General features: G+C 51.4%; 58 protein-coding genes, 1 tRNA gene and 1 riboswitch (1 of these 60 cut by a window edge). Of the genes, 52 read left to right on the top strand and 7 right to left on the bottom strand.

Annotated elements, in window-relative coordinates:
• The 9 genes from B5E82_RS06890 to B5E82_RS06855 form a co-directional block, all read left to right on the top strand.
• Nucleotides 1-581, top strand: partial view of an alpha/beta fold hydrolase gene (locus B5E82_RS06890; RefSeq protein WP_087306826.1) — the 3' portion only. Its footprint begins 106 nt before the window's first position; 581 of the gene's 687 nt are visible here — the last part of the coding sequence; the start codon falls outside the window, past its left edge; its stop codon occupies nt 579-581.
• Nucleotides 578-766, top strand: coding sequence for a hypothetical protein (locus B5E82_RS18110; RefSeq protein WP_162610731.1), 189 nt, complete (start codon nt 578-580; stop codon nt 764-766). Before B5E82_RS06890 ends, B5E82_RS18110 begins: the two co-directional genes overlap by 4 nt.
• On the top strand, nt 729-1,739 hold the full coding sequence (locus B5E82_RS06885) for an RluA family pseudouridine synthase (protein ID WP_162610730.1): 1,011 nt from the start codon (nt 729-731) through the stop codon (nt 1,737-1,739). Before B5E82_RS18110 ends, B5E82_RS06885 begins: the two co-directional genes overlap by 38 nt.
• Nucleotides 1,740-1,861: 122 nt before the next feature.
• A complete protein-coding gene (locus tag B5E82_RS06880; protein ID WP_087306952.1) occupies nt 1,862-3,937 on the top strand; it encodes a DNA topoisomerase in 2,076 nt (691 codons plus the stop codon).
• Nucleotides 3,934-4,599 (top strand): acyltransferase, encoded by a 666-nt coding sequence (locus B5E82_RS06875; RefSeq protein WP_087306824.1) that lies wholly within the window; start codon nt 3,934-3,936, stop codon nt 4,597-4,599. The genes B5E82_RS06880 and B5E82_RS06875 overlap by 4 nt, the downstream gene beginning before the upstream one ends.
• Entirely contained in the window at nt 4,596-5,339 is a 744-nt protein-coding gene (locus B5E82_RS06870) for a TraX family protein (RefSeq protein ID WP_242966262.1), read from the top strand. The genes B5E82_RS06875 and B5E82_RS06870 overlap by 4 nt, the downstream gene beginning before the upstream one ends.
• 80 nt (nt 5,340-5,419) lie before the next feature.
• Nucleotides 5,420-5,515, top strand: a riboswitch (purine riboswitch).
• A gap of 75 nt (nt 5,516-5,590) precedes the next feature.
• Nucleotides 5,591-7,006: an NAD(P)/FAD-dependent oxidoreductase gene (locus tag B5E82_RS06865; RefSeq protein ID WP_087306823.1), complete on the top strand. Its 1,416-nt coding sequence runs from the start codon at nt 5,591-5,593 to the stop codon at nt 7,004-7,006.
• Nucleotides 7,007-7,255: 249 nt separating this feature from the next.
• The gene (locus B5E82_RS06860; RefSeq protein WP_087306822.1) at nt 7,256-7,948 is read left to right on the top strand and encodes an iron-sulfur cluster assembly scaffold protein; all 693 of its coding nucleotides are present in this window, start codon (nt 7,256-7,258) and stop codon (nt 7,946-7,948) included.
• Nucleotides 7,949-7,964: 16 nt separating this feature from the next.
• Nucleotides 7,965-8,975, top strand: coding sequence for a GGGtGRT protein (locus B5E82_RS06855; protein WP_087306821.1), 1,011 nt, complete (start codon nt 7,965-7,967; stop codon nt 8,973-8,975).
• 147 nt (nt 8,976-9,122) lie between these two features.
• On the opposite strand, the gene B5E82_RS06850 is transcribed toward B5E82_RS06855, so the two are convergent.
• Nucleotides 9,123-9,665: a DUF3795 domain-containing protein gene (locus tag B5E82_RS06850; RefSeq protein WP_087306820.1), complete on the bottom strand. Its 543-nt coding sequence runs from the start codon at nt 9,663-9,665 to the stop codon at nt 9,123-9,125.
• 528 nt (nt 9,666-10,193) lie between these two features.
• Here B5E82_RS06850 and B5E82_RS06845 point away from each other — a divergent pair.
• Nucleotides 10,194-10,640, top strand: coding sequence for a DJ-1/PfpI family protein (locus B5E82_RS06845; RefSeq protein WP_330398294.1), 447 nt, complete (start codon nt 10,194-10,196; stop codon nt 10,638-10,640).
• Nucleotides 10,641-10,841: 201 nt separating this feature from the next.
• The gene (locus B5E82_RS06840; protein ID WP_087306819.1) at nt 10,842-11,690 is read left to right on the top strand and encodes an AraC family transcriptional regulator; all 849 of its coding nucleotides are present in this window, start codon (nt 10,842-10,844) and stop codon (nt 11,688-11,690) included.
• 119 nt (nt 11,691-11,809) lie between these two features.
• On the opposite strand, the gene B5E82_RS06835 is transcribed toward B5E82_RS06840, so the two are convergent.
• Complete coding sequence (locus B5E82_RS06835; RefSeq protein ID WP_087306818.1) at nt 11,810-12,784, bottom strand: alpha/beta hydrolase; 975 nt, start codon at nt 12,782-12,784, stop codon at nt 11,810-11,812.
• A gap of 248 nt (nt 12,785-13,032) precedes the next feature.
• On the opposite strand from B5E82_RS06835, the gene B5E82_RS06830 reads away from it, so the two are divergent.
• Nucleotides 13,033-13,512 carry a MerR family transcriptional regulator gene (locus B5E82_RS06830; RefSeq protein ID WP_087306817.1) on the top strand — a complete coding sequence of 160 codons (480 nt, stop codon included), beginning with the start codon at nt 13,033-13,035 and terminating at the stop codon, nt 13,510-13,512.
• 74 nt (nt 13,513-13,586) lie between these two features.
• Nucleotides 13,587-14,285, top strand: a complete 699-nt coding sequence (locus B5E82_RS06825) for a metallophosphoesterase (protein WP_087306816.1) — start codon at nt 13,587-13,589, stop codon at nt 14,283-14,285.
• A gap of 81 nt (nt 14,286-14,366) precedes the next feature.
• On the opposite strand, the gene B5E82_RS06820 is transcribed toward B5E82_RS06825, so the two are convergent.
• Entirely contained in the window at nt 14,367-15,209 is an 843-nt protein-coding gene (locus B5E82_RS06820) for a DegV family protein (RefSeq protein WP_162610729.1), read from the bottom strand.
• Between the two features lie 191 nt (nt 15,210-15,400).
• Between B5E82_RS06820 and B5E82_RS06815 the strand changes: the two genes are divergently transcribed.
• The 10 genes from B5E82_RS06815 to B5E82_RS06765 all read left to right on the top strand — a co-directional run bounded on the left by B5E82_RS06815 (nt 15,401) and on the right by B5E82_RS06765 (nt 21,884).
• Nucleotides 15,401-15,940 (top strand): DUF1836 domain-containing protein, encoded by a 540-nt coding sequence (locus B5E82_RS06815; RefSeq protein ID WP_087306814.1) that lies wholly within the window; start codon nt 15,401-15,403, stop codon nt 15,938-15,940.
• Between the two features lie 73 nt (nt 15,941-16,013).
• Nucleotides 16,014-16,086, top strand: a tRNA-Ala gene (locus tag B5E82_RS06810).
• 237 nt (nt 16,087-16,323) lie between these two features.
• Nucleotides 16,324-17,049 (top strand): ABC transporter ATP-binding protein, encoded by a 726-nt coding sequence (locus tag B5E82_RS06800; protein WP_087306812.1) that lies wholly within the window; start codon nt 16,324-16,326, stop codon nt 17,047-17,049.
• A 56-nt stretch (nt 17,050-17,105) separates the two neighbouring features.
• Nucleotides 17,106-18,035: a SufD family Fe-S cluster assembly protein gene (locus tag B5E82_RS06795; RefSeq protein ID WP_330398293.1), complete on the top strand. Its 930-nt coding sequence runs from the start codon at nt 17,106-17,108 to the stop codon at nt 18,033-18,035.
• A 103-nt stretch (nt 18,036-18,138) separates the two neighbouring features.
• Entirely contained in the window at nt 18,139-18,645 is a 507-nt protein-coding gene (locus tag B5E82_RS06790; RefSeq protein ID WP_087306811.1) for an SEC-C metal-binding domain-containing protein, read from the top strand.
• Entirely contained in the window at nt 18,642-19,397 is a 756-nt protein-coding gene (locus B5E82_RS06785; RefSeq protein ID WP_162610728.1) for a YdcF family protein, read from the top strand. The genes B5E82_RS06790 and B5E82_RS06785 overlap by 4 nt, the downstream gene beginning before the upstream one ends.
• 54 nt (nt 19,398-19,451) lie before the next feature.
• Nucleotides 19,452-20,360, top strand: a complete 909-nt coding sequence (locus tag B5E82_RS06780) for a helix-turn-helix transcriptional regulator (RefSeq protein WP_087306809.1) — start codon at nt 19,452-19,454, stop codon at nt 20,358-20,360.
• Between the two features lie 54 nt (nt 20,361-20,414).
• Nucleotides 20,415-20,882 carry a GyrI-like domain-containing protein gene (locus B5E82_RS06775; protein WP_087306808.1) on the top strand — a complete coding sequence of 156 codons (468 nt, stop codon included), beginning with the start codon at nt 20,415-20,417 and terminating at the stop codon, nt 20,880-20,882.
• A 2-nt stretch (nt 20,883-20,884) separates the two neighbouring features.
• On the top strand, nt 20,885-21,238 hold the full coding sequence (locus B5E82_RS06770; protein WP_087306807.1) for a TfoX/Sxy family protein: 354 nt from the start codon (nt 20,885-20,887) through the stop codon (nt 21,236-21,238).
• A complete protein-coding gene (locus B5E82_RS06765; RefSeq protein WP_087306806.1) occupies nt 21,228-21,884 on the top strand; it encodes a GyrI-like domain-containing protein in 657 nt (218 codons plus the stop codon). Before B5E82_RS06770 ends, B5E82_RS06765 begins: the two co-directional genes overlap by 11 nt.
• A gap of 132 nt (nt 21,885-22,016) precedes the next feature.
• Here the strand turns inward: B5E82_RS06765 and B5E82_RS06760 are convergent, their stop codons facing one another.
• The gene (locus B5E82_RS06760; protein ID WP_087306805.1) at nt 22,017-22,613 is read right to left on the bottom strand and encodes a TIGR04076 family protein; all 597 of its coding nucleotides are present in this window, start codon (nt 22,611-22,613) and stop codon (nt 22,017-22,019) included.
• Nucleotides 22,614-22,782: 169 nt separating this feature from the next.
• Between B5E82_RS06760 and B5E82_RS06755 the strand changes: the two genes are divergently transcribed.
• From B5E82_RS06755 to B5E82_RS06730, 6 genes are all read left to right on the top strand, one after another.
• Nucleotides 22,783-23,454 carry a Crp/Fnr family transcriptional regulator gene (locus B5E82_RS06755; RefSeq protein ID WP_087306804.1) on the top strand — a complete coding sequence of 224 codons (672 nt, stop codon included), beginning with the start codon at nt 22,783-22,785 and terminating at the stop codon, nt 23,452-23,454.
• A 316-nt stretch (nt 23,455-23,770) separates the two neighbouring features.
• Complete coding sequence (locus B5E82_RS06750; RefSeq protein ID WP_087306949.1) at nt 23,771-24,601, top strand: cell division protein FtsQ; 831 nt, start codon at nt 23,771-23,773, stop codon at nt 24,599-24,601.
• Complete coding sequence (locus tag B5E82_RS06745; RefSeq protein ID WP_087306803.1) at nt 24,598-26,307, top strand: ABC transporter ATP-binding protein; 1,710 nt, start codon at nt 24,598-24,600, stop codon at nt 26,305-26,307. Before B5E82_RS06750 ends, B5E82_RS06745 begins: the two co-directional genes overlap by 4 nt.
• Before the next feature lie 13 nt (nt 26,308-26,320).
• Nucleotides 26,321-27,157, top strand: a complete 837-nt coding sequence (locus tag B5E82_RS06740; RefSeq protein ID WP_087306948.1) for an energy-coupling factor transporter transmembrane component T family protein — start codon at nt 26,321-26,323, stop codon at nt 27,155-27,157.
• Nucleotides 27,158-27,176: 19 nt separating this feature from the next.
• The gene (locus tag B5E82_RS06735) at nt 27,177-27,971 is read left to right on the top strand and encodes a PHP-associated domain-containing protein (protein WP_087306802.1); all 795 of its coding nucleotides are present in this window, start codon (nt 27,177-27,179) and stop codon (nt 27,969-27,971) included.
• Nucleotides 27,972-28,024: 53 nt separating this feature from the next.
• A complete protein-coding gene (locus B5E82_RS06730) occupies nt 28,025-28,858 on the top strand; it encodes a MurR/RpiR family transcriptional regulator (protein ID WP_087306801.1) in 834 nt (277 codons plus the stop codon).
• Nucleotides 28,859-28,925: 67 nt separating this feature from the next.
• Here the strand turns inward: B5E82_RS06730 and aroE are convergent, their stop codons facing one another.
• Nucleotides 28,926-29,801 (bottom strand): shikimate dehydrogenase, encoded by an 876-nt coding sequence (gene aroE / locus B5E82_RS06725; RefSeq protein ID WP_087306800.1) that lies wholly within the window; start codon nt 29,799-29,801, stop codon nt 28,926-28,928.
• Between the two features lie 328 nt (nt 29,802-30,129).
• Between aroE and B5E82_RS06720 the strand changes: the two genes are divergently transcribed.
• The 18 genes from B5E82_RS06720 (at nt 30,130) to B5E82_RS06640 (ending at nt 48,904) form a co-directional block, all read left to right on the top strand.
• On the top strand, nt 30,130-30,444 hold the full coding sequence (locus B5E82_RS06720) for a hypothetical protein (RefSeq protein WP_087306799.1): 315 nt from the start codon (nt 30,130-30,132) through the stop codon (nt 30,442-30,444).
• A gap of 13 nt (nt 30,445-30,457) precedes the next feature.
• Nucleotides 30,458-30,652 carry a CooT family nickel-binding protein gene (locus B5E82_RS06715; RefSeq protein ID WP_087306798.1) on the top strand — a complete coding sequence of 65 codons (195 nt, stop codon included), beginning with the start codon at nt 30,458-30,460 and terminating at the stop codon, nt 30,650-30,652.
• An 87-nt stretch (nt 30,653-30,739) separates the two neighbouring features.
• On the top strand, nt 30,740-31,513 hold the full coding sequence (locus tag B5E82_RS06710) for an ATP-binding protein (protein WP_087306797.1): 774 nt from the start codon (nt 30,740-30,742) through the stop codon (nt 31,511-31,513).
• A 33-nt stretch (nt 31,514-31,546) separates the two neighbouring features.
• On the top strand, nt 31,547-33,439 hold the full coding sequence (gene cooS / locus B5E82_RS06705) for an anaerobic carbon-monoxide dehydrogenase catalytic subunit (RefSeq protein WP_087165916.1): 1,893 nt from the start codon (nt 31,547-31,549) through the stop codon (nt 33,437-33,439).
• Between the two features lie 38 nt (nt 33,440-33,477).
• Nucleotides 33,478-34,239 (top strand): ATP-binding protein, encoded by a 762-nt coding sequence (locus tag B5E82_RS06700; RefSeq protein WP_087165915.1) that lies wholly within the window; start codon nt 33,478-33,480, stop codon nt 34,237-34,239.
• 30 nt (nt 34,240-34,269) lie between these two features.
• Entirely contained in the window at nt 34,270-36,393 is a 2,124-nt protein-coding gene (gene acsB, locus B5E82_RS06695) for an acetyl-CoA decarbonylase/synthase complex subunit alpha/beta (protein ID WP_087306796.1), read from the top strand.
• A gap of 169 nt (nt 36,394-36,562) precedes the next feature.
• The gene (acsD, locus tag B5E82_RS06690) at nt 36,563-37,504 is read left to right on the top strand and encodes an acetyl-CoA decarbonylase/synthase complex subunit delta (protein ID WP_087306795.1); all 942 of its coding nucleotides are present in this window, start codon (nt 36,563-36,565) and stop codon (nt 37,502-37,504) included.
• A gap of 24 nt (nt 37,505-37,528) precedes the next feature.
• Entirely contained in the window at nt 37,529-38,887 is a 1,359-nt protein-coding gene (acsC, locus tag B5E82_RS06685) for an acetyl-CoA decarbonylase/synthase complex subunit gamma (protein ID WP_087306794.1), read from the top strand.
• A gap of 122 nt (nt 38,888-39,009) precedes the next feature.
• Complete coding sequence (gene acsE / locus B5E82_RS06680) at nt 39,010-39,798, top strand: carbon monoxide dehydrogenase/acetyl-CoA synthase methytransferase subunit (RefSeq protein ID WP_087165911.1); 789 nt, start codon at nt 39,010-39,012, stop codon at nt 39,796-39,798.
• 338 nt (nt 39,799-40,136) lie between these two features.
• Entirely contained in the window at nt 40,137-40,913 is a 777-nt protein-coding gene (locus B5E82_RS06675; RefSeq protein ID WP_087306793.1) for a DeoR/GlpR family DNA-binding transcription regulator, read from the top strand.
• Nucleotides 40,914-41,110: 197 nt separating this feature from the next.
• Nucleotides 41,111-42,424 carry a PTS sugar transporter subunit IIC gene (locus B5E82_RS06670; RefSeq protein ID WP_087306792.1) on the top strand — a complete coding sequence of 438 codons (1,314 nt, stop codon included), beginning with the start codon at nt 41,111-41,113 and terminating at the stop codon, nt 42,422-42,424.
• Between the two features lie 161 nt (nt 42,425-42,585).
• Nucleotides 42,586-42,900: a PTS sugar transporter subunit IIB gene (locus tag B5E82_RS06665; protein ID WP_087306791.1), complete on the top strand. Its 315-nt coding sequence runs from the start codon at nt 42,586-42,588 to the stop codon at nt 42,898-42,900.
• A gap of 6 nt (nt 42,901-42,906) precedes the next feature.
• Nucleotides 42,907-44,391: a sulfatase gene (locus B5E82_RS06660; RefSeq protein ID WP_087306790.1), complete on the top strand. Its 1,485-nt coding sequence runs from the start codon at nt 42,907-42,909 to the stop codon at nt 44,389-44,391.
• Between the two features lie 45 nt (nt 44,392-44,436).
• Nucleotides 44,437-44,757 carry a hypothetical protein gene (locus B5E82_RS18470; protein ID WP_242966261.1) on the top strand — a complete coding sequence of 107 codons (321 nt, stop codon included), beginning with the start codon at nt 44,437-44,439 and terminating at the stop codon, nt 44,755-44,757.
• Nucleotides 44,758-44,766: 9 nt separating this feature from the next.
• Complete coding sequence (locus B5E82_RS18465; protein WP_242966260.1) at nt 44,767-45,213, top strand: sulfite exporter TauE/SafE family protein; 447 nt, start codon at nt 44,767-44,769, stop codon at nt 45,211-45,213.
• A 260-nt stretch (nt 45,214-45,473) separates the two neighbouring features.
• Nucleotides 45,474-47,609 (top strand): acetyl-CoA decarbonylase/synthase complex subunit alpha/beta, encoded by a 2,136-nt coding sequence (gene acsB / locus B5E82_RS06650; RefSeq protein WP_087306789.1) that lies wholly within the window; start codon nt 45,474-45,476, stop codon nt 47,607-47,609.
• 103 nt (nt 47,610-47,712) lie between these two features.
• The gene (locus B5E82_RS06645; RefSeq protein ID WP_087306788.1) at nt 47,713-48,303 is read left to right on the top strand and encodes a hypothetical protein; all 591 of its coding nucleotides are present in this window, start codon (nt 47,713-47,715) and stop codon (nt 48,301-48,303) included.
• 16 nt (nt 48,304-48,319) lie between these two features.
• On the top strand, nt 48,320-48,904 hold the full coding sequence (locus B5E82_RS06640) for a CDP-alcohol phosphatidyltransferase family protein (RefSeq protein WP_087306787.1): 585 nt from the start codon (nt 48,320-48,322) through the stop codon (nt 48,902-48,904).
• 36 nt (nt 48,905-48,940) lie between these two features.
• On the opposite strand, the gene fliB is transcribed toward B5E82_RS06640, so the two are convergent.
• On the bottom strand, nt 48,941-50,092 hold the full coding sequence (fliB, locus tag B5E82_RS06635; RefSeq protein ID WP_087306786.1) for a flagellin lysine-N-methylase: 1,152 nt from the start codon (nt 50,090-50,092) through the stop codon (nt 48,941-48,943).
• Nucleotides 50,093-50,316: 224 nt separating this feature from the next.
• On the opposite strand from fliB, the gene B5E82_RS06630 reads away from it, so the two are divergent.
• From B5E82_RS06630 to B5E82_RS18460, 5 genes are all read left to right on the top strand, one after another.
• Nucleotides 50,317-50,934: a TetR/AcrR family transcriptional regulator gene (locus B5E82_RS06630; RefSeq protein WP_087306785.1), complete on the top strand. Its 618-nt coding sequence runs from the start codon at nt 50,317-50,319 to the stop codon at nt 50,932-50,934.
• A 135-nt stretch (nt 50,935-51,069) separates the two neighbouring features.
• Nucleotides 51,070-52,848: an ABC transporter ATP-binding protein gene (locus B5E82_RS06625; RefSeq protein ID WP_087306784.1), complete on the top strand. Its 1,779-nt coding sequence runs from the start codon at nt 51,070-51,072 to the stop codon at nt 52,846-52,848.
• Nucleotides 52,845-54,593 carry an ABC transporter ATP-binding protein gene (locus tag B5E82_RS06620; RefSeq protein ID WP_087306783.1) on the top strand — a complete coding sequence of 583 codons (1,749 nt, stop codon included), beginning with the start codon at nt 52,845-52,847 and terminating at the stop codon, nt 54,591-54,593. Before B5E82_RS06625 ends, B5E82_RS06620 begins: the two co-directional genes overlap by 4 nt.
• A 349-nt stretch (nt 54,594-54,942) precedes the next feature.
• Nucleotides 54,943-55,134 carry a hypothetical protein gene (locus B5E82_RS18290; protein WP_206415645.1) on the top strand — a complete coding sequence of 64 codons (192 nt, stop codon included), beginning with the start codon at nt 54,943-54,945 and terminating at the stop codon, nt 55,132-55,134.
• A complete protein-coding gene (locus B5E82_RS18460; RefSeq protein WP_242966259.1) occupies nt 55,127-55,297 on the top strand; it encodes a hypothetical protein in 171 nt (56 codons plus the stop codon). The genes B5E82_RS18290 and B5E82_RS18460 overlap by 8 nt, the downstream gene beginning before the upstream one ends.
• On the opposite strand, the gene B5E82_RS06610 is transcribed toward B5E82_RS18460, so the two are convergent.
• Nucleotides 55,248-56,228, bottom strand: a complete 981-nt coding sequence (locus tag B5E82_RS06610; protein ID WP_087306947.1) for a LysR family transcriptional regulator — start codon at nt 56,226-56,228, stop codon at nt 55,248-55,250. The two genes, B5E82_RS18460 and B5E82_RS06610, sit on opposite strands and share 50 nt — an antisense overlap.
• Between the last annotated feature and the right edge of the window lie 116 nt (nt 56,229-56,344).

Below are 56,344 nucleotides of genomic sequence, written 5' to 3'. Positions count from 1 at the left end.
TTTCGAAAAAATACAGAGTAATTGCGGTGGATACGCGGGGACACGGACAGTCCCCGCGGGGAGCGGCGCCCTTTACCATCAGCCAGTTTGCGGAGGATCTGAATGCATTTCTGGAGCAGAGAGATATCTCAAAGGCCGTTATCCTGGGGTTTTCTGACGGAGCCAACATCGCCATGCGCTTTGCGATGAAGCATCCGGAGAAGGTGGAAGCGCTGATATTGAACGGAGGCAATCTGAATGCGAGGGGTGTAAAGGCTTCTGTGCAGATTCCGATTGAGCTTGGGTACCGGATGACAAAGCTTTTTTCCAGAATATCAGAAAAGGCCAGAAAGAATCATGAGATGCTGGCTCTCATGGTCGATGATCCGAATATAGAACCCTCGGAGCTGAAAGAGATTCATGTTCCCACGCTCGTAATTGCAGGGACCGAGGATATGATCAAAGAAGAACACACAAAGCTTCTGGCAGCAGTAATTCCGGGCGCGGAGCTGAAGTTTGTGAAAGGCGGTCATTTTGTGGCTGCGAAAGCGTCCGAAGAATTTAATGCGGCAGTGGATTTGTTTTTGGAGAGAGTGCTTTGAGATGGCGGAAAGCAGAGAACTACAGGCCGGCAGCAGCGGAACCGGCGGAGGAAACGAAAGCAATCACGGAAAAGATTGATGTATCAGACATTCCGCCAGAGGAAGCAGCTATGCGTATCGCCAATCTGGGAAAGGAGCAGGTACATTGTGGAAAAAAGGATTGCCCGGAAAGTAACGCCGGATGAGGACGGCATGATGCTGGGAAAGTTTCTGCGTTTCTGCATGTCCTTAAGTAAAAAGGAGATCAGCCGGTCGAAATTTCTGGAAAACGGAATCTGTGTCAACGGAGAGAGAAAGAAGGTTACGGCTGTCCTGAAAGCAGAAGACATTGTGGAGGTGCGGCTGGGGGCAGGAGAAGACACTTCCCCGCAGCTTCGTTCCTCAGAGAAAGAACTGAACATCCTTTATGAAGACGGGGATGTAATTGTTCTGAATAAGCCTGCGGGACTTTCGGTCCATCCGGCAGGCAGAAAATCATGGGAAGGAGACACGCTGGCAAACCGTCTGGCCTTCTATCTCCGGAATAAAGGAGAAGACAGCATAATCCGTATCTTCGGACGGCTGGATAAGGATACTTCGGGTGTGGTTCTGGCAGCCAAAAGCCGGGCGGCGGCTGGGCGATTGGAAGGACAGCGGGAGAATGGCATTTTGAAAAAGACTTACCTGGCAGTCTGCCAGGGGGTGCCCCCGGAGAAGGAAGGAGAGATCTGCGCTCTGCTCGCCCCGGTACCGGAGGACAGAAGACGGATGCGCGTCTCAGAAGACGGAAAATCCGCGAAAACGCATTATCAGGTCCTGAAGACCTGGGAAGACAGCCGGGAACCGGAAGACGAAGGTGTCTGTGGAGGACAAGGCAGGAGCAGACGGAGATCCCGGTATTCTCTTGTCCGTCTCAGGCTGGAGACCGGCCGTATGCATCAGATACGGGTTCACATGGCTTATATCGGATGCCCGCTTCTGGGAGATCCCTTATACGGAAAAGGGCTGCATTGGGACACAGGCAGAACAGAAGAACCGAAAGAAACAGGGCTGATAGGCCGGACAGCCCTTCATGCGGCGGAGCTTGCGTTTTTTCAGCCCTTTACAGGGAAAGAACTTCGGATTTCGGCTCCTGTACCAAAAGACATTGCCAGAATCCTTGAATTTGTGGTAGAATAGACCGGGCTGCAGGATTCTGCGAATGACGGCAGAAGGGAATGCCGAAAGCCAGGGCAGGATCGGGCTGCAGCCGGGAAATGCGGCGCGGACGCAAGGGAAAAGCGTCGGCAAAGAGAGGATTTATGGGAAAATCATTATATATTGCCGAGAAGCCCAGTGTGGCGCAGGAGTTTGCAAAGGCGTTGAAGCTGAATACTTCACGCCGGGACGGATATCTGGAAGGCGAAGACAGCATTGTGACCTGGTGCGTGGGTCATCTGGTGACCATGAGTTACCCGGAGGTTTACGATGAAAAATATAAGAAATGGAGTCTGGCGACGCTGCCGTTTCTGCCGGAGAAATTCAAATATGAGGTGATTCCCTCGGTAAAGAAGCAGTATGAGATTGTAAAAGGCCTTCTGAACCGTCCGGATGTGGAGACAATCTATGTATGTACCGACTCCGGGCGGGAAGGAGAGTATATCTACCGGCTGGTGGAACAGATGGCAGGCGTTCACGGGAAAAAGCGGAAGCGCGTCTGGATCGATTCGCAGACGGAGGAGGAGATCCTCCGGGGCATTCGGGAAGCAAAGGATCTGTCGGAATATGACAATCTGGCCAGCGCCGCCTATCTGCGTGCCAAGGAAGATTATCTGATGGGTATTAATTTTTCCCGCCTTCTGACCCTGAAATACGGAAATACGATTTCCGGTTATCTGAATACGAAATACACGGTGATTTCTGTAGGACGCGTTATGACCTGTGTGCTGGGCATGGTGGTCCGCAGGGAGAGGGAGATCCGGGAATTTGTCAAAACGCCCTTCTACCGGGTACTGGGAGATTTCGGTCTTCATGGAAGAAAATTTGAAGGAGAATGGCGGGCGGTATCAGGTTCCGTATTCTGTGAACCGCATAAGCTGTATAAGGAAAACGGATTTAAAAAGGAGGAGGACGCAAAAGAGCTGATCCGCTTTTTGGAAGAAGAAAAGCCGGTACAGGCGGCGTTATTTTCCATTGAGCGGAAAAAGGAAAAGAAAAATCCGCCTCTGCTTTTCAATCTGGCGGAACTTCAGAATGAATGCTCCCGGCGCTTCAAGCTGAGCCCCGACGAAACTCTTCGGGTGGTCCAGGAGCTGTATGAAAAAAAGCTTGTGACCTACCCGAGAACGGACGCCCGGGTGCTTTCCACAGCGGTGGCAAAGGAGATAGGGAAAAACCTGTCTGGTCTTCGGTCCTACGGAAAGCTGTCTCAGTATGCATCGGAAGTGCTCGGGGGAACGGCATGGAAGGGGATTGCAAAGACCCGTTACGTCAACGACAAGCAGATCACGGACCACTACGCAATTATTCCCACCGGCCAGGGGCTGGGGGCTTTAAGGAGTCTTTCGCCGGTATCGGAACAGATTTACGAGGTGATAGCCCGGCGGTTTCTGGGAATTTTTTATCCGGCGGCGGAATACCAGAAGGTGCAGCTGGTGACGGAGGTGCGGGGAGAACGGTTCTTCTCCAGTTTCCGGGTGCTGCTTTTGGAAGGCTGGCTGAAGGTGCAGCCTCAGGCTGGCGACAGCGGAAAAAAGAAAACAGACGAAGACGAGACGGAAGATGTGCGCGTGGACGCGGAATTTCTGGAACTTTTAAAGGGGCTCAGGAAAGGGGCGGTCATCGAGACCGGCGGTTTTCGGATCAAAGAAGGCGAGACCTCTCCGCCGAAGCGTTATAATTCCGGTTCTATGATTCTGGCTATGGAAAATGCGGGCCAGCTAATCGAGGATGAGGAGCTGCGGGCCCAGATCAAGGGAAGCGGAATCGGAACCAGCGCGACCCGTGCGGAGATCCTGAAAAAACTTGTGAATAATAAATACATTGCGTTAAATAAAAAGACGCAGATTATCACGCCGACGCTTTTGGGAGAGATGATTTACGATGTGGTGCGGGCTTCCATCTACAGCCTGCTGAATCCGGAGCTGACAGCCAGCTGGGAAAAGGGACTGACACAGATGGCGGAGGGAACCATCACAGAAGAAATATACATGCAGAAGCTCGAAAAATTTATCACTGACAAGACGCAGAATGTGCTGAACGCGGATTACCGGAGGGCCCTGCGCCCCTGTTTTGACGCGTCGGCAGGATTTTATAAGACGGGAGGAGGCTCTCAGAAGAAAGCTGGGGGTACAGATCCGGAAAAGAAAATCAAGAAAAAGGAGCAGGAAAAGAAATGAAAGAACTGGAAGTAAAGGAACTTTATACGCTGTCTGAGACGCTGGCTGCGCCTCTTCTGGAAAGCGTAACCTATCCCTGGGAAGCGCTGGCGAAAATCGGCGCTTTCATTCTGGAGCTTGGCGCGGGATTAAGTGAAGAAGAGTACGAAAAACGCGGGGAAAACATCTGGATTGCCCGCTCTGCCAAAGTAGCGCCTACCGCTTCCATCACAGGACCCTGTATCATCGGCAGGGATACGGAAGTCCGCCACTGCGCGTTCATCCGCGGAAATGCCCTGGTGGGAGACGGGGCTGTGGTCGGAAACTCCACAGAGCTGAAAAACGTGATTCTGTTCAATAAAGTGCAGGTGCCCCATTACAATTATGTGGGAGACTCTATCCTGGGCTATAAAGCCCACATGGGAGCAGGCTCCATCACCTCCAATGTGAAGTCTGACAAGCTCCTGGTGAAGGTGCATACGCCGGAGGGCGACATTGAGACCGGAATCAAGAAATTCGGCGCCATGATTGGCGACGAAGTGGAAGTGGGCTGCGGCTCCGTGCTCAATCCGGGAACCGTCATTGGGAAGAACAGCAATATTTATCCCCTGTCTTCCGTACGGGGCGTGGTTCCGGCCCATTCCATCTATAAAAAGCAGGGCGAGGTAGCAGAGAAGAGATGAGCCGGAGAGAGGCAATGCCTTTTTCGGGCAGCGCGCTGAAATGGTTCGCGGTTTTGATTATGCTTGTGGACCACATCGGGGCCTGTCTGCTGGAGGTCTTTGTGCTGAATTATTACGGCGTCTCACCGCTGGCGGGCAGGATTGACAATCTGTATTTCTGGCTCAGCCTGGATTCGGTTCTGCGCGGAATCGGAAGGGCAGCGTTTCCGATTTTCTGCTTTCTCCTGGTAGAAGGAGCCGTGCATACGCGCAGTCCCCGGAAATACCTGCTGCGACTGGCTTCCTTTGCGCTCATTTCTGAGATCCCGTTTGATCTGGCGCTTCATAATCAGCCGTTTTACTGGGGAACCCAAAATGTATTTTTTACGCTGCTGGCCGGCCTGCTTGTGATTCAGGCTTTTCAGAGATCTCCCGGGCAGGAGTGGAGAGGCATGCTGGCGCTGGCGGTTCTGGGCGCGGCGGCAGAACTGTGCGGGACAGATTACGGGGCCATAGGCGTGGCAGTAATTGCGGTGATGTATCTTCTGCGGGAGCGGTTCTGGGCGGCCTCTGTCCTTTCGCTGATTCTGCTTGTGCTTCTGGCGCGGATTGAGATTTTCAGCATTCCGGCTTTTCTGATTCTTGCGCTGTACAACGGAAAGCGGGGACGCCAGCCGAAATACTTTTTCTATGTGTTTTATCCGGTCCATCTGCTGATTCTCTGGGCGGCCGGAAATTTTGTGCTGCCGGCGCTGCTGTAGGAAGATTTTTTCCTGATATTTCAGGCGGCGCTGCTGTAAAGGACGGCTTCTCTGCTTGACAAATGGGTTTTTGTCCGCTAATATGGTAAAGGTTTGAGTCTTATATAAATTCATAATAGGTTGAATGTTTCTACCAGCTGCCGTAACAGTTGACTATAAGCCTCCCTCCGGGGAGATGCTATATACTGTTCTGGCAGCTGTTTTGGTATCTGCAGAGTATCTGCAGCAGATGAGCAAAGGAGGTATTTGAAATGAGCAAAACAGATGTATTGATTATCGGGGCGGGGCCTGCAGGAATCTTTACGGCTCTGGAGCTTCTGCGAAGGGGAAGCAGAAAGAGCATCACGATTGTAGAAAAAGGAAGGCCGGTGGAAAAGCGTTCCTGTCCGAAGGCAAAGACGAAGAAATGCATGAACTGCAAACCTTACTGCAATATTACCACTGGATTTTCCGGAGCAGGCGCTTTTTCCGACGGCAAGCTGTCTTTAAGCTATGAAGTGGGCGGAGATCTGCCATCCCTGATTGGAGAGGACTTTGCCCAGGAAATGATTCAGTATACGGATCAGATCTATCTGGAATTCGGCGCGGATACAAAGGTGGAAGGCGTTGGAAAGGAAAAGGAGGTAAAAGATATCCGGAAGAGAGCCATTCAGGCCGGCCTGAAGCTGGTAGACTGCCCGATCCGCCATCTGGGAACAGAAAAGGCCCAGGAGATTTATTACCGGATTGAGCAGTATCTGCTGGAAAAGGGCGTGGAGATTCTGTTTGGCTGCCACTGCCGGGATCTGATTGTGGAGAACGATGTCTGTAAAGGGGCTGTACTGGAAGATTCCGCAAAGCATACGAATGAACAGGTGATTTATGCCGATCATGTGATCGTGGCCACCGGCAGAAAAGGAGCAGACTGGCTGGAAAAGCTCTGTGAGCAGCATGATATCGCCCATGTGCCGGGGACCGTGGATATCGGCGTGCGCGTGGAAGTGCGAAACGAGATCATGGAGGATGTAAACAATATTCTCTATGAGTCGAAGCTTATCGGTTATCCGCTGCCCTTTAAGAATAAAGTCCGCACTTTCTGCCAGAATCCGGGCGGTTTTGTCAGCCAGGAAAACTACGATAATGATCTGGCGGTGGTAAACGGCCATTCCTATAAGGACCTGAAATCTCAGAATACCAACCTGGCGATTCTGTGTTCCCACAATTTCACATATCCGTTCAACCAGCCTATTGCTTACGCCCAGAAGGTGGGAGAACTGACGAATATGCTGGGAGACGGGAAGATTCTGGTGCAGCGCTACGGCGATATTCTGGGCGGAAAGCGGACCTGGCAGAAGGAGCTTTCCCAGTCCAATGTCCGTCCCTCTCTGCCGGACGCGGTAGCGGGCGACATCACAGCGGCCATGCCTTACCGGGCCATGACGAATATCATCAATTTTATTCAGGCCGTGGATCATGTGGTGCCCGGCTTTGCGGCCAATGAAACCCTTCTCTATTCTCCGGAGCTGAAATTCTACAGCAACCGGATTAAGATGACACCGGATTTGGTGACGAATATCCGGGGACTTTACTGCCTGGGTGATTCCAGCGGCTGGACCAGAGGACTGATGATGGCTTCCGTCATGGGGGTGCTGATGGGGCGGAAGCTGTCGGAAAATGAGAAAGCTTAAAGATTCGGAAAACTGGGAAAAACGCAGAAAGAGCTGAAGGCATGGGAGAAAAAGAAAATATAAAAAAGGCGGAAATGCCGGAATGGCCTTGCCGGAAGATGCTGAAGTCTGAACATTCAGACTTTCCCGTTTCGTAAAAAAAGACTGGACGAATTCCAGATATTATGAGAAAATATAATCAAATGCGACAAGCCGGGATCCAAGCCACCCCGGCGCCGCTGATTAACTTAATTTGAAAGGAGTTTTATAATGATTTATTCACATGAAGTTGAAACAATGTGTCCGGTAGCTCAGGGCGTAAATCATGGCGCTGCTCCGATTCCGGAAGAAGCAAAGTGGGTACAGGCAAAAGAAATCAAAGACATTTCCGGCCTGACACACGGCGTAGGCTGGTGTGCTCCGCAGCAGGGCGCCTGCAAGCTGACCCTGAACATCAAGGAGGGAATCATCCAGGAGGCTCTGGTTGAGACTCTTGGCTGCTCCGGTATGACACATTCCGCAGCTATGGCTGCAGAGATTCTTCCCGGAAGAACACTTCTGGAGGCTTTGAATACCGACCTCGTATGTGATGCAATCAACACGGCTATGAGAGAGCTGTTCCTTCAGATCGTATACGGACGTTCTCAGTCCGCATTTTCTGAGGATGGTCTTCCCATCGGCGCAGGTCTGGAGGACCTTGGAAAGGGACTCAGAAGCCAGATCGGAACCATGTATGGAACTCTGAAAAAAGGACCTCGTTACCTGGAGATGGCAGAGGGCTATGTAACCGGTATTGCGCTGGATGAAGAGGATCAGATCATCGGCTACAAGTTTGTAAACCTTGGAAAGATGACAGACTTCATCAAGAAGGGCGACGACCCGAACACCGCATGGGAGAAGGCCCAGGGACAGTACGGACGTGTGGATGACGCTGTAAAGATCATCGACCCGAGACAGGAATAATCGAGGAGGTAAGAAAATGGCTTTATTTGAATCATATGAAAGAAGAATTGACAAAATCAATCAGGTTTTGAACAGCTATGGCATTGCTTCTCTCGAGGAAGCAGAGAAGATTACAAAGGATGCCGGACTGGATGTATACAATCAGGTAAAGGGCATTCAGCCGATTTGCTTTGAGAACGCATGCTGGGCTTACATCACAGGCGCTGCTATCGCCATCAAGAAGGGCTGCCGTAAGGCATCTGACGCAGCAGCAGCTATTGGAGAAGGCCTTCAGGCTTTCTGCATTCCGGGTTCTGTAGCAGACCAGCGTAAGGTAGGTCTGGGACATGGAAACCTTGGAAAGATGCTTCTGGAAGAGGATACCGAGTGCTTCTGCTTCCTGGCAGGCCATGAGTCCTTCGCAGCAGCAGAGGGCGCTATCGGTATCGCTACCAAGGCAAACAAGGTTCGTCAGAAACCGCTGCGCGTTATCCTGAACGGTCTTGGAAAGGACGCTGCTCAGATCATCGCACGTATCAACGGCTTTACATATGTAGAGACCCAGTATGATTATTACACCGGCGAGCTGAAGGAAGTATTCCGCAAAGCATACTCTGACGGCCCCCGTGCGAAGGTAAACTGCTACGGCGCAAACGACGTACGTGAAGGCGTTGCCATCATGTGGAGAGAGAATGTAGACGTTTCCATCACCGGAAACTCCACAAACCCGACCCGTTTCCAGCATCCGGTAGCAGGAACCTACAAGAAGGAGCGCATCGAGGCTGGCAAGAAGTACTTCTCCGTTGCTTCCGGCGGCGGTACAGGACGTACTCTGCATCCGGACAACATGGCAGCAGGACCGGCTTCCTACGGAATGACCGATACTCTGGGCCGTATGCACTCCGACGCTCAGTTCGCTGGATCTTCTTCCGTACCGGCTCACGTAGAGATGATGGGTCTCATCGGCGCAGGAAACAACCCGATGGTTGGTATGACTGTAGCTGTAGCTGTTTCCATTGAGGAAGCTGCGAAGGAAGGCAAGTTCTAAGGATATCCATTTGTTTATAAACTGATAATTTGAGAAAGCGCTGTGATCCAAAAGATTACGGCGCTTTCTTTATGTTGAAATGTGGTTATTGTTGAACGGAAGCAGTTTCGGTTGAAAAAATCATAATTGATTTCAAAGCTTGACGATTTATTTTTTCCTGCGTAACTTTAATAAAATATTTTTCTTTGAAGCAGTTTCCTGAAGCAAACGGGCTGCATGGAAAGCTTTTTCTTTTAATGTGAGATTCGAGGTATTCCCGTCTAATTCGGATATGATATTTTCTAAATCGTTCAACTCCAGCAGATTGACTGCGACACCAAACAGAGTTTTCTTTCGTCCATCATTATAAGTATCTATCAGATGATTTAACAGTGCTTTCTTTCGCTGCTGTTCCGCTGTATAAAGCTCAGCCCCTATTACCCTGAATTTTTTCATATCCTGTTTTTGGTGTTGGTGCGTGATAAAAGAATCAAAGTCATCTATGCCGTTATATTTTTCGCAGGGATAATTTTCACACTGGAAGCAATATTCTATATTTTTATGCTGTAAACTGCATTTTGCCAGGGAACAGAATTGATTTCCCTCCCCGCCACCGCAGCCGGGGCAGTATTGATTCAGGTTCATGGGGCATAAGCCACAATTCAATCCGCACAGGGAAAATAATAAATTGTCTCTTTTGAAATTTTTCATAGAAAATCCTCTTATCTTATAACATGCGTCAAAAAACGTTTTCTGGATATATCCTGGTGGAAACTCTGGAAGACCCTTGAGCCGGAGATATCAACAGCAGGGATGTCTGTATTTTAACATATGTCTGTAAATAAGAAAATATCTGGTGCTCAGAGGATATCACATATTCTCAAAAGCAGGCGGTCATAGTATAATAGAGCCAGCAAAACGGATTTTACGGAATTGAGTTAATTATAAACGGAACGAAATGCAGGTGCAGCGATTTTGAATAAGATAGTCACTGGTGACGAAAATTTTTTGAATGTATTTTTGATGAGAAAACAAGGCATATATGCGGGGACTGATATTTTCATTTTCAGGTAAATGACGGCAATTTAGCAAGTGCGGAGGTTGAAGATGAAAATATTAGTGTTTTGCGCAAAAGGCTTTGAAACTATGGAGTTCAGTGCGTTTATTGATGTATTTGGATGGGCGCGAAATGATTATGGGTATCCTGTACAGACAGAGACATGCGGGTAAAACAGAAAAGTGATCAGTACATTTGGTGTTCCGATTATTGTAGATAAGACACTGGATGAAATTAATGTTGAAGAATACGATGCGCTGGCCATTCCGGGAGGATTTGAAGAATTTGGATTTTATCAGGAAGCGTTTGATGAACGTGTGATGGCACTGATTCGGGAGTTTAACCGGCAGGAGAAAATTATTGCTTCTGTCTGTGTTGGAGCGCTGCCGCTGGGGAAAAGCGGTATATTGCAAGGAAGAAAGGCTACCACATATCATCTGAAAAATGCCTGCAGACAGAAACAATTAGCTGAATTTGGCGCAGTGGTGACAAACGAGAGGATAGTTGTCGACGGGAATATCATGACTTCCTATTGTCCGGAGACGGCGGCTGACGTTGCCTTTGAATTATTAAAGAGGCTCATTGGCTTTGATAAAATGGTAATCGTAAAGCACGCAATGGGGTATTAAAATTCTTATCAAATAGCGGAGAAGCATCTTCAGAATGCAGGTGTTGGGACGAAATCGCAGGAGGATTTAAAACTGCAGCAGGAGCAGAACAAACAGAAGCACAGGGGAAGGTAAGGCCTTCCCCCTCTCTTTTTTGTGCATGAAAAGAGAGGAAGCAGGGGAACGGAACCATTATAATAAACGGTGAAAAGGAGCAGAAAAATGGAATGGACCAACCGGATGAATCAGGTGATCAACTACATAGAAGAACACATTGCCGAAGAAATCGATTATAAGGAGCTTGCTGAAATCGCCTGCTGCTCTGTATATCATTTTCAGAGAATGTTCGCTTATATAGCGGGCGTTTCGCTTTCGGAGTACATACGCCGCAGACGGATGTCTCTGGCTGCTGTTGATTTGCAGAGCGGTGATGAAAAAATCATTGATATCGGTCTGAAATACGGCTATTCATCCCCGACGGCGTTTAACAGAGCTTTTCAGAGTGTTCATGGAATCGCTCCGTCTGCGGTGAAAAACGAGGGCGTGTCTGTGAAGTCCTTTCCGCCGATCTCCTTTAAATTTGAAGTTGAGGGAGGGAAAGAAATGAATTATCGCATTGAGACGAAAGAAACTTTCCGGATAGTCGGGAAATCCTGGCCGCTGAATAAGGAGATTGAACAGAATTTTCTGGAAGTGCCGCAGATGTGGCAGGAGGCAGTGGCGGACGGCACGATTGAAAAAATTATTTCACTGATGAACAGCCAGCCGCAGGGAGTTCTGGGGGTAAGTGCCTGCAGCGATAAGGAGCAGTGGCGGTATTATATAGCGGTTTCATCCTCTGCGGATATTGATGATTCACTGGAGGAATACATGATTCCGGAATGTATGTGGGCAATCTTTTCCGGGTCCGGTACGGGAAAATCGATTCAGGAGCTGGAGAGGCGTGTTGTAACGGAATGGCTCCCGACTTCCGGCTATGAATTTACAGAGGGGCCGGATGTGGAGGTTTACTTTCAGCCGAATCCCAGCGATACGCGATACGAGGTCTGGATTCCGGTCAGAAAAGTCTGAGGGATTTTAGAAGAAAATACAGCAGTCAAAGACCGGCAGCGCCAGGAGAGTTCCCTGGCCCTGCCGGTCTTTGCGGCTCTGCGGATTTGGCTCAAAAGAGATAGAGGCGGACGCCTTTTTTATTTCAGGTACTTCTGAAAAAACTCATCGATCTTCTCAAATGGAATGACATCCATCCGGTCGTACAGATCTGTATGGACTGCTCCGGGAATCAGCAGCAGCTCCTTATTATCTCCTTTCAGCGTCTGGAATACATCCTTGCTGAAATAGCAGGAATGAGCCTTTTCGCCGTGAACAAGAAGCACGGCGCTGCGGATCTCACCGCTGTACTGCAGAATCGGCTGATTCAGGAAGGAGATGCAGCCGGTGGTGTTCCAGCCCTCGTTGGAATTCAGGGAGCGTTTGTGGTAGCCGCGCTCTGTCTTGTAATAGTCATGATAATCCTTTACAAAGAAGGGCGCGTCTTCGGGCAGCGGGTCCACCACGCCGCCGGCCCGTTCGTAGCTTCCGTTCCGGTAATCGGCCGTTCTCTGGGCGTTCAGGGCTGCGCGTTTTTCATAGCGGGCTTCTTCGCTGTCTTCCGAATCAAAATAGCCTTTTGCATTGACACGGGCCATATCATACATGGTGACGGCGACGGTCGCTTTGATCCGGGTGTCAATGGCAGCGGTGTTGACGGCCATTCCGCCCCAGCCGCAGATACCGATGATGCCTATTCTTTCCGGATCTACGTTATCCTGCACAGACAGAAAATCGACGGCGGCCTGGAAGTCTTCGGTGTTGATATCCGGAGAGGCCATATACCGGGGCGTGCCTCCGCTCTCGCCTGTAAAAGAGGGGTCAAAGGCGATGGTCAGATAGCCTCTTTCTGCCATGGTCTGGGCATACAGTCCGGAGGACTGTTCCTTGACGGCGCCGAAGGGACCGCTGACGGCCAGAGCCGGGAGCTTTCCGGCGGCGTTTTTCGGCTCGTACAGGTCGGCTGCCAGGGTGATGCCGTACCGGTTGTGAAAGGTTACCTTGCGGTGATTTACTTTTTCGCTTTTGGGAAATACCTTGTCCCATTCTGCTGTCAGCTGTAATGTTTCTTCCATAAAAAAATCCTCCTGTAAAAAAATGTGTACCGTACCTGTCTGCAGGCCGGAAAAAGGGGTTATCCTGTTGAAAGATTCTGGATTGACATTTCTGTCTCTCCGTGTTATGGTCAGTATAAGACCTAAACCTGGCTTTAGGTCAAGATGATATTTTTGAACTTTTTGTGAACACGGCAGGAATGTACAAACGTCTGCGGCTGGCTGCGGCGGGCGACTGATTTTGTACAGGAGAGCCGGAGGAGGCGCATATGTATACGATAGGACAGATATCAGAAATGTTTCAGATCCCCGTTTCCACACTGCGGTATTATGACAAGGAGGGACTGTTTCCGGGACTGGAGCGGTCCGGGGGAATCCGGAAGTTTACGGAAAAGGAGATGGAAGCTCTCCGGGTCATTGAATGCCTGAAACGCTCAGGGCTGGAAATCCGCGAGATCAAGACGTTTATGGAATGGTGTTCGGAAGGAAGCAGCACCTATCCGAAAAGAAAAGAGCTGTTCATCCGGCAGGAAGAGGCAGTAAAAGAGGAGATGCACAGGCTGGAAAAGACGCTTGCCATGATCCGGTACAAGCGCTGGTATTACGAGCAGGCCATAGAGGACGGAGCGGAAGAGCGGGTGCGGCAGATGTCTCCGGAAGAGATGCCGGAGGAAATACGCGCCGCATATGAGCTTGCGTTTGAAAAAACGGGAAACGGGAAGGAAAAGAAAATACGCAGGGCAGGGTAAGAGATAAATTTCGTGCTCTCTGCCATGCTTGGAAAAATCTGCGGACAGAAATTTCGGGAAAGGTGAGGAAAGACATGAGCCTTTATGCAATCGGGGATCTGCATCTGGCTTTTTCCGTAGACAAGCCCATGGATCTTTTTGGACGGGTCTGGAAGAACCATGAAAAGAAAATTGAAAAATACTGGAACCGGCGGATTGCTTCCGGGGATACGGTGGTGATTACCGGCGATCATTCCTGGGGCAGGAATCTGAAAGAATGCGCGGCGGATCTGGAATTTATCATGGGGCTTCCGGGGCGTAAGATTCTGCTCCGGGGCAACCATGACATGTTCTGGGACGCGAAAAAGACGGAGCGGCTGAATGAGCGGTTTGCAGGCCGCCTGGAATTCCTGCAGAATAATTTCTATTCCTATGGAGAGTATGCGCTGGTGGGAACCAAGGGCTACTGCTACGAGGGATGGGACGCGCCGGATCATTTTGAAAAGATTATGACAAGAGAGCTTGCGCGGCTGAGGACTTCCTTTGAAGCGGCAAAGGCGGCAGGGTTCACACAGTATCTGATGTTTCTGCATTATCCGCCGACCAGCATCGGAGAGATGGAAAGCCCGTTTACCAGGATGGCACAGGAGTATGGGGCCTCGAAGGTCATCTATTCCCACTGTCACGGAAGAGAGCGGTTTGACGACAGCTTTAAGGGCGATGTGGACGGGATAGAGTATAAACTGGTATCGTCGGATTATCTGAAGTTCAGGCCGGAGCTGATCCTGCCGTAAAAAGAGGAGTATCCGGCGAAAAAACTCCGGGAAGCAGAACGTTGTTTGTCTGCTTTCCGGAGTTTTTGGGATCAGAGAATCTTACAGGCTGCTTTCATAACCGGCCATAAGACCGCCTTTCTCGGCATAGAAGCTGCAGAGAGCGGTTGTGTTTCCGATGGAGGCGTCGCAGTCTGGAAATTCCGTTTTTACAAGCTTAAGAAATTCCCGGGCGGCTGCTTCGTTCTGGCAGTGGACGATCCGCAGTTTTCCGCCCCGGTAGCCGTTCTTTTTCATTTCTTCAAGCATCATTTTCAGTGCCTTTGCGATGCCGCGGCTTTTGTGCAGAGGCTGCAGAGTGCCCTCGCTGCTGGCCTGGCCGACGATGCGGATTCCCAGAAGGCCGCAGGCTTTGGCGACCAGAGGAGATACCCGGCCGTTCTGTGCCATGTTGTTCAGGCTTTCCAGCGTGAAGATGAGATGGGTCTGCTTCATGTAAGCACGTATTTCTGTCTCTATCTGTTCAAAACTCAGCTCCGGGTCAGAAAGGATGAGTTCCCGCAGCTTTTCGGCGATCAGAACCATTTCCGGACCGGTGGAGAGACTGTCCAGACAGCAGACACGGCGTCCGGGATGTGCCTTTTCATAGCTGTCCTTTGCCTGAACGGCTGCGTTATGGCAGCCGGAGAGGGTTCCGGTTATGGTGACGGCAAACACGTATTCCGCATCTCCGAAAGCCTCCAGCCATTCATGGATGTTTGGGCAGGCTGTGCCGGAGCGGCCTTTGTAGGCGGAAAGGTATGTGAGCATTTCGTTCAGATCCAGGTTCGGATCATCTGTAAATTCCTTCTGATCCGTAATGATTTTTAAGGGAACGCTGGAAAAGCTGACCTGTTCCAGGTCAAAAATATTGGAAGAAGAATCCATGATAATCTTATATTTCATACGGGCACCTCGATTTCTTGATATCGCATTATCGGTTTTTAAAAAACTGATAATATAGTAATATGAATTGCATACAAAGTCAATAGATCGGGGAAAATTCCTGAAAACGGGAAGATTGCGCTGAAAAGAAAGAAATGTTATACTCATATCACATAGGCTGTCCGGCAGAGACAGCAGACGGGAGAATTGTTATGACAGAGGCATGCAGAGAGAAGATTAAGTCTGCGGTGGAGGGATTCCGGCTTCCGCGTTACCGGGAGATCCCGGCGGTGGGTCTGTATCTGGAGCAGACTGCAAAATATATTTCGGAATATCTGTCCGGACTTCAGGAAAACTGCATTACCATTTCCATGATTTCCAACTATGTAAAAAAACATCTGATTGCCAGTCCGGAGAAAAAACAGTACAGCCGGGAACAGATTGCGTATCTGTTCTTTATCGCGGTGACGAAAAATGTGCTGAGTCTGGACGATTTGAAATATTTTATCGGGCTTCAGAAGGCCACGTATCCCTCGGAGACAGCTTATGATTATTTCTGTGACGAGCTGGAAAACGTTCTGGCTTTTGTGTTCGGCCTGAAGGAGAGTCCGGAAGAGATAGGAGAGGATTCCAGCGATGAAAAGCGGATGCTCCGCAGTGTGATCATTGCGGTTTCCTATCAGATTTATCTGGATAAAAGTTTTTCCGTGATGCGCAGAGAAGCGGAAGGGGATGGTTCCGGAGCGCGGTAATGGACGGACTTTGAAAAAATGAAAATATGTCTTGTTTTTTTTTGAATGTCCTGTTATAGTAGTAAAGGCGTAAGGGGCATTAGCGCAGTTGGGAGCGCGCCACACTGGCAGTGTGGAGGTCACGGGTTCAAGTCCCGTATGCTCCAGGAGATATGACGGGAGGCCAGAGCGGATGCTCTGGCCTTTCTGGATCAGAAAATCATGCGGATACCCTGCGGTTTCCACCAGACTGCGCGGGCGCGGGGCGTCCGGCCTTATGGATAAATTTTATTGAATTGGGGCTTGCCAAAGAATTGCTGCGCTGTTATGATCAACTGATGGGATGCTGTATTCCCATCTGAGAATAGTTCTCAGAGAAAATGATACACAGGAGGCGTATGAAAATGCTTGAATTACAGGATATCTGTTATCAGGTCACCGAGGATTCTCAGGATATCGACATTCTGAGACATGTCAATTTAAAGATAGATGATGAATTTACGGTAATTACAGGCCCGAACGGGGGAGGAAAATCCACGATGGCCAAGATTATTACCGGTATTGTAAAGCCTACGTCAGGAAAGATTCTGCTGGACGGCGATGATATTACGGAGCTTTCCATCACGGAGAGAGCCAGAAAGGGAATCAGCTTTGCGTTTCAGCAGCCGGTCCGTTTCAAGGGACTGACTGTACTGGACCTTCTGAATCTGGCTCACGGTGAGAAGCTTTCTCTGGACGCGGCCTGCCAGTATATGTCGGAGGTGGGGCTCTGCGCGAGAGATTATATCAACCGTGAAGTGAACGCCTCCCTTTCCGGCGGCGAGCTGAAGCGCATCGAGATTGCCATGGTGCTGGCCCGGGGAACGAAGCTTTCTATTTTTGACGAACCGGAGGCCGGGATTGATCTCTGGAGCTTTAACAATCTGATTCGCGTATTTGAAGAGATGCGCAGGAAAATCGACGGCTCCATCGTAATCATTTCCCATCAGGAACGAATCCTGAACATAGCAGACCGTATCGTTGTGATCGCGGACGGAGAGGTGACAGAGCAGGGCACAAAGGATGAGGTGCTTCCGAAGCTTCTGACGTCTTCGGAGGCGTGCAGCACATTGATGGACAAGGTAGTGTAAGGCGGCTGTTCAGGATGCCTGAACCGACGCGGCATGAGAGAAAAGAGGATATAAGTATGGCTCAGAAAATGGATCAGTTACAGATGCACATGCTGGAGAAGGTGGCAGATCTCCACAGTGTTCCGGAAGGCGCATACAACATCCGTTCCAACGGATCGCTGGCCGGAAGAAATACAACTGCCAATATAGATATTGTAAGCAAGGAAGACAAGCCGGGAATCGACATTATTATCAAGCCGGGCACGAAAAACGAAAGCGTTCATATCCCGGTCATCGTAAGCCAGAGCGGCCTGAAGGATCTGGTTTACAACGATTTTTATATCGGAGAGGATGCGGATGTGACTATTGTGGCGGGCTGCGGTATTCACTGCGGCGGCGACGATACCACGGAGCATGACGGTATCCATACTTTCCATATCGGGAAAAACGCGAAAGTGAAATATGTGGAGAAACATTACGGGGAAGGAGAGGGTACCGGAGACCGGATTCTGAATCCGACCACCGTGATTTACATGGATACTGACAGCTATATGGAGATGGAGACCACGCAGATCAAGGGTGTGGATTCCACCATCCGTGACACAAAGGCAGAGCTGGGAGACGGTGCGACTCTGATCATCAAGGAAAAGATCATGACCCACGGACAGCAGTACGCGGAGACGAATTTCCAGGTAGATTTAAACGGCGTGGATTCCACAGCCAACGTGGTGTCCCGTTCTGTGGCAAAGGGAGCTTCCCGCCAGGTGTTCAATTCCAAAATCTGCGGAAACAACCAGTGCTACGGACATACGGAATGCGATGCGATTCTGATGGACGAGGGACACGTGGTCGCGGTTCCGTCTCTGGACGCCAATAACCTGGATGCCAGCCTGATTCACGAGGCTGCCATCGGAAAGATCGCCGGAGAGCAGCTGACCAAGCTGATGACTCTGGGACTGACGGAAAAAGAGGCGGAAGAGCAGATCGTAAGCGGTTTCCTGAAGTAGGAGACATTGACAAATACGGTCTCAGATGATAACATTAGGGACATGCACGGGCTTTCCAAAGCCCGGTCAAAGCAAGTAAAAGCGAAGGATGGAGAGAAAACAAATGGCATTACTGAAGCAGTGGCGCGATATGGCCTACGACGAAAAGGCAAATAAAGGAGATATACAGAGATTCTGGGCGAAATATTTTAACATAGAGAAAGAGATCTATGAGCAGCTTCTGGAGGACCCGGACACTGAGGTGAAGGGAACGGTAAAAGAGCTGGCCGAAAAATACGGACAGGACGTTATGACCATGACCGGTTTTCTGGATGGCATCAACGACAGCCTGGTGGAGCCGAACCCCATCGAGGAGATGGAGGAGGACACGGTTGTTTCTCTGAAATTTGATAAGGAAAAGCTTTACAAGAATATGGTGGACGCAAAGGCAGACTGGCTGTATGAGCTGCCCCAGTGGGACGCTATCTTTTCCAAGGAAAGACAGAAGGAGCTGTATCTGGAGCAGAAGAAATCCGGCACAATTGTAAAGGGACCGAAGATTGGCAGAAACGATCCCTGCCCCTGCGGAAGCGGAAAGAAATATAAAAAATGCTGCGGAAAAAATGCATGAGTAAACTGTTTCTGATTCTTGGCACACTTTTTACAGTCTATTATATCGGAATACTTTTATATGCCGGCGTACATGCGTCTTTTGCCTGGTTCTGGCTGGGACTGGGCGCTGTATGCTGGCTGGCTCTGGCCGTCTGCAGGGTGCCCGCCCTTCAGGCGGCCTTTCTGCGCATTCCGCCGGGAATCCGGACTGCGGCGGGAATCCTTCTGGCGCTTGGAATTGCCCTGTTTCTGGCCGCGGAGGGCTGTATCGTCAGCGGCATGGTGCAGAAAGAGAAAGCATCCTGCGATTACCTGATTGTGCTGGGAGCGCAGGTGAAGGGAACCCGGGTGAGCCGCGCTTTAAAGCAGCGTCTGGACCGGGCGGCGGAGTATCTGCGGGACAATCCCGGGACGCTCGTCATTGTGTCGGGCGGGCAGGGCTCGGGAGAGGACATTACGGAAGCGGAGGCCATGGAAGATTACCTGATTGAGGCAGGGATTGGGGCGGAACGGATTCGGAAGGAAGAAAAGTCCGTGAATACGGTACAGAATATCCGCTTCAGCCGGGCGATGATGGAAGGAGAATGTCCATCCATCGGAATTGTATCAAATGATTTCCACATTTTCCGGGCGGTACATATCGCGAAGGCCCAGGGAATAGATGCCTTTGGGATTCCGGCTCCCACGGAGATTTTCATGCGTCCCCATTATATGACCCGGGAAGCGTTCGCTCTGGTTAAGGATCTGCTGCTTGGAAATGCGGTGTTTTAAGAAGAGACAGAAAACCGGAATTCGGGAAGATATTTGAAAATCTGGAGAGAAACGATGAAGCTTGATCGAATGATAGGGATTCTGGCAGTGCTGCTGCAGAAAGAGAAGGTGACGGCTCCCTGGCTTGCGGAGAAGTTCGAGGTATCCCGGCGGACGATCAACCGGGATATTGAACGCCTCTGCATGGCAGGAATCCCGATCGTGACCACGCGCGGAGCGGGCGGCGGCATTTCCATCATGGAAGGCTATGCAATAGACCGGACGCTGCTCACTTCTTCGGACATGCAGGCGGTTCTGGCAGGGCTTCGGAGCCTGGACAGCGTGAGCGGGACGAACCGGTATGCGCAGCTTATGGAAAAGCTGCTTCCGGGCGCTTCGGATCTTCTGGCAGGCGATCCGCATATTCTGATTGATCTGTCCTCCTGGTACCGGGCGGCGCTTGCGCCCAAAATTGAGCTGCTCCATGGAGCGATAGAAAGCAGCCGGCTGGTGTCCTTTTCCTATCATGCGCCTTCCGGAGAATCCCGCCGGACTGTGGAGCCGTATGATTTGATTTTCCAGTGGGCCGGCTGGTATCTGTGGGGCTGGTGCCGGACGAGAGAAGATTTCCGGCTGTTCAAGCTGAACCGGATGACAGAACTGGAGCTTTCCGGTTCTTTTGAAAAACGGCCGGCTCCGCTGCCGGATCTGTCGCAGGAAAAGGTGTTTCCCCATGTCTTTCAGGTAAGAGCGAGAATTGAACCGGAGTATAAATGGCGGCTTATCGAAGAATATGGAGCAGACAGCTTTTCCATTCAGGCGGATGGCTCGCTGCTGTTTTCATTTGGTTTTACGGATAAGACCAGTGTTATCGGTTGGATCGCCTCCTTCGGCGGCGGGGCAGAGCTGCTGGAACCCGCGGAGTTCCGGTCAGAGCTTGCCCGGTTCGGAGAAAAAATCCGGGAAAAGCATCTGGATACATGACATACGGTTGTCGTATTTCCTTTGGTACAATAACTATAAAAAGGAGATAAGACAATGGTATATGAAATTGTTACATTGGAAGAAAAGATGATAACAGGAATTTCGGTTCGTACAAATAACAGTGATCCGAATATGGGAGCAATGATTGGAGAGCTGTGGAACAGGTTTTACAGCAATGGTATCGTGGAGACTCTGAAAGAAAAGAAAGCTCCGGTTTTCGGCGTTTATACGGAATATGAGAGTGATGAAAAAGGAGATTATACGGTGATTGCCGGTTGCGAAACGGAGAAGATTTCAGAGAAAGAGAGGGTCTCACCCGAGTATAAATGTTGCAGGATTCCGGCGGGATGCTATGCTAAATTTACGGTTGAAGGAAATGGCGAAGAAGTAGCGGCTGCGTGGCGCGAGATCTGGCAGATGAATTTGTCACGGACTTTTGAAAGTGACTTTGAAGAGTATCAGGAAGACAGGGAAAAAGGGTTACGGATTCAAATATATGTAGGTCTGAGAAATGGGGAATAAATATGGCGTCCAGTAGGGAATTTGTAGAGTATGTGACGGAACAGCTTCGGGATGTGGGGCCGGTCACGTACCGGAAAATGTTCGGAGAATATGGGCTGTTCTGCGGAAGAAAATTTTTTGGCGTTGTCAGTGATGATACGCTGTTTTTCAAGATTACGGAGGCAGGGCGGAAAGTCTGTCCCGGGCTTCCGGAGGAACCGCCCTATGAGGGAGCCAGAAACTATCTTCTGGTGGAAGAGGTGGATGACAGAGAGGTCCTGACACAGCTTGCTGCTGCGACCTGTGAGGAACTGCCGGAGCCGAAGGAAAAAAGAAAGCGCAGCCGGAAGCAGAGGGGGAAAGAAGATGGCATTTGACTATAAGAAGGAATATAAGGAGTTCTATCTGCCGAAGAAGAAGCCGGGACTGGTCACGGTGCCTTCCATGAATTTTGTGGCAGTACGCGGCAAAGGAGATCCCAATGAGGAAGGCGGGGATTACAAGGAAGCCATGGGGCTTCTGTATGGGCTGGCATTTACGATCAAGATGAGCAAGCTTGGCTCTTATCAGATAGAAGGCTATTTTGATTATGTGGTGCCTCCGCTGGAAGGTCTCTGGTGGCAGGAAGGAACGGCGGGCATTGACTACAGCCGCAAGGATTTGTTCCAGTGGGTATCCATGATCCGCCTGCCTGACTTTGTGACAGAAGCCGACTTTGAATGGGCGCGCAGGGAAGCAGAGCAGAAAAAGAAGCAGGATTTTTCCCGGGCAGAGTTCCTGACCTGGGAGGAAGGGCTGTGCGTTCAGTGTATGCACATCGGGCCTTATGATGAGGAACCGGCGACTCTTGAGGTCATACACCGGTTTATGGAGGAAAATGGACTGATGCCTGATTTTTCAGAAACCAGGCGGCATCACGAGATTTATCTGAGCGATGCGAGAAGATGCAGTCCGGAGAAGCTGAAGACGGTGATCCGGGTGCCGGTGAAGAATACGGGAACATTGGTATTCCCACAGGAATAGACGGTTCAGATACAGAAGCAGCAGGCGGCGGTTCACTCGGAACCGCCGCCTGTCGTAGATATGGCGCATTGCGACGAGAAAAGGACAGCAGCGCGGCAGTGACTGCGGTGCGTCCGCGATACGGCTTCCGCATCAGTCTATTTTTGCCACCCTGTATTCTCCGCAGCTTTCCACAGCTTTTTTGAGAACATCGTCGGGCACGTTTTGTTCCAGAAAGACTTCTGTAAATTCCTCTTTGAAAACCACGTCTGTCATGTGTCCGACTGCTGTCAGAGCGGTCTTGATTTTGTCCCGGCATTTGTCGCAGCCGATTCCCTCGATATACAGAACTTTATAGTCCAGACGCTGGATTTTGAATATGACGGGGCGTGTTCCGTCTGAGCAGCAGGTGATCATGACGCGCTCGTCGTTCATCCAGTTACGCATGATGGAACCGCCCTGAAGCCCGGTGTAGATATATCTTGCTATAGCGTCCCAGGCTTCGGAGCAGTGCGGAAGGGCAGGGCCGCCTGCGATGCCTGACCGGCTTTCCGGGGAAAGGCTGGTCTGACGCAGGGTGTTCAGCCCCATATGCCAGAAATCGTCGGCGTTCCCGTAGCGTTCAAAGAGAAATTCGTCTCCCACGTTGTAGCAGGGACAGGCTCCCGCTTCCGGGTCTGCGCAGTACCGGGCCTGAAGCTCCGGGTACAGTTTTTTGTCGATGACGGTGACTTTTACTTTGTGCTGCATACTGAATAATCCTCTCTTTCTTTTGGATGTCCGCCGCGGGCGGCGGGGCGTTGTGAGTTTATAAAAGAACGCGGCAGCAGCGGCTGAAAGCGCTGGTGAAAACACGGATTGAAAAAACGGCTTTCAGACGGTACAATAAAAATATGGATGCAGAGAATGAGGTGATATCATGCTGACGCCGCGTTACTTTTTTGCCGGGGATTTCCGGCGGTTTTATGAGTATTTTCTGTCCCGGCCCCACAGGAAAAGAAACTTTCACAAAGGAGAATATCTCTGGGAGCCGGGCAGCCCTTATGGAAATCTCTATTACATTGTCTCCGGCACTGCGGTCCACGGCGCGGAGCACGAAAGCGGACACCGGAAGATTATCAGCTTTCATGGACCGGGCACGGTGTTTCCGGGCTATCATCAGGCGGACTATAAAATAGAGCTTTCTCTGAGCATGGCCGCTCTGTCAGAGTTGGAAACTCTGGAGTTTTCCAGAGAGCAGTTTCGGGCCATGTTCGAGTCCAATAAAGAGCTGAGCGGGCAGGTGGTGAACTGGTATTCCATGTACGTGAACCGGCTTCTTTTTGAGACGGTTCATCAGGAATACAATACTTCTCTTGTGAAGATCTGCAATCTGCTCTACCTTCTGACTGCCGGACAGCCTGCCGGGGCGGGGCTGGAAGTGGAGACGACGCAGGGAGAGCTGGCGGAGCTTCTGGGACTGAGCCGCGTGCAGTTCACGCGCGGACTTTCAGAGCTTCGAAGCAGAAAGACTGTCTCCACCAGCCGGGGCAGAATCCAGGTCACCGATCTGGCCGCGCTGGCTGAATTATGTACTTCAGAGGTCCTGTAACACGGGCCTTGTCTCTGGCTGCCCGGGTGTCTGCCTGCTGGTATTCTATCCCGTCTGTCTGCCTGCTGTCAGCTTCAAATGATACATAAGGCGCAAGTTTTGAATTCCTTTTTTTATGTCTCGTTCTGCACTCTTTTGAAAATAAATTTTCTAAAATACTTCAAAAAGAAATTTTTCTTACATTTAACAAAACCCCTGTCGATAACTTTACATAAGGAGTCTATGATAATTTTTGTCAATAAGATACGGCTTCGGACGTCACAAAGTGAAATATGCAGAAAGCAGGTACGGAGCAGACTTTGAGGAGGAAAATGAGATGACAGGAAAAAAGACGGCGACGCAGTCGCAGAAGCTGATGGTGTTTGTGCTGACCATGTCCCTGTATGGACTGGCGACCTTATTTACGGAATTGATCCCGAAATTTCAGGTGGGTATTGTGGAATTTTCGGTAGAGTATTTTCTTTTTATCCCGCTGACGCTGGCCATGCTCTTTGATCCCATGTCCGCGGCTCTGGGAGCAGCCACAGGTGAGCTTGTTTTCAGCGAGATTATGCTGGGACAGTTCGGAGGACTGGGCGAGCTGGAAAAGTTTATTACAGTGACCATCGGAGTGTATATTGCCGGAAGAATGGTAAAGAATCCCAAGAATGCGAAAATGGTCGGAATCGCGGCTATGACGGGTGTAATACTGCAGCTGCTCATGGGAACTGTGGTGGATATTCTGAAGGTACAGTTTGCGGTAACGGATTTTGAAGCGGTTCCCGGTCTTCCGGAAAGTGTGTTCGCCACGGAGGGATTCGCGTTTCTGAACGACGTACTGTTCTCAGGCATTCTGTTCTGTCTGCTTCCGACGCTGTTCCTGGTGCCGAAGCTTTATGGAAAGATTGAGCCTCTGCTTGGCATGTGGCCGAGGACGGAGGAGACGGCTCTGGGCGGTGTGAACGGAAAGGTGATCGCAGGCTCACTGATTGGCTTTGCGGTGGCCGTCGGCGCCGAGATGATGGCGGAGAGCGGACTGTCTCTGATTGACTGGGAGGCTTCCTGGGCGGAGAGCGGTACGGCGCTGGCTGCAGGAATGGCGGCAGCGGCGGCGCTGGCTGTGATTACCCTTCTGGTTATCCGAAAGAGAGGAAGCGTCGAGGCATGATTGAAATCAGAAATCTGACCTTTACGTATCCCGGCGCGGAAAAGGCGACGCTCAGAGATGTGAATCTGGAAGTGGAGAAGGGGGATTTTCTGGCCATTGTGGGAAATAACGGCTGCGGAAAGTCCACGCTCTGCAAGGTAATCAACGGACTGATTCCCCATTTTATCATGGGAGAGATGACGGGCAGCGTGCGTGTAGACGGCGTCGATACGCTGGAAACGGATATCGGCGGCCTGGCGCAGAAGGCAGGGTATGTCTATCAGGACTTTGAAAATCAGATTGTCCGTCCCACGGTGCTGGACGACGCCTCCTATGCCTGTATGAATTATGCCATGAAAGACTATCTGGAACGGGGGAAAGAGGCTCTGGAGCAGTGCGGCCTGTCTGGACGGGAGCAGGATTATGTCTGGCAGCTTTCCGGAGGACAGACCCATCTGCTGGCGCTGGCAGGAGCGGTATCTCTCCGGCCGGAGGTCCTGATTCTGGACGAACCCATCGCCCAGCTGGACCCGGCTCACGCGGATCGGATCTATCAGGTGCTCCGCGAGCTGAATGAAAAGCATGGAAAAACAATCATCGTGATTGAGCATCATACGGAATATATTGCGGAATACTGCAGGAATGTGCTGCTTTTGAAGGATGGTCATGTGGAATGGAAGCTTCCTGCGGGGGAAGCTCTTGCCAGAGTAGAGGAACTGCGCTCCTGCAATATCTATCCGCCTCAGATTACCATGGCGGCCTATGAGCTGCAGAGACGCGGCAGCCTGCCTTCTGCGGAACGGCTGCCTTCCACGGTGAAAGAAGGGCAGGCAGCCTTTGAGAACTTGAGCTTTCGTCCGGGCCCTTCCTGGGGACACACGCGGATGAAAGGGGAGAGAATGGCGGCCTTTGAGGATGTGTCGGTCTCTTACCGGGCGGTCAAAGGAGAGCCGCGGAAAATCTTCGAGCATCTGAATCTGGAGATCCGGAAGGGGGAGAAGATTGCCATTGTAGGCTCCAATGGAGCAGGAAAATCTACGCTGATGAAACTGATGACCGGTCTTCTTAAGGCCCAGCGGGGCAGAGTTCTGCTGAAGGAGAAGGAAATCCGGGATACAAAACCGGAGGCCCTTTCCCGGACCGTGTCTCTGGTATATCAGAATCCGGAGGATATGTTTATCAAGGACTCGGTGGAAGCAGACATTGCCTTTGCCATGAAAGAGCGGCAGGTGCCGGACTGGGAGGAAAGAACCCGCCGGCTTCTGGAACGATTCCGCCTGACAGAGCTGAAAGACAGAGACGGACGGCTGCTCTCGGGAGGACAGATGCGCCGGGCAAGCCTGGCGGTGGGAATCGCGCTGAACCCGGAGATTCTGCTGCTGGACGAACCTACAGCCAATCTGGATATCGCGACCCGAAGGGAGATTATGCGGACGCTGAACGATATGAAGCATATTACGGAAACGGTGCTGATTGCCACCCATGATATGCAGCTTGTGTGCGAATGGGCGGAACGGATCGTGGTGCTGTGCGGCGGCCGTGTGATTGCGGACGGAAGCAGAAATCAGATTTTCGGCAATGAGATTGTGAGAAGACAGGCGGGCATCCGCCCTCCGGAAATTTTTACTATGGGACAGCTTCTGACGCCGGATGCCTTCTGCTATACGGTGGAAGAGTTCGCGGACTGCTTTGGAGAGAAAGAGAGGAACGGCCGGGCGGCTGTCTGAGAAGGGGAGAGAGATGGAAGGACTGAAACAAAAATTATCGGAAAATATACTGGATAAATTTTCGATGGATTTTCTGAGAAACCAGGTGCTGAAGAATGCTTATGGGAACGATGATACGGTGATTGCCAGACTAGATCCGCGGATTCTTCTGGTATGGTATCTGTTCTTTGCGGTTGTTCCCTGGTTTTCGGACAATCTGGTATTTCTGGCGGCCAGCTTTCTGCTGGTGGCGGTCACAACCATACTTGCGAGAGTGGCCGGGCTTGTGCTATTCTTATTTGGAATCGGAGTCTTCGCCCAGACGGGATATCTTTTCCTGGTGTCCCTGTTCTTTGGCGGAAATGCTCAGACGATTCTTCCGCTGCTGGTTCTGACCCTGAAAGTGGCGACGGTGTCGCTGGCTTCCATCACGGTCTTTTCCGGACTGGACCCGGACCGGCTTTCCAACGGGCTGATGTGGTACGGCTGTCCGGAGAGGCTGTCCTTTTCGATTTCCTATGCCTACCGGATGCTTCCCATGCTGATGGAGGAATTTCAGAACGTGCTGCTGTCCTACCGGCTGCGGGGCTGCGCGCCGGACGCGTCTACGTTTATGGGAAAAATCCGGAACCTGATTTATCAGGTAAAGGTGATCATCCATTCCTTCTATCCGCTGATGCTGAATACGGCAAAGCGTTCCCGGACAACAGTGGAGGCTCTGGAGCTGAAAGGATACCGATATGCGGCGGTCAATAAGGAAGTAAAGCGGATGAAGCTGGCTTCCCTGCGGGTGACGAATGACGATCTGCTGTTCCTTGCCGTTTCCGTGTTCTGGATTGCCCTGGCTGTGCTTGTAAATACACTTTTGTAAGAGATGGGGAGGAAGAGCAGTGTATCTTGATTTTCACACGCATGGAAAGCTGGCAAAGAAGCTGCCGTTTTCCACTGCCTATACGGACTGGCTTTTTGGAGAAGCAAAAGGCGCGGGGCTTGACGCCCTGTGTCTGACGGAGCATTTCAATACGCTTCAGTTTGACGAGGTGTACGGATATCTTCTGTCCCGCTGTGAGCGGGAGGGGGACACGCTGGTGACAGAGGACGGCCTTCGAATTTTTGCCGGAATGGAGACGGATATCGCAGAAGGAGGCCACATCCTTTCTATCGGAACTCCTGAGGAGATACTGGAGCTGAACCGGAGACTGGAGCCCCACAAGGAGAAGGACAGGTTTCTGCCTTTTGGGGAGCTTATGGAGCTGTTTTCCGGGTATTCCGTGCTGGTGGGTGCCGGGCACCCGTTCCGGGAGGGCGGCCATATTCCGGAACTGCCGGAAGAACTTCTGCGCCGCTTTGATTTTCTGGACCTGAACGGCAAGGATATTGCCATGGACAGGGAAGAGACGGAGAGAAAGACTTACGGGCTGGGAAAGAGGCTTGGACTTCCTGTCGTCGCAGGCAGTGACACCCATCAGGCCGTGCAGTACGGATGTATCCGTACCTGTTTTGAAAAGGAATTCTGTACGGTGGCGGAGATGAAGGAAGAGATAAGAAAAGGAAGTTATGAGATAGTGGTTTCCGGTCATGCGGCGTTTCAGGTGAAGACAGCCGGTCTTCTCAAGCGGGCGCTGAAGGAGATTCATGCCCTGGGCGGCGACTATGTCAGCGTGCTGCTGCAGGGCGCGGAGTAGTCAGATATCCCGGCGCAGGCATGCGGAAATAAAGAAAGGAACAGAGCAGGAAAATGATACTGGCCGTTCGGGCGGAGAACGTAAGCTACACAAAGTCGGATCTCCGCATTATGGAATATATCGAAAATCATACAGATGAATTTCTTTTGATGAGCATCGGACAGCTTGCCGCAGAACTTCAAATGTCCGAGGCCACGGTTTCCCGGTTTGTCCGTCATATCGGATATGGGGATTTCAAGGAATTGAAGACAAGGGTGGCAAGGGAGAGCTCCGGACGCGGGGCGGCCCGCAAGCTGGCGGGGACTCTCCTGAAAAGCGAAGGCTTCCACCTCCAGGAATGGTTTGCGGCCCAGCAGGAATGCCTGGAGCGGACGTTTACTCATACGGATACAAAGGAGTTTGAACGGGCGGCGGAGGCCGTAAAGGATGCGGAGCGCATCTATATTCATGCGAAAAATGCTTCTGCCTCTGTGGGACAGCTGCTGTTTTTCCGGCTGCGCCGTCTGGGGCTTAATGTGTCACTGATTCCCAGCGGCGGCTCGGAGGTTCTGGAGGGAATTGCTCATGCAGGGAAGGGCGATCTGGTCATCACCTTCGGTTTCGGAAAGCTTTCCGAGGAAAGCCGCATGATTCTGAGCTGTGCGAAGACTGCCGGGTTTCGGACCATGGCATTTACCAGCCGCCTCTATGCGCCTGCCGGGCAGCAGGCAGATATCAGTCTTTATGTATACCGGGGCGGAGAGGAAGAGTATCATTCCATGACGGCTGCCGCTGCTGTGGCGGACGCTCTGGTGCTGGCTGTCTCCGAACAGCTGAAGGAGGCTTCGGCCAGAAGCCTGGTCCGGGTCCAGAAGCTGAAAGAGGCTTACCGGAAAAAGGAAATATAGGGAGCCGGGCAGCCCGGCTTTTTCCTGTTGAAGCAGCGGCAAATACGACTGTACAACTGTACGGGCGTCACTGGAAGTATTTTTGGCGGATAGCTTCTACCGGCATCTCTATGCCAGTCCAGTCCTGAAATGCCTTTGCCCCCTGGTGAAGGAGCATGTACATGCCGTTAAAGGTCCGGCAGCCGGCCTCACGGGCGGTTTTTAAGAGAAGAGTCTCCCTGGGATTGTAGATGACGTCCCCGACCATCAGCTCCGGGTGCAGCCAGGAGGGATCGGTGATGAGAGAGGCGTCCGTCCGGGGCGCCATTCCCACAGAGCTTGCGTTAATCAGAGCCTGGCTTTCCGCCAGGCTCTTTTTGAGCTGAGCGGAATCTGCCAGATCATACAGATTCAGACGGCAGGCGCATTTTCCGTGGATGCGCCTGATCTCTTCCTCAATAAGGCGGGTGGACGCGCTTGCGCTTCTGGCAAAGACGTGGATGGCGCGGGCGCCGTCCAGGGCTGCCTGGGCTAGAATAGCAGCCGCGGCTCCGCCGGAACCCAGAAGGGTGATGTGGGAGTCCCGGGCTTCAAAGCCGGCGTCCGCCATGGACCGCATGAAACCGTAGCCGTCCGTATTATCACCCCAGAGGACGCCGTCCTGATTGACAATGGTATTTACAGCACCGCTTAAAAGAGCGGCGTCGGAAAGCTGGTCGGCCCGCTCGTACATCAGCCGCTTCAGAGGCATGGTGCAGTTCCAGCCGGCCGCGCGCAGGCTCAGCAGGCCTTCTACAGCGCGCTCAAAGGACTCCTCATTAACATCAAAGGCAAGGTACGCGTAATTCAGATTCAGGAGCCGGAAGGCCTCGTTGTGCATGGCCGGGGAAATGCTGTGGGACACAGGGCTTCCCAGCAGGCATACAAGCTGCGTTTTTCCGTTGATTTCAAAAGAATGATTCATGTCGGTTCTCCTTTAAAGATTAAGATCGATCAGATAAGATGAGAGTACAAAATATTTGCCTGAAAGTCAATGCTCCCGGTCCGCAGATTCCTACAGAGTGCAGGAAAAAAGGAAACCCGCAGAATATGTAAAAATAAGTAAGAACGGGGATAAAATGGAGGTTTGTGCAGATTGCAGAAAGATGCCGGACATGTACGAAAATAAAAACAATCCGGGCTCAGGAAACCTCTAAAATCGACTTGCCTAAATCCCCTATATGGGGTATAATTGAGATAAATTTGACAGGAATTTAACATAATATTTGAAAAATAGACAAGGAGGAAAAATCATGCATATTGTAGATGGAGAACATGGACATGCCCACGGCCACGCTCATGAGCATACCCATGATCACGATCATGCCCATGAGCACTGCGGCGGCTGTGAGAGCGGCTGCGCCGGGAAGAAGCCCGGAAGTGAGCAGGAAGCTCTGCTTTCCTATATGCTTGATCATAATAAGCATCATGCGGCAGAGCTGGCGGATGTGGCAAAGAAGTTCCGGGAGACCGGAAAGGAAGATGTGGCAGTACAGATAGAGAAGGCAATTGAGAACTTTGACAAGGGAAATCTTTATCTGAGTCTTGCGCTTTCTCTGGTAAAGTAAGGAGGCTTTTTTTATGTGTTTGGCGACAGTGTACAAGACAGTGAAGGACACAGAAGAAGTGGTTTTGAAAAATGTCAGCAAGATTTATGTGGAAGGCGGAAGCGTCCGGCTGGTAGACATCATGGGCGCTGAGGTGGTGCTGGAAGGAAGCATTTCTTTCGTGGATCTGGCAAACTCTGTAGTAAAGCTGAACTGTCCTGCCGCTTAAGCGGAGGCACAAAATAAGGAAGGACAGCCGGAATGATTCAGCTGGCTGAAATCAGGAGGCGCCTTCCAGGAAAGTAGGAGAGATGAGATGGCATATACAATTGCTGTAGCCGGGAAAGGCGGCGTCGGCAAGACGACGCTGACGGGACTTTTGATTGAATATCTGTGCAGCAAAAAAAACGGCCCGGTTCTTGCAGTAGACGCGGATGCGAATTCCAACCTGAATGAGGTGCTCGGCGTGGAAGCGCCTACAAGCCTTGGGGAGATTCGGGAGGAAGTAGCCCAGGCGGAAGTGTCGGGAAAGAACCCGATTCCGGCCGGAATGTCCAAGCAGGATTATATGGAGCTGAAATTCGGGGACGCGCTCTCTGAGCAGGATGATTACGACCTGCTTGTGATGGGGCATACCCAGGGAAAAGGCTGCTATTGTTTTGTGAATGGTCTTCTGACCACTCAGATTTCCAGATATGCTCAGAATTACAAGTATATTGTTGTGGACAATGAGGCAGGTATGGAGCATATCAGCCGCGGAATCCTTCCGTCGGTAGACACCATTATCCTGGTCAGCGACTGCTCGCGCAGAGGCGTGCAGGCTGTGGGCCGGATCGCGAAGCTGATTCCGGAATGCGGACTGAAGCCGAAGACGGTAGGCCTGATTGTGAACCGGGCGCCGGGCGGAGTGCTGAATGAGGGAACAAAAGATGAGATTGAAAAGCAGGGTCTTACACTGCTTGGAGTTGTTCCCCAGGATGAGCAGGTATTTGACTTTGACTGTGAAGGGAAACCGACCGTACAGCTTCCGGAGGATTCTCCGGTGCGGAAGGCCCTTTATCAGATCATTGATAAACTGGATCTTTCATGATAAAAGATATATAAAAAATCTAGGAGGTTTATAATGGGAGACTTTAAATTGACGACGGTGGAAGAGTTTGAAGCCGCAACAGCCAGACTTCTGGAGACGGGAGCAAAGGTGGGAGCAGATTCATGGCAGCTTCGTGTGAAGAATCAGACCCCGCACTGTAAATTTGGTGAGCAGGGTGTCTGCTGCCGTATCTGTTCTATGGGACCCTGCCGTATTACACCGAAGGCCCCGAGAGGTATCTGCGGCTGCGACGTACACGGCATCGTAGGACGTAACTACCTGAAATTCACGGCGGGCGGAGCTGCGACGCACTCTGATCACGGCCGTGAGATCTGCCACACTCTGTATCATTCATCCGCAGATGGAAGCTACAAGGTGAAAGATCCTGAGAAGCTGACACGTATCGCGAAGGAATGGGGCATCGAGACTGAGGGCAAGGACATTTACGACCTGGCTCATGAGGTGGCTTACGAGGCCCTGATGGAGTATGGAAAGCCTTTCGGATATTCCCGCTGGATTGCCCGTGCTCCGAAGCACACCCAGGAGCTCTGGGAGAATGCAGAGATTGCTCCCCGTGCTATTGACCGCGAGGTATCCTGCTCTTTACATATGGCGCATATGGGATGTTCTTCCAAGCCGGAAGCTCTGATTCGCCAGTCCTTACGCGCAGGTCTCTGCGACGGATGGGGCGGCTCTATGTGCGGAACCGAGTTCTCAGACGTACTGTTCGGAACGCCGAAGCCCGTTGAGACTGAGGCAAACCTGGGCGTTATGGTAGCAGAGAATGTAAATATCGTTGTACACGGACATGATCCGAGTCTTTCTGAGATGATCTGCGAGTATGCGGATGATCCGGAGATGATCGCGTACGCAAAGAGCTTCGGCGCAAAGGGAATCACGGTTTCCGGTGTCTGCTGTACCTCCAACGAGGTTGCGATGCGCCGCGGAATCCCCATGGCCGGCAACTTCCTGCAGCAGGAGAACGTAGTTCTGACAGGAGCCTGCGAAGCGATTGTTGTGGACGTACAGTGTATCTTCCCGGCACTTGGACCTTTAAGCAAGTGCTTCCATACAAAGTTCATCACCACATCCAAGATTGCGCAGATGCCGGATTCCGAGTTCATCCACTTCACTGTGGAGAGCGCTGCTGAGAAGGCAAAGGCAATTGTAAAGATGGCTATTGAGAACTTCCAGAACAGAAAGCCGGAGCTGGTACACATTCCGGATATGAAGCAGAAGGCGACCGTAGGATACTCTCTGGAGGCTATCAAGAAGGTTCTGGACGGCGTAACCAATTCTCAGGTAGACGAGCTTGGAACCACAAAGCCGCTGGTTGACTGTATCACATCCGGCGTTATCCGCGGCGCGGTAGCTATGGTAGGCTGCAACAACCCGAAGATTCGTCCGGACCAGGCGCACATCGATCTGATGAAGAAGCTGATTGCCAACGATATCATCGTTGTAGCATCCGGATGTTCCGCGCAGGCAGCTGCCAAGGCAGGTCTGATGGATAAGGCTGCGAAGGATCTCTGCGGCGACGGACTGAAAAGAGTATGTGAGCTGGCAGATATTCCTCCGGTACTTCATATGGGCTCCTGTGTGGATATCAGCCGTATGATGAATCTGGCAGCCGACCTGGCAAAGGATTCCGGACTGAATATTTCCCAGCTTCCGCTGGTAGGCTGCGCGCCCGAGTGGATGTCCGAGAAGGCTGTTTCCATCGGAAACTACGTAGTAGCTACCGGTATTGATACATTCCTGGGCGTAGATCCCTATGTATCCGGTTCTACTGAAGTAGACAATCTGCTGAAGAGCGGTATCCGCGAGTGGGTAGAGGCCGCTTACACCGTAGAGAAGGATATTGAGAAGCTTGTAGATCTGATGATCGAGAGAATCGAAGAGAAGCGTACGGCGCTTGGAATTTAATCTGTAAAAGTAATGGTAAGTAAGGGAGCGTATCTGGCATGAAAATAGCGATTACAGGAAAAGGCGGAGTAGGAAAGACCACATTTGCGGCCACCCTTGCAAGACTCTACGCGGAGGAAGGCAAGACGGTGCTGGCGGCGGATGTGGACCCGGATGCCAATCTGGGACTGGCTCTTGGATTTCCGGAAGAAATTCTGGATTCCATCGTTCCGATTTCCAAGATGAGAAAGCTCATTGAGGAGCGGACCGGAGCCGGACCCGACAACATGATGTACACGCTGAATCCCAAGGTGGATGATATACCGGATACCTACAGCAAGACTTACAACGGGGTCAAGCTTCTGACTCTGGGAACTGTGGAGACGGGCGGGGGCGGCTGTGTCTGCCCCGAGCACGTGATGCTGAAGAGGATTTTAAGCTACCTAAGCCTCAGAAGCCAGGATGTGGTCATCATGGATATGGAGGCCGGCCTGGAGCATCTGGGACGGGGTACCTGTGAAGGCATGGAGCAGTTCGTGGTGGTCATCGAGCCGGGAGCCAGAAGCGTCCAGACCTATAAAAATGTAAAGCGTCTGGCACAGGATCTGGGAATCAAAAAGGTACGCGTAGTTGCCAATAAGGTACGCGGAGCCGAGGACGAGGAATTTGTCCGTTCCAGGATTCCGGCAGAGGATCTTCTGGGATTCATTCATTATAATTCCGAAGTCATCGACGCGGACCGTCAGGGAAGATCCCCTTATGATGTCAGCAAGACGGCTACAGATGAGATCCGAAAGATCAAAGAGCTTTTAGAGAAATAAAATATACAGTGTATATATGGAGGTAAAACTGTGACATTATTTGATGTAGTTTTCAGTGGAAATGATGCAGTATATGGCCTGACAGAGAAGGCCATTGACGACGCGATTGCGGCGAACGGCGCCGACAAAGCGGTAGCCTTCCCGGATACTGCTTACAGCCTTCCCTGCTATTACGCAGTGACTGGCACAAAAGTGACAAACCTTGGAGAACTGAAGGAAGCTCTCGGGGTTGTGAAGAGCCTGATGACAAGAGAGAAGAGACTGCACGACGCGTTTATGAGCGGTATCGCGACTGCTCTGTGCGCAGAGTTCATTGAGGTCCTGAAATACATGGACGGAGCAGCTCCCTACGCGGCTCCCGAAGCCGGACATCTTCCGGACGCAGCGATCCGTGAGCTGGGCGTGCCGCTGGTAACCGGCGATATCCCGGGCGTAGCTGTAATCCTGGGTGCGGCTCCCACTGCTGAGGAAGGCGTGGAGCTTGTAAAATCCTATCAGGGACAGGGCATCCTGGTAACTCTGGTGGGCGGCATCATCGACCAGTGTGTGGAGAAGGGCCTGAAGATGGGCGCGAATGTACGTGTAATCCCGCTTGGAAAAGACGTGACAGCTGTGATTCACGCAGTTTCCGTAGCAGTCCGCGCGGCTCTGATCTTCGGAAACATCCAGCCGGGCGACGCAGCCGGACTGATGAAGTACACCATGGAGCGTGTACCGGCATTCGTAAACGCATTTGCTCCGCTGAATGACGTAATCGTAGCCTGCGGCGCAGGTGCTATTGCTCTTGGCTTCCCGGTAATCACAAACGAGGAGACCTTCCGCGTACCGAAGAGCCTGATCGTACAGAAGGACGTAAGCAAGTTCAACGCTACCTCTCTTGAGGCACGCGATATCAAGCTGAAAATCACAAAGATCGACATTCCGGTTGCTTTCGCTTCCGCATTCGAGGGCGAGATCATCCGCCGCGGCGATATGCAGGTAGAGTTTGACGGCTCCCGTGTGGACTGCTTCGAGCTGGTACTGTCCAAGGACGCTACTGAGGTAGAGGATCACAAGATTGAGCTGATCGGTCCGGACATCGATGAGATGCCGGAGGGAAGCAAGCAGAGCATTGCCTATATCGTAGAAGTAGCCGGAAAATCCATGCAGAGCGATTTCGAGTCTGTATTTGAGCGTAAATTCCATTCTTATCTGAACTGCGTGGAAGGTATGATGCATACAGGACAGCGTGACATGATCCGTATCCGTATCAGCAAGGAGACCTATCAGGCAGGCTTCCGTCTGAAACATATCGGCGAGGTTCTTTACGCCCGCGTGAAGAGCGAGTTCGCGGCCGTTGTAGATAAGTGCCAGGTGAAGATCATTACAGATCCGGCTCAGTGTACGGAGCTGCGCCACAGCCTTGCTATCCCGATGTTCGACAAGCGTGACGAGAGACTGACCACACTGACAGACGAGGGTGTAGACGTATACTACAGCTGCATTATGTGTCAGGCATTCTCCCCGAGCCACGTCTGCGTGGTTACTCCGGAGCGTCTGGGACTCTGCGGAGCTGTTTCATGGCTGGACGCGAAGGCTACCAATGAGCTGGACCCCCAGGGACCCTGCCAGGTAATCACAAAAGAGCGTGTTATCGATGAGAGAATCGGTGAGTACGAGGATGTAAATGAGGCTGTAAAGAAATTCTCCCAGGGCGCTCTGGAAGACGTATCTCTTTACTCCCTGATTGAAAAGCCCATGACTTCCTGCGGATGCTTCGAGTGTATCTGCGGAATCGAGCCCCTTTCCAACGGCGTCTGCATCGCAAACCGTGAGTACGCGGGAATGACTCCTATTGGAATGACTTTCTCAGAGCTTGCTTCCATGACAGGCGGCGGCGTGCAGACACCGGGCTTCATGGGACATGGAAAGCACTTCATTTCTTCTAAGAAGTTCATGAAGGCTGAAGGCGGAGTGGCCCGTATCGTATGGATGCCCAAGGATCTGAAGGAGCAGGTAGCAGAGAGACTGAACGCTACTGCAAAAGAACTGTACGGTATCGACAACTTTACCGATATGATCGGTGACGAGACCATCGCGGAAGATCCCGAGACACTGCTGGAGTTCCTGACAGAAAAAGGACATCCGGCACTTGGCATGGAGCCGATGATGTAGTATAATATTATATAATATTTGGCTTGCGCACAGGCAGAGAGGAGCCTGTGCGCACCCTCGGTTTACAGGAACGCATGCAGCCGGAGGCAGGCTTTTTCAGCATGCCGGCAGGACGTGCGTTCCTGTAAGCCGGGGGACAGGCCATAAAGAATAAGGAGGTAACTGACAAATGCCGTTTACTGGAAAATCAGGAAAGTTCAATGCTGCCATCCGTACCGTGGAAATCGGAACCGGAGATAAGGCAGTGAAGCTTGGCGGAGAGAATGTAATGCCCTTATATTCATTCGATGCGCCGATTGAGAATGCGCCGAAGATTGGTGTTCTGATCACAGACCTTGGTATGGAAAACGAGGTTGCTGGAATCAAGGATTACTATGCAGGCGCTTCTAGCTTTGCGGAGATCGCAAAGAAGGCAGAGGAGATGCCGGGAGCAGATTTCGTTGTGCTCCGTTTTGAGGGCGCAGATCCCAACGGCGAGGATCGTTCCATTGAGGACTGCGTAGCTATCGCAAAGGAAGTTGGCGATGCCATCACCGCTCCTCTGGTAATTGAAGGATGTAAGAATGTAGAGAAGGATGCAGAGCTGTTTACAAAGGTTGCTGAGGCTCTTCAGGGCAAGAACGTACTGATCATGTCCGCAAGAGAAGAGAATTACAAGGCTGTAGCTGCAGCCGCAGGCCTTGCGTATGGCCAGAAGGTAGGCGCTGAGTCTGCCGTAGATATCAACCTTGCAAAGCAGCTGAACGTTCTGATCGGACAGCTGGGCGTAGATCCGGCAAACGTAGTAATGAACGTAGGTTCTGCGGCAGCCGGATACGGCTTCGAGTACGTAGTATCCACCATGGACCGTGTAAAGGCAGCAGCTCTTTCCCAGGGTGATGTACAGCTTCAGATGCCGATCATCACTCCGGTAGCTGATGAAGCATGGAACGTAAAAGAGGCTATGGCTTCTGAAGCGGATATGCCGGAATGGGGTTCCCAGGAAGAGCGTGGTATCGATATGGAGATCGAGACAGCCGCAGCAGTGCTTGCATCCGGTTCCAATGCGGTAATTTTGAAACATCCGGCCTCGGTTGCAACGATTTCAAAATTAATCAACGAACTGGTTTAATCGAGGGAAGGAGGAGAAATTACCATGGCATTGAAAGGCTTGGATATCTTTAAATTAACACCGAAGACAAACTGTAAGGAGTGCGGCAGCCCGACCTGTATGGCGTTCGCCATGAAGGTAGCTCAGGGCGCCGTAGAGATCAGCAAGTGTCCTCATATGTCTGAGGAAGCTCTGGCTACTCTGTCTGAGGCAACCGCACCGCCTATGAAGACCATCAAGGTCGGCACCGGCGAGGCTGAGTATACACTGGGCGGAGAGACCGTTCTGTATCGTCATGAGAAGACTTTCGTAAGCAAGACGAGATACGCTGCAGCGATCTCCTGCTGCGATGAGAATATGGACGCGAAGCTGGCAGAGCTGAAGAAGGTTGATTACGAGCGTATCGGCGAGCGTATGCACGTAGAGATGCTGTATCTTACATACTGCGGAAACTGCGACGCTGCAGGTTATGCCGCATTTGTTAAGAAAGTAATGGAGGAGGTTCCGGACAAGACTATCGTTCTGGACTGCACCAATGTGGAAGCTGCAAAGGCTGCCCTGGATGTATGCAAGGACAAGAAGCCGATCCTGGACGGCGCTGATGCTTCCAATTACGAAGAGATGAGCAAGCTGGCCACAGAGGCAGGCGTGGTTCTGGGTGTGCGCGGCGCGGATATCAATGAGCTGTATGACACCACAGCAGCTGTTGAGAAGCTGGGCAACAAGAACCTGGTTCTGAATGTAGGCGCTGCTTCCATCAAGGACGCATTCGCGACAACGGTACAGATCCGCCGCGCGGCTCTGAAGGATACCAACCGTACCTTCGGTTATCCGTCCATCGTCAATGCGGCTGCTCTGGCTCCTGGAGATTCCAGAATGCAGGCTGCTCTGGCATCCCTGTTTACTGTAAAATACGGTTCCATCGTAGTAATGGAAGGTATGAGCTATGCACAGGCTCTTCCGCTGTATGGTCTGCGCCAGAACGTATTCACAGACCCGCAGAAGCCCATGAAGGTTGAGCCGGGCATCTACCCGCTGAACGGCGGAGATGAGAATTCCGTATGTCTGACCACCGTAGACTTCGCGCTGACCTACTTCGTAGTATCCGGCGAGCTGGAGCGTTCCGGCGTTCCCTGCAACCTGATCATCAGCGATGCAGGCGGACTTTCCGTACTGACCGCTTGGGCAGCTGGAAAGCTTTCTTCTACCTCCGTATCCAAGTTCATTCAGGAGAACGTAGAAGACAAGATCAAGTGCAGAAAACTGATTATCCCCGGAAAGGTAGCGGTTCTGAAGGGCGATATCGAGGCGAAGCTGCCGGGCTGGGAAGTAATCGTAGCTCCCAACGAGGCTGTACAGCTTGTGAAGTTCTTAAAGGATATGCAGGCAAACGGCGAGATCTAAAATCAGCTTGTTAATTATGCGGGGCAGCCGCCGAAGCAGGCATGCAGGCGCAGAAAGAGAAACTTTTGCGCCGCGGCCCGCGTAAAGCTGGCTGCCCCCGCAAAGATAAAGGAGAAGAAACTATGTCAAAATTCATTGTTATCGGAGAGAGACTCTCCACCACCGCACCGGCAATCAACCGTGCGTTTTCCGGAAGAGATCCGGAGCCGATCCTGAAGAGAGCAAAAGAGCAGCTTGACGCTGGCGCTACCTATCTGGATGTAAATATCGGACCGGCAGAGAATGACGGACCGGAGCTGATGAAGTGGGCTGTTGAGCTGCTGCAGAGCAACTTCGACAATGTTCCGCTGGCTCTGGATACTTCCAACAAGGCAGCTATCGAGGCTGGTATCTCTGTTTACAACCGTTCCAAGGGAAAACCGATCGTGAACTCCGCTGACGCTGCAGGAAGAATCGAGTACATCGATCTGGCAGCTGCCAACGATGCTATCGTAATCGCTCTGTGCAACGGCGAGGGAATCGCAAAGGATAACGACGAGCGTATGATGTACATGCAGACCATGATGGAGCGTGGTATGGAGCATGGCATGAACGTAGAAGAGGATATGTGGTTTGACCCGCTGTTCCTGGTTATCAAGGGAATGCAGGACAAGCAGATGCAGGTTCTGGAGTTCATTAAGATGATCTCCGATATGGGCATGCAGAGCACCGGCGGACTTTCCAACAACTCCAACGGAATGCCGAAGCACATCCGTCCGATCATGGACTCCGCAATGGTAGCTATGGCTATGATGAACGGACTGACCTCCGCTATCGTAAATCCCTGTGATCTGCGTCTGATGGAGACCATCAAGTCCTGCGATATCATCAAGAACAACAACCTGTACGCAGATTCCTATCTGGAGATCTAATTCCCAGAGCCTGAATTTTCGGACCTTTGATTTCCGGAGATTCCAGTGTCAGTATACCAAGGGCATATTTCCCCCTTATGCACTGACCCTGTCTGTAATGGAATGAAGAATAGAAATCAGACGCCGTTTTCTGTGAGACTCGCCTTTGGCGGAAGCTTTCACGGAGAGCGGCGCCTTTTGTTTCCGCAGAGTATTTGTCCCTGCGTCTGCTTTAATCATAAATCGGAGGCTGAAAGCAGCAATTATGTGATTGAATGATTAAAAAATAATCAGATTTTGATTGTAATGAGAGCATAAACTTGATATAATAAAAGAAAAAGTAAAAAGGATGTGTTCTCATGAAATATACGGAAAGAAAAGAAAAAATATTGTCTGCTTTGCATTTCCATGAAAGCATGTCGGTCCAGCAGATGGTGGAGCTTCTGAAAAGTTCTCCTGCTACAGTCCGCAGAGATATTGTAAGGCTGGAGGAGGAAGGAGAAGTAGAGCGGTACTGGGGTGGGATACGCCGGAAGGAGACTCCGGAAAACCGCAGAAGAAATACGCTCCAGAGCCAGGAGCCGGACGAGGCCCATGCCGCGATAGGAAGACTGGCCGCCAGCCGGCTTCACGATAATGAACTGATATTTATTGGCTCGGGCACTACGACTCTTGAAATGATTCCCTATATCCAGAATTCTAATATCCATGTGATTACCAATGGGATACCGCAGCTGGAGGCCCTGCACCGCAAAAAGATACAGGCCCTGTTGCTTTGCGGTTTTTTTAAGGAATATTCCCGTTCCATGGTGGGAAAGGAAACCGTGGAGATGCTCAGAGGCTATCATTTTGACCAGGCGTTTCTGGGGGCCAACGGCATCAATGACAATCTTTGTCTGCTTTCAGCGGACGAATACGAGGACGAGATTAAGAAGCTCTGTATTCTTCAGTCAAAGAGTACATATCTGATGGTTGGAAAAGAAAAATTTCACAGAACCGCCTATTATTCTGTGCCTGGCGAGATCTCAGGGGAGGTTACCATCATTACGGATTATCCGGAGTATCAGTCTCCCCAGTGGATAGAGGAAAATGGAGCATACATGTGTAAAATTTCGAGATTACTTGGAAATGATTGAAAATTAATCAAATTAATGACAATACAATCAAAAATATGAGTGAAATATCATTTTGTGATTGACTATTTGACGAAAAGGTGATATATTGAGGGTACAGAAACTATAAGGTTTGACGAAACCTTATAAATGACGGTACTCTCTTTTTTTATCCGCGGGAGAAGGACAGTATCGAGCGAAAATTGTATCGGAGGGAAAAAATGAATTCTGTTATTAGTTTTCTTGTCAATGATTTTTTGACAACGCCGACACTGCTGATAGGTCTTCTGATTCTGTTGGGTTATATCCTGCAGAAAGCCGGACCGGTAAAAACGGTTACCGGAACCATCAGCGCCATGGTCGGTATGCAGCTGATTATATTTGGAGGAAACCAGTTCTCCAACGTGTTTAAACCTATTACAACAGCAGTCTGTGACGCAACTGAAATTCAGGGATATATTATGGATTCCTACGCGATGAAGGCTGCCAGCCAGGAAGCGCTGGGCGACGCTTTTGGATGGATGGCTTATGTATTCCTGATTGCCTTTGCCGTCAACCTGCTCCTGGTTTTCTTTGGTAAGTACACCAAGATGAAAGGTGTGTTCCTGACAGGAAATGCGGGAACCGCTCATTCTCAGGTCATGCTGTGGCTGATTATGGCAAACTTCGCTCTGCCGTCTGTGGCGACTATCATTATTTCCGGTATCCTGGTAGGAATTTACTGGGCAGTGTCTACCACTCTCGCGGCCGGCGTCGTTGATGAAGTGACAGATGGAGGCGGATTCACGGTAGGACATAACCAGCAGGTAGGTATCTGGGTCTTCGGACGCCTGGCTCCGAAGCTTGCGGGAAAGAAGAAAATCGACTGTGAAGATATGAAGCTTCCGGGCTGGCTGGCTATCTTCAATAATAACGTAGCTTCTGTTGCGATTCTGATGTTTGTATTTGTGGGTCTGTTCTGTATTCCTCTGGGAATCAGCGGAATCGAAGAACTTTCCGGCGGCCAGCACTGGCTGGTATATCTGATTATGGTAGGAATCCAGTTCTCCATGTACATGGTGATTCTGCTTCAGGGTGTCCGGATGCTCTGCTCTGAGCTGACTGCTTCCTTCCAGGGTATTCAGCAGAAGATCGTTCCGAACGCGATTCCGGCTATTGATGTGGCAGCGCTGCTTCCGTTTTCTCCGAACGCGGCAACCATCGGATTCCTGTTCTGTACATTGGGAACCGTATTCTCCATGGCGATTCTGCTTCTCACCGGAAGCTCTATGATGATGCTTCCCGGATTTACGCCTCTGTTCTTCTCAGGCGGACCGATTGGCGTGGTAGCGAATAAGAAGGGCGGCCTGAGGGCAGTCATTATCTGCTGCTTCCTGCTGGGTGTGATTCAGACGTTTGGTACCTGCTGGGCAATCACTCAGATTCATTATCCGTCAGCAACCGGCTGGTCCGGCATGTTTGACCTGTCAACGGTATGGCCGGCAGTGATTCAGGTACTTCGCTGGATCGGCGGTATCTTCGGTATCACTGCTTAAGTGCCCCGTGTGCCAGGCAGGAATATTTTCTAACTATTTAGCCAACATTTCTTATATTTGGAAATCTATACATATCCCGCTCAGGCGGGAAACCTCTAAAACAGCTTCCGCCCTTCGGGGCGTGAAGCTCCCTCAAAAAAGAAAAGGAGCGATCTGATATTATGGAAGGCGGAAAGATTAACGTATTATTTGTATGTGGAATGGGTATGGGCACAAGCACCATGGCAGAGCTTGGAGTAAAAAACAATCTGAATAAGCTGAATATTGCCGCGAATGTGCAGCATACGTCTCTGGGACAGATGGAGTCTTTACGTTCCTGGGCAGATATCATTGTAATTCTGAAGAACCTGTTCTCAGAGATTACAGTAAAAGAGGGTGAATTTATCATCCCTGTGGTAAACGTAATGGATGGAAAAGGCATTGCGGCTGAGATTGAGAAAATAGTAGATGAGCATTTCCCGGAAGTGAAAGGATAAGTACGGATGAAAGCAATTATTGTTTTTTATGATACCCTGAATCGGCGTTATCTCCCTTGCTATAATCCCGAGACCAATACGATTGCGCCGAATTTTACAAGGCTGGCCCGGCACAGTGTTCAGTTTGACAACAGCTATGTGGGGTCCATGCCCTGTATTCCGGCTAGAAGGGAGCTGCACACAGGAAGGTATAATTTCCTTCACAGAGAATGGGGACCGCTGGAGCCTTTTGACGACTCCATGCCGGAGATTTTGAAAGAAAACGGAATTTATACTCACCTGATCTCGGATCATCTTCATTACTGGGAGGACGGAGGCGCGACTTATCACAGCCGTTATTCTTCCTGGGAGATTATCCGCGGCCAGGAAGGAGATCACTGGAAAGGGGAGAAAAAAGATCCTCAGATCCCGCCGGTGGTAAAGGTGCCTCAGAAACAGCAGGGAACAGGTACCTCCGGACTTTGGAGGTATGACTGGGTGAACCGGAATTATATCCGGGAAGAAGAAGATTTTCCGCAGACCCAGTGCTTCGACAGAGGCTGCGAATTCCTGGAAAAAAATCATGATCAGGATAACTGGCTTCTCCATCTGGAGACCTTTGATCCCCATGAACCCTTCTATGTGCCTCAGAAATATCTGGATATGTATCCGGAGGAATATGACGGAAAGCATTTTGACTGGCCTAGAGGAGCGGTAGAAGAGGAACCGGAGGAAATCGCCCACTGCCGCAGACAGTATCAGGCGCTGGTGACCATGTGTGATCACAGCCTGGGACGGATTCTGGATATGATGGATAAATACCAGATGTGGGACGATACCATGCTGATTGTGGGTACGGACCATGGTTTCCTTCTGGCTGAGCATGGATACTGGGGCAAGAATCAGATGCCTTATTATAATGAGGTGGCTCATACTCCCTTCTTTGTATGGGACCCCCGTTATAAGGAGCAGGGTGTGCGCAGACAGTCTCTGGTGCAGATGATAGACTGGATGCCGACGCTTCTGAAGTATTTCAATCTTCCAATCCCGAAGGATGTACAGGGAAGCCCGATGGATGAGATCATCAAAAATGACACGCCGAGCAGAGAGTACGCCCTTTACGGAGTGTTCAGCGGCCATGTAAATATTACAGATGGCAGCTATGCTTATATGCGGGCACCATTGACGGAGAAGGCTGATGAGGTGTATAATTATACTTTAATGCCGAATCATATGAATAAGCGCTTTGATCCCGAAGAACTGAAAGGCGCGGAACTTGTGGAACCTTTTTCCTTTACAAAGGGCTGTCCGGTCCTGAAAGTGAAAAGCAGGGATAAATACAAGGTCAGCCGTTTTGGAACGAGACTCTATGATCTGAAAAACGATCCGGAGGAAAAAAATCCCATTCAGGACGAAGCGGTTGAGACAAGGATGATTCAGGCCATGATTCGTGCGATGAAGGAGAATGACTGCCCCAAAGAACAGTTTGAACGTCTGGGACTGGAATCTTAGGAAAGAAGAACTTCTGCCATTCCGCACAGATAAAGGAGAAGGTTCATGAAGGTATTGTTTTATTTTCTGGTATGTCTGCTGGCAACGATGGCTGGCGGAATCAGCGGAGTAGGCGGAGGAGTTATTATTAAGCCGGTCATGGACGCGGTGTCCGGCCTGCCGGTGGCTGAGATCAGTTTTCTGTCTGGCTGCACCGTGCTTGCCATGACGGCGGTTTCCGTATTTAACAGCAGAGGCGGAAGCGTAAAAATCGAACCGCGGCGGGGAACCCTGCTGGCCGTAGGCGGCGCTGTGGGAGGAATCGCCGGGAAAGAGCTGTTTGAGGTTGTCAGGGGCATGGGCGGAAGCCTCATTATGGTAGCGTAGCAGACCATGATGATTATTCTGACACGGGCAGTTCTGGTCTATACGATCCGGAAAGTCCATATCCGGACACTGGAGGTATCAGGGTCTGCGGCCTGCGTTATTATAGGTTTTCTGCTGGGCGTGCTGTCATCTTTTCTCGGAATCGGGGGAGGACCGATTAATCTGATGATTCTTTCGTTCTTTTTCTCCATGGACAGCAAGACGGCAGCCCTGAATTCTCTGTATATCATCCTGTTTTCTCAGGGAGCCAGCTTCCTGAATACAGTGATAAGCGGCAGCGTTCCGGAGTTTGAATGGCCGGTCATGGGCGTAATGGTATTCGGCGGCGTGCTGGGCGGAATCTTTGGAAGACGGATCAGCAAGCGGCTGGACAATAAGGGAATTGACCGGATTTTCTTTGTATTGCTGATTGTGATTACGCTGATCAGTGTATACAATCTTATCAAGTACATATAACTCTGACTCATAAAAAGAAAAGCAGACAGATGGGAAATTTTTGGAAAGCGTCCCATCTGTCTGTCTGTTTATCCGGGGCCGCGGTACGTTCCGGATAAATTCCGGCGCAGGCGCGCGAGGGCGCGAGTCCTCTTGCGCGCCGCCCTGTCGTCTTTTGTGCGTTTTTTACAAAACCCCCTGCCGGGGTTATTGACTTCCTTGTACACGAGTGATAAAATTTAAACAATAAAGACAAGACAAAATCCAAGGAGGACCTGATTATGAGCGTGTTAACTGATTTGATTTACAATGGCTCCAATGCGGTGGCAGGACTCACGGAAAATGCTGTGAATGAGGCGATTGCAAAGTATGGAGAAGACAAAAAGGTAGCGATGCCGGATACGGCTTATTTTCTGCCTACGATTTACGCTGCCACAGGCGTAAAGGTGACAAAGCTCGGCGATCTGCCTGCCTGTGTGGGCGTTCTGAAGAGCCTGATTACCAACAAAGAAGATCTGGGAGAAGCTCTGAACGCAGGACTTGCCACAGCGGTAGGAGCTGAGATCATCGAGGCTTTGAAGTATGTGGACCATGCAGATCCTTATGCGGAGGACAGCGGAATCGGCTTTGTTCCGGACCCCATTATCCGTTCCCTGGGCGTGCCGCTGGTAACGGGCGATATCCCCGGTGTGGCTGTAGTGCTTGGAAAGGCTGATAATGCCGAAGACGTAGTAAATGTGGTAAAAGATTACCAGAGCAAGGGCATTATGACCTTTATGGTCGGCGATGTGATTGAACAGTGCGCGGAAGGCGGCGTGAAGCTGGGCCTTGATTTCCGTGTAATTCCTCTGGGACACGATGTGACCTCTGTCATTCATGTAGTGACCGTAGCTGTCCGCGCGGCGCTGATCTTTGGAAACCTGACGCCGGGCGATCTGCCGGGCCTTCTGAAGTATACCAAGGAAAGAGTTCCGGCCTTTGTGAATACTTTCGGAGCGCTGAATGAGGTCGTTGTATCCGCTGGCGCAGGCGCCATCGCTCTTGGCTTCCCGGTTGTCGTAGATGTGGATCTGGGCGAGAATCAGGTTCCGGGCGCTCTGGAATCTGTAACCGATCATTCCATGACTGTAAAGAAGTCTCTGGAACTCCGGGGTATCAAGATTAAAGTGACCGAGATCGCAATTCCGGTAGCATTTGCGTCCGCTTTCGAGGGCGAAATTATCCGTAAGGGCGATATGCAGGTGGAGTTCAGCTCTCACAAGGCGCCGACCTGTGAGCTGGTGGAGACTGTTTCCGCAGATGAGATTGAGGATCACAAGATTACGATCGTAGGAAAGGATCTGGATGAGCTGGAGCAGGGACAGACCTATGCGCTGGCTACTTATATCAAGGTGGCAGGCGCGAAGATGCAGTCTGACTTTGAGCCGGTTATCGAGCGTAAGATTCACGCGTGGTACAATTACATGGAAGGTGTTATGCACACCGGACAGAGAAACCAGATTCGTGTCCGTATCAGCAAGGAAGCCTTCGAAAAGGGACTCCGTCTGAAGGATTTCGGAGAAGTTCTCTATGTGATGATCATGGACGAGTTCGATATCGTTGTAGATAAATGTGAGATTGAGATTGTGACAGATACCGAGAAGGTACAGGAGATTCTGGAAAAGAAGGCCATGCCGGCTTACGAGGCAAGAGACGAGCGTCTGGAGACTCTCACAGACGAGAGCGTAGACAAGTTCTATACCTGTACGCTGTGCCAGTCCTTTGCTCCGTCCCACTGCTGCGTGGTAACCCCGGAGCGTCTGGGACTTTGCGGAGCCGTATCCTGGCTGGATGCGAAGGCAACCAAGGAGCTGAATCCGGAAGGACCCTGCCAGCCCATCTCCAAGGAAGGCTGCGAGGATGAAGTGAAGGGTATTTACCCGGATGTAAACCGTATGGTGGAAGAGGCGACTCACGGCGCGCTGTCCCGTGTAACCCTGTACTCCATTATGGAAGATCCGATGACCTCCTGCGGATGCTTCGAATGTATCTGCGGTATCGAGCCCTTCTCCAACGGTGTCATCATTGCAAACCGTGAATACTCAGGCATGACGCCTCTTGGAATGACTTTCGGCGAGCTGGCCAGTATGACAGGCGGCGGCGTACAGACGCCGGGCTTCATGGGACATGGACGCCACTTTATTGCTTCCAAAAAGTTCATGAGCGCTGAGGGCGGTTTCGAACGTATCGTATGGATGCCCAAAGAGCTGAAAGATGACGTGGCTGAGAGGCTGAACAAGGCGGCCAAGGAGAAATATGGCATCGACAATTTCACAGATATGATCGCGGATGAGACGATTGCGACCGATGAAGAGGCGCTGATGGCGTTCCTTCAGGAAAAGAATCATCCGGTGCTTGGACTGGAACCGATCATGTAAGACAGAAGGCCTGTTTATAAGGCACAGAAAACCGAATACCCTGCAGCTGTTTCTGTGGGGTATTCGGTTTTTAAAAAGGAGAAAAAGCAGGAGAAGGAAAGAGATGCAGATCTGGACGGCGTCAGGCAGAGAAAAGAAAAATCATTACGCTGCGCTTAGTATCTTCGGCATATTGGGGATTGTAGTGCTTGCAATGGGTCTCGGCGTGGCATTTTCTCTTCTTGCCCTTATTTTTGAATGGACGAAATGGACCGGCCTTTTGATTTGCGTCGGTGAAACGGCTCTCGCCGTCTGGGCTGCGTTCCGGCTGGGACGCCGCTCCCGGAAAGACAGCCTGCTGTTCTGTCTGGACGACAATGGCCGTCTCTTTGCGGTGGATGTGAGTCAGCTGGTTCCAGTTCATAGAGGGCTTCTGGGGTATGGCCAGATGGCTCTGGAGATCCAGAAAGAAATAGAGCGCCTGAAAAGACAGATGACAGAGCAGAAAGAGGCGCCGGCAAGAGGAGAGCAGATTCTGTCGGTGGAAAGACTGAAAGAAAAGGAAAGCGGCTGCAGGCTGGTCTGCCAGGTGAGAAACCTGGAAGGAAGAGAATACAGGCGCAGGTGGTTTGTGGCAAGAGGCTATGAAAATGAAGCAGAACTGCTCTGGCAGCTGCAGCGCAGAAGGTCAGGAAGAAGCAGTCTGCAGTTTTAGACAAAGGAGAATACCCATGCATTACGAATCTGGTAATACAACCAGCTCACAGAAGAAAATTATTACGATTCCCAATATCCTGTCTTTTTTCCGGCTCTGCCTGATTCCGGTCATCATCTGGCTGTATACAGTGGAAAAGAATGACGCTGCGGCAGGAGCTGTGCTGATTCTGTCCGGAGCCACTGATGTGGCAGATGGATTTATCGCAAGGCATTTTCATATGATCAGCGATTTGGGAAAGGTGCTGGACCCGATTGCGGATAAACTGACCCAGGCGGCCATGCTGTTCAGTCTGTGCACACGGTTTCCGCTTATGGTTTTTCCTCTTGCGCTGATGGTTCTCAAGGAGGCCTTTATGGGTATCACAGGTCTTTTGATTATACGGAGGACGGGAAGCGTGTTCGGAGCCGACTGGCACGGAAAGGCCGCGACGGTTCTTTTGTACGCGGCCATGATCCTGCATGTGTTCTGGTATCAGATTCCGAAGACGGTGTCAGATGTGCTGATTGGAGCCTGCGCAGTCATGATTCTTATTTCTTTTGTTCTTTATGCGCGCCACAATGTCCGGATGCTGAAGGAGCAGAAAAAGGACGGGCGGTAATAAAAGGAAGAAGGCGGGCAGCAATGGACTTTCCGCTTAAGAAAGCAGAGTGAACAGGGACCTCAGAGAAAAAAGGGGTTCCTTTTTTAATGCCTTTTCCAGAAGGGCTTTGTTGGGATCAGAGTGTTCCAGCTCCCGGGCGAAACACCAGGCGGCGCGCCGCAGTGTTTCCGCTGTGGCAGCGTCCGGATTCTGCAGCCATTCGGCGCGGAAGAGTTCACGGATCAAAACCATAGCGGCAAAGGAAAACTTCATCTTTCCCCAGGCGTCGCCGTCATAGACTGCTCCTGCAAAATAAGTGAAAAGAAAATAAACCATCAGCTGTTCTGCCGTAATATCTGTAAAAAGAGTCTGGAAGGCAGCTTCCTGCTCCGGGGAGAAGGGAGCAGCTTCCATCAGTGTTTTTTCCGCCTGTGTTCGGTACTGCTTCCATTCCGGACGCAGGACCTCCATCTTTTCGAGAATCTGGAACAGGCGGCGCAGCAGCTTTTTCCGGGAATATCCGGGCACCGCCTCCGGCTTTGGGACAGACTCTGACAGCTTTTGCTCAAACCAGTCCCACACTTCCGGAGATCCGCAGCGTGCCAGAAGCGCATCTGTTTCGTACAGCCGATTCTGACTGATCCGGTTCTGCAGATCGTGGGTCAGAGCCAGAATGAAAGCCAGCCTCAGACGGAGCGGATGGGTCCGGTCCTGCAGAATCCGGAAGATCAGGCTGCGGGCGTCCATCAGTTTAGTAAACAGGAGAAAATCAAAGTCTGGATAAGATTCTGTACGGCTGTCTTCGCCGTGAAGAAAGCGGACGGGTTTTTCACATTCCAGAATCAATCTGGCGGCTTCGGGACAGGACAGAGACAAGGACAGCTCCCGCAGCCCTTCAAATTCTTCTGTGTGCCGGGGATAGGTCCTGCAGGTCCTGCAGAAGGCTTTCTGTCCGCCGCCCTCCAGATACAGATCGCACAGGTTTTCATCATTTAGAAAGGCGCAGCGGCCCTGGTACTGACGGAAGGAGCCCTGTCTCCAGTCAATCTCATTATGCAGCCGGGCGCCCAGGGGACCTTTCTGGCTGCGGTATTTTTTCAGGGAAGCCGGATCAATCTGGATCTGCCAGCCGGCGCAGCAGCTGTCGGGACAGGAGCCGCCGGTGCATTGAAACTGATTCCAGTAATGGGGAACGGTATAGTGCATCTTAACACTCCTTATCGTTTTTGAAATCTGCTGAAAAACAGCAGGCCGGAAAAGAAAATCCAGCGTACTCATTATAGCCATAATGTGTAAAAAGAACAAGCGCCGGAAAAATGAAAAAGTTTTTCATTAACCCTGTATTCGTTCCGGCCAGCCTTGACAGGGAGTCCTTTCTTTTATAAAATATAACAGTAATATATAACAATGTTATAAAGGAGGCAGAAACGGTGGCTGCGGGACCTAAGACTACGCTGGAACTGATTCATGACGCGGCAAAGGCTGAATTCCTGGCGAAGGGATTTCGAGCGGCTTCCCTGCGCAGCATTGTCAAGGCCGCGGGAGTGACTACCGGGGCCTTCTACGGTTATTACGCCAGTAAAGAGGAGCTTTTTGAGGCTCTGGTAAAGGATCAATATGAATACCTGATGGCACGGTTCCGGAGGGCCCAGGAGGAGTTTGCGGCTCTGCCGGAGGAGGAGCAGCCGGAGAACCTGTCGGGAATCTCCGGCGTCTGCATGGAGGAGATGCTGGTCTATGCCTATCGGTATCTGGAGGAGTTCAAGCTGATTCTCCTCTGCTCGGAAGGGACCCGCTTTGCGGGACTGGTGGACGAGATGGCAGAGGTGGAGACCAAGGCGACCCATGATTATCAGGAAGTCCTGGAGAAACTGGGAAGACCTTCGCCGGCTATCGATCCAAAGCTGGAGCACATTCTGATTACCGGAATGTTTAACGCGTTTTTTGAGCTGATCATCCACGAGATGCCGCTTGAACAGGCCATGAATTATCTCAGGGAGATGCGGGCCTTTTATACGGCGGGCTGGATGAAAATTATGGGGCAGTAATGCCCTGTTATTTTGCCTGATGGTTAGTTAAAACTAATATATACGTACAAAGCGGGTAAGAGAAGGCGGCCGCGGCGCCTTCCTTATCATAGAGAAACAGGAAAGATTAAGAGAGAAGAAAAGGAGGATTGTGCTTTGAAAAAGCAATCAAATCTATCAAGACTGCTGGCGCTGGCCGGAGGACATAAGAAGCTTACGTTTCTGGGCTGCGCGCTTTCCGGAATCGCGGCAGTTCTGGGGCTGGTTCCTTATGTGTGTGTATGGCTGGCCGCCAAAGACGTGCTGGCCGCCTATCCGGATGTGACGGGAGCCTTCCGTATCGTCCGCTGGGGATGGATGGCGGTCTGGTTTGCGATCGCCAATATTCTGGTTTACTTTGCGGCGCTGATGTGTACGCATATCGCGGCTTTCCGCACGGCCAGGAATATGCGGCATCTGGGTACGGCCCATATTCTGGAGCTCCCTTTGGGATTTTTTACGGGAAACCAGTCGGGAAGACTTCGGAAGATCATCGATGACAATGCGGCTCTTACAGAGGACCTGCTTGCCCACAAGCTGGCGGATCTGACGGCAGCAGTGGTGACGCCCATAGCAGCTGTGGTTTTGCTTTTTACTTTCGACTGGAGAATGGGGCTGCTCTGCCTTCTGACCATGATTCTGGCCTTTGTGTGTATGGCAAGTATGATGGGCGGCAAAAACGCCGGTTTTTTCCATCGTTACCAGCGGGAGATAGAGAAAATGAGCGCGGAGGCCGTAGAGTATGTCCGGGGAATCCCGGTGGTCAAGGTGTTCCAGCAGACGGTATATTCTTTTAAAGCTTTTTATACGGCGATTCAGTCCTACAGTGATCTGGCCAGTCAGTATGCCATGAGCTGCCGGAACGGGCAGACCTCCTTTCTCACCTGTATCAATGGCGGCTTCGCCCTGCTGATACCGGCGGCTCTTCTTCTGGCTTCCGGCGGAGACGGCTGGGAGGTGCTGGCAGACTTTATCTTTTACGCCCTGTTTGCTCCGGCCTGCGGCGCTATGATCAACCGGATTATGTATGCCTCCGAGTCCGTGATGGAAGCGAATGAAGCCATGATGAAGCTGGATCAGATTCTGGAACAGAAGCCGCTGGAGGAGTCGGCCAGCCCGAAAAAGCCGGAGAATGAGACCGTAACCTTCGAGCACGTAACCTTCCAGTATCCCGGCACAGAGCATCCGGCGCTGAAAGATGTGAGTTTCACAGTGAAGGAAGGAACTGTAACCGGACTGGTGGGCCCCTCCGGCGGAGGAAAATCTACGGCGGCCTCTCTGATTCCGCGGTTCTGGGACGTGCAGAGCGGTCATGTGCGGATCGGAGGCGCAGACGTGCGGGACATGGACAGCCGGGAACTGATGAAGCATGTGGCCTTTGTCTTCCAGGATACAAAACTTTTCAAGGTCAGTCTTCTGGAAAATATCCGGATGTCCCGTCCTTCCGCGTCTGTGGAAGAGGTGAAGGCGGCGGCCCATGCCGCCCAGTGCGATGATATCCTGGAAAAGCTGCCGGCAGGCCTTGATACTGTGGTGGGGACGAAGGGCGTCTACCTCTCCGGCGGCGAGGCCCAGCGCATTGCGCTGGCGCGGGCAATTCTGAAGGATGCGCCCATTGTGGTTCTTGATGAGGCCACCGCATTCGCTGACCCCGAGAATGAAGCCCTGATTCAGAAGGCATTCAGTGAGCTGACCAGAGGAAAAACGGTGCTGATGATTGCCCACAGGCTCTCCACGGTGCAGAACGCAGATAAGATTCTGGTCATTGACAGGGGCTCCGTCCGGGAGCAGGGAAATCATGAGGAGCTTCTGGCCGCAGGCGGACTGTATGCAAAGATGTGGTCAGATTATCAGAAGGCGGCAGCCTGGAAAGTAGAAAGAGGTGAGAAGATATGATTCGCAGGCTTCAGCATGTATTCGCCCTCAGTGAGAAGGGCGCTAAGGATTTTGTAAAAGCAGTCATCTGGTGCTTCCTGTGCAATATCAGCCTGATGCTGCCTGTAGGCGTGGTTATGGCTGTGATTCAGTATCTGCTGGGAACGCTGGAAGCGGAAGGGAACCCGGCGGAAGGCCTGTGGCTGTATACGGGAGCGGCGGTTCTGGTACTGCTGGTTCTGTTCATTCTCCATTATTTTCAGTACGCGGCCCTGTATCTGGCTACCTACAGAGAGAGCGCGTCCCGCAGGGTCAGCCTTGCGGAAACACTCCGGAGGCTGCCCTTAAGCTTTTTCGGAAACCGGGATCTGAGCGACCTGACAGCCACGATGATTGCCGACTGCTCCAGTCTTGATCAGATGTTTTCCCATTATATTCCCCAGCTCTTTGCTTCCATCTTCTCCACATTGGTGATTGGAATCTGCATGTTTGCCATCAACTGGAGAATGGCTCTTTCCGTACTCTGGGTGCTTCCGGCAGCCGTGCTTCTGACGGCGGGCTCCAAAAAGCTTCAGGATCTCTGCGGTACGAAGAACATTCTGGCCAAGAGGGCGGTTGCGGACAATATCCAGGAGTGCCTGGAGACGATCCGGGATATCAAAGCCTGCAGCCGGCAGGAGGAATACTTAAAGGGGCTGGATGGAAAACTGGAATACGCCGAGCGCTGCGCCATCCGTTCCGAGCTTGCCACAGGTGTCTTCGTGTGCTCGGCCCAGGCATTTTTACGGATTGGGCTTGCCACCACAGTGTTCGCTGGAGCCGGGCTTCTGATTCGGGGCGAGCTTTCTTTCCTGTATTTTCTGGGTTTTCTGTTCGCGGCAGCCAGGCTGTACGATCCGCTGGGACTCGTTCTGCAGAATATTGCGGCGACTTTCAACGCCAAGCTGCAGATCAACCGGATGCGGGCCATTCTGGAGCAGCCTGTCCAGACCGGGGCCGAAACCTGTGAGCCGGAGAATTATGACATTGTCTTTGACCATGTGAAATTCGCCTACCGGGAGAATGAAGGCGTGCTGGATGATGTATCCTTTACGGCAAAGCAGGGCGAGGTGACAGCGCTTGTGGGTCCTTCCGGCGGAGGAAAGTCTACAGCCTGCAAACTGGCCGCCCGTTTCTGGGATATTCAGGGCGGAACGATTACGCTGGGCGGTATTGACATCTCAAAGGTAGATCCGGAGGTCCTTCTGAAGCATTACTCCTTTGTATTTCAGGATGTGGTGCTGTTCCGGGATACGATCCTGGAAAACATCCGTCTGGGACGGCGGGGAGCCACGGACGAGGAGGTCTACGCGGCGGCAAAGGCGGCCCGCTGCGACGAGTTCATCCGGCAGCTTCCGGAAGGCTATCAGACCATGGTGGGAGAGAACGGCTCTACCCTGTCCGGCGGTGAGCGCCAGCGTATTTCCATTGCCCGCGCCCTCTTGAAGGACGCGCCAGTGATACTGCTTGACGAGGCCACCGCGTCCCTGGATGTGGAAAATGAGACTGAAGTTCAGGAAGCCATCTCCCGGCTGGTAAAGAACAAGACCGTTCTTATCATCGCCCACCGGATGCGTACCGTAACCGGCGCGGATAAGATCATCGTGCTGTCTGACGGCCGTGTGGCCGAGCAGGGAAGACCGGAAGAACTGTATGGAAAGAACGGCCTTTACACTCATATGGTGAAGCTTCAGACCGAGAGCCAGAGCTGGGCTCTTGAGACTTGAAAAATGGATGAAATTTCGGGAATGTATGCGTCTGAATTATACCTGCTTGCGTTTTTGGCATTGTATTTTTAAGAAACCGTCATTTACAATAAAATCAAGCAGCTGAAAACAGGAAGCCTGGTATCCGTTTGAGGGTGCCGGGCTTCTGTGGTTATGGCAGAATGGCAGAGCAGGAGGAGAGCAGCAAGACGGGACAGAGTCAGGCGGAGGATGGCAGGACAGAGAGGGGCTTTCCGGAGAGAATATTGCAGTCAAGCTTTCTACTGGAGAACCGCCTGCCAGCAATTATACGGCAGGTGAAAGCCATACCAGCCCCTGGGGCGGCGAGCAGGACCCTTTTACCGAGAGTATGGCGGAGGCAGGAAAGTCTGTCGTAGACGCTCTGGACCAGGCCTGTGTGGATCTGGTGTATGCCTCCCAGGATGACACAGCTTCTCTGATAGAACGGATGGAATCCCGCAATGCGGTCCATGTGCTGGAGCACGGGGAAGAGATCGGACTTGGAAGCAGAAGCTATCAGATGGTGAGCATTGATGGCTGAGGTGCTGCGGCGGGAATGTATCTATCTCTGGTATTATTTTGACGTGCAGTTCCGGCAGATTTTCTGGTATTGGGTGCTGGGAATCCGGCATTTTCTTTTTTATCTCGTCTTTGTTATGGTTTATTCGTTCCTGACGGGGTTGATTGTAAATCTGCTGGTGTAGAAGCTTCTGAGATAAAAGCTTTGGATGTTTCCGGGAGAGAAGCCTGTGTCAGCCTTTCGGCGGCTTTTACAAACCGGAGTACATCCTCCGGAGCATTCAGACTGTAAAGCAGGCCATAGGGAATCTGATAATCCCAGTCCACGGGAAGAGTCACAAGGCCGGGATGGACCTCCTGCCAGCATTCGATGGTCAGCAGCACATTTCCGGTCTCGGCGCAGCGGTTGAAGACTGACAGGTCGTAAAACGGCGGCGTATCCTCGATCCGGATCTCCGGATGGCGGGTCTCCAGTTCATGGCGGATAAAGTCGTTGTGGCCGGAATCGCCCTGCTTTACCATCATCAGAGTCTCTCCATACAGATCTTCCAGTTTCAGCCGTTTCCTTCCGGTCAGGCGGTGTTCCCGGGGCACGGCAATCATCTTCCGGTACATGCCGAGAGGCAGAAAATTGCAGCGGGAGAGCCAGGCTCTGGAATCGCAGACGCCGATGAGAAAATCGAATTTATCTCCCAGTTTTTCGATTTCCGAGAGAATCCCGTTGTGGTCATCCTCAAAGGAAACGAGATGCAGCTTATAGTCGGGGAAATCCTGGTTGACCCGGTACCACAGGTCCATAAAAGGCTTGGCCGGATTCAGAAGAGAAGTTCCCACGCAGAAAGTACGCTCTTCAGCCAGGAGGGCGGCCCGGGCGCTGGCCAGTGATTTCCGGGAATAATCAATGAGAAACCGGGCGTCCTGGTAAATGACAGCTCCGGCCTTTGTCAGGCGGATGCCGGAGGGTGTGCGTTCTGTGAGTTTCAGATCCAGCTGGGCTTCCAGGGCGTTCATCTGTTTCATGACGGCGGTGGGAGAGATGAAGAGCTTCCCTGCGGCCCTGGTAAAGCTGCCGCAGTCAGCTACAGCGATAAAAGTATCAAGAAGATGATTATACATAAAAATCTCCATTCCGCCGCCTTTCAGTTGGCGGCACAAATAGTAATGAAAGTTTCGACTTTCTCCACGTTTTGCCTTATACTAAAAGCGAGAAGCTATACTACAAAGCACGAGGG

Origin of the sequence: Lachnoclostridium sp. An138 (assembly GCF_002160765.1) — a bacterium.
GTDB classification, from domain to species: Bacteria; Bacillota; Clostridia; order Lachnospirales; family Lachnospiraceae; genus Laedolimicola; species Laedolimicola faecalis.
The sequence above is the reverse complement of the archived record's forward strand: the minus strand, read 5'-3'. Positions and strand labels throughout refer to the sequence as shown.

Coding starts and splice junctions, on each gene's coding strand:
- B5E82_RS06880 (WP_087306952.1), top strand. CDS start 1,862: ATGGGAAAATCATTATATATTGCCGAGAAGCCCAGTGTGGCGCAGGAG.
- B5E82_RS06875 (WP_087306824.1), top strand. CDS start 3,934: ATGAAAGAACTGGAAGTAAAGGAACTTTATACGCTGTCTGAGACGCTG.
- B5E82_RS06870 (WP_242966262.1), top strand. CDS start 4,596: ATGAGCCGGAGAGAGGCAATGCCTTTTTCGGGCAGCGCGCTGAAATGG.
- B5E82_RS06865 (WP_087306823.1), top strand. CDS start 5,591: ATGAGCAAAACAGATGTATTGATTATCGGGGCGGGGCCTGCAGGAATC.
- B5E82_RS06860 (WP_087306822.1), top strand. CDS start 7,256: ATGATTTATTCACATGAAGTTGAAACAATGTGTCCGGTAGCTCAGGGC.
- B5E82_RS06855 (WP_087306821.1), top strand. CDS start 7,965: ATGGCTTTATTTGAATCATATGAAAGAAGAATTGACAAAATCAATCAG.
- B5E82_RS06850 (WP_087306820.1), bottom strand. CDS start 9,665: ATGAAAAATTTCAAAAGAGACAATTTATTATTTTCCCTGTGCGGATTG.
- B5E82_RS06840 (WP_087306819.1), top strand. CDS start 10,842: ATGGAATGGACCAACCGGATGAATCAGGTGATCAACTACATAGAAGAA.
- B5E82_RS06835 (WP_087306818.1), bottom strand. CDS start 12,784: ATGGAAGAAACATTACAGCTGACAGCAGAATGGGACAAGGTATTTCCC.
- B5E82_RS06830 (WP_087306817.1), top strand. CDS start 13,033: ATGTATACGATAGGACAGATATCAGAAATGTTTCAGATCCCCGTTTCC.
- B5E82_RS06825 (WP_087306816.1), top strand. CDS start 13,587: ATGAGCCTTTATGCAATCGGGGATCTGCATCTGGCTTTTTCCGTAGAC.
- B5E82_RS06820 (WP_162610729.1), bottom strand. CDS start 15,209: ATGAAATATAAGATTATCATGGATTCTTCTTCCAATATTTTTGACCTG.
- B5E82_RS06815 (WP_087306814.1), top strand. CDS start 15,401: ATGACAGAGGCATGCAGAGAGAAGATTAAGTCTGCGGTGGAGGGATTC.
- B5E82_RS06800 (WP_087306812.1), top strand. CDS start 16,324: ATGCTTGAATTACAGGATATCTGTTATCAGGTCACCGAGGATTCTCAG.
- B5E82_RS06795 (WP_330398293.1), top strand. CDS start 17,106: ATGGCTCAGAAAATGGATCAGTTACAGATGCACATGCTGGAGAAGGTG.
- B5E82_RS06790 (WP_087306811.1), top strand. CDS start 18,139: ATGGCATTACTGAAGCAGTGGCGCGATATGGCCTACGACGAAAAGGCA.
- B5E82_RS06785 (WP_162610728.1), top strand. CDS start 18,642: ATGAGTAAACTGTTTCTGATTCTTGGCACACTTTTTACAGTCTATTAT.
- B5E82_RS06780 (WP_087306809.1), top strand. CDS start 19,452: ATGAAGCTTGATCGAATGATAGGGATTCTGGCAGTGCTGCTGCAGAAA.
- B5E82_RS06775 (WP_087306808.1), top strand. CDS start 20,415: ATGGTATATGAAATTGTTACATTGGAAGAAAAGATGATAACAGGAATT.
- B5E82_RS06770 (WP_087306807.1), top strand. CDS start 20,885: ATGGCGTCCAGTAGGGAATTTGTAGAGTATGTGACGGAACAGCTTCGG.
- B5E82_RS06765 (WP_087306806.1), top strand. CDS start 21,228: ATGGCATTTGACTATAAGAAGGAATATAAGGAGTTCTATCTGCCGAAG.
- B5E82_RS06760 (WP_087306805.1), bottom strand. CDS start 22,613: ATGCAGCACAAAGTAAAAGTCACCGTCATCGACAAAAAACTGTACCCG.
- B5E82_RS06755 (WP_087306804.1), top strand. CDS start 22,783: ATGCTGACGCCGCGTTACTTTTTTGCCGGGGATTTCCGGCGGTTTTAT.
- B5E82_RS06750 (WP_087306949.1), top strand. CDS start 23,771: ATGACAGGAAAAAAGACGGCGACGCAGTCGCAGAAGCTGATGGTGTTT.
- B5E82_RS06745 (WP_087306803.1), top strand. CDS start 24,598: ATGATTGAAATCAGAAATCTGACCTTTACGTATCCCGGCGCGGAAAAG.
- B5E82_RS06740 (WP_087306948.1), top strand. CDS start 26,321: ATGGAAGGACTGAAACAAAAATTATCGGAAAATATACTGGATAAATTT.
- B5E82_RS06730 (WP_087306801.1), top strand. CDS start 28,025: ATGATACTGGCCGTTCGGGCGGAGAACGTAAGCTACACAAAGTCGGAT.
- aroE (WP_087306800.1), bottom strand. CDS start 29,801: ATGAATCATTCTTTTGAAATCAACGGAAAAACGCAGCTTGTATGCCTG.
- B5E82_RS06720 (WP_087306799.1), top strand. CDS start 30,130: ATGCATATTGTAGATGGAGAACATGGACATGCCCACGGCCACGCTCAT.
- B5E82_RS06715 (WP_087306798.1), top strand. CDS start 30,458: ATGTGTTTGGCGACAGTGTACAAGACAGTGAAGGACACAGAAGAAGTG.
- B5E82_RS06710 (WP_087306797.1), top strand. CDS start 30,740: ATGGCATATACAATTGCTGTAGCCGGGAAAGGCGGCGTCGGCAAGACG.
- cooS (WP_087165916.1), top strand. CDS start 31,547: ATGGGAGACTTTAAATTGACGACGGTGGAAGAGTTTGAAGCCGCAACA.
- B5E82_RS06700 (WP_087165915.1), top strand. CDS start 33,478: ATGAAAATAGCGATTACAGGAAAAGGCGGAGTAGGAAAGACCACATTT.
- acsD (WP_087306795.1), top strand. CDS start 36,563: ATGCCGTTTACTGGAAAATCAGGAAAGTTCAATGCTGCCATCCGTACC.
- acsC (WP_087306794.1), top strand. CDS start 37,529: ATGGCATTGAAAGGCTTGGATATCTTTAAATTAACACCGAAGACAAAC.
- acsE (WP_087165911.1), top strand. CDS start 39,010: ATGTCAAAATTCATTGTTATCGGAGAGAGACTCTCCACCACCGCACCG.
- B5E82_RS06675 (WP_087306793.1), top strand. CDS start 40,137: ATGAAATATACGGAAAGAAAAGAAAAAATATTGTCTGCTTTGCATTTC.
- B5E82_RS06670 (WP_087306792.1), top strand. CDS start 41,111: ATGAATTCTGTTATTAGTTTTCTTGTCAATGATTTTTTGACAACGCCG.
- B5E82_RS06665 (WP_087306791.1), top strand. CDS start 42,586: ATGGAAGGCGGAAAGATTAACGTATTATTTGTATGTGGAATGGGTATG.
- B5E82_RS06660 (WP_087306790.1), top strand. CDS start 42,907: ATGAAAGCAATTATTGTTTTTTATGATACCCTGAATCGGCGTTATCTC.
- B5E82_RS18470 (WP_242966261.1), top strand. CDS start 44,437: ATGAAGGTATTGTTTTATTTTCTGGTATGTCTGCTGGCAACGATGGCT.
- B5E82_RS18465 (WP_242966260.1), top strand. CDS start 44,767: ATGATTATTCTGACACGGGCAGTTCTGGTCTATACGATCCGGAAAGTC.
- acsB (WP_087306789.1), top strand. CDS start 45,474: ATGAGCGTGTTAACTGATTTGATTTACAATGGCTCCAATGCGGTGGCA.
- B5E82_RS06645 (WP_087306788.1), top strand. CDS start 47,713: ATGCAGATCTGGACGGCGTCAGGCAGAGAAAAGAAAAATCATTACGCT.
- B5E82_RS06640 (WP_087306787.1), top strand. CDS start 48,320: ATGCATTACGAATCTGGTAATACAACCAGCTCACAGAAGAAAATTATT.
- fliB (WP_087306786.1), bottom strand. CDS start 50,092: ATGCACTATACCGTTCCCCATTACTGGAATCAGTTTCAATGCACCGGC.
- B5E82_RS06620 (WP_087306783.1), top strand. CDS start 52,845: ATGATTCGCAGGCTTCAGCATGTATTCGCCCTCAGTGAGAAGGGCGCT.
- B5E82_RS18290 (WP_206415645.1), top strand. CDS start 54,943: ATGGCGGAGGCAGGAAAGTCTGTCGTAGACGCTCTGGACCAGGCCTGT.
- B5E82_RS18460 (WP_242966259.1), top strand. CDS start 55,127: ATGGCTGAGGTGCTGCGGCGGGAATGTATCTATCTCTGGTATTATTTT.
- B5E82_RS06610 (WP_087306947.1), bottom strand. CDS start 56,228: ATGTATAATCATCTTCTTGATACTTTTATCGCTGTAGCTGACTGCGGC.